The organism is Streptomyces sp. CB01881, from assembly GCF_002953255.1.
Classification (GTDB): Bacteria; Actinomycetota; Actinomycetes; order Streptomycetales; family Streptomycetaceae; genus Kitasatospora.
Genome location: NZ_CP026498.1, coordinates 7,307,639 through 7,364,677 on the forward strand (window position 1 = coordinate 7,307,639; position 57,039 = coordinate 7,364,677).

Here is a 57,039-nt window from a genome sequence, read left to right on the forward strand (position 1 = left end):
GAGCCGGCCTATGAGGTCGATGGCCTTGTCCGGCAGGAAGCGGTCCGAGATGTAGCGGTCGGCCAGGGTGGCGGCGGCGACCAGGGCGGCGTCCGTGATGGAGACCCGGTGGTGGGCCTCGTAGCGGTCGCGCAGGCCCTTGAGGATCTCGATGGTGTGCGGCAGCGACGGCTCGGCGACCTGGATCGGCTGGAAGCGGCGCTCCAGCGCGGCGTCCTTCTCCAGGTGCTTGCGGTACTCGTCGAGCGTGGTGGCACCGATGGTCTGCAGCTCGCCACGGGCCAGCATCGGCTTGAGGATGCTGGCGGCGTCGATGGCGCCCTCGGCGGCGCCCGCGCCGACCAGGGTGTGCAGCTCGTCGATGAACAGGATGATGTCGCCGCGGGTGCGGATCTCCTTGAGCACCTTCTTCAGGCGCTCCTCGAAGTCACCGCGGTAGCGCGAGCCGGCCACCAGGGCACCGAGGTCCAGCGTGTAGAGCTGCTTGTCCTTGAGCGTCTCCGGGACCTCGCCCTTGACGATCGCCTGGGCCAGGCCCTCGACCACGGCGGTCTTGCCGACGCCGGGCTCACCGATCAGCACGGGGTTGTTCTTGGTGCGGCGGGACAGCACCTGCATGACCCGCTCGATCTCCTTCTCGCGCCCGATGACCGGGTCGAGCTTGGCCTCGCGGGCGGCCTGGGTGAGGTTGCGGCCGAACTGGTCCAGGACCAGCGAGGTCGACGGGGTGCCCTCGGCGGGCCCGCCGGCCGTGGCCGACTCCTTGCCGCCACCGGTCTGGTACCCGGAGAGCAGCTGGATGACCTGCTGGCGCACCCGGTTGAGGTCGGCGCCCAGCTTCACCAGGACCTGGGCGGCGACGCCCTCGCCCTCGCGGATCAGGCCGAGCAGGATGTGCTCGGTACCGATGTAGTTGTGGCCGAGCTGCAGGGCCTCGCGGAGCGAAAGCTCCAGGACCTTCTTCGCCCGGGGCGTGAAGGGAATGTGACCGGACGGGGCCTGCTGGCCCTGGCCGATGATCTCCTCGACCTGCTGGCGAACGGCCTCAAGAGAAATCCCGAGGCTCTCCAGGGCCTTAGCGGCGACACCCTCACCCTCGTGGATCAGACCCAGGAGGATGTGCTCGGTGCCGATGTAGTTGTGGTTGAGCATCCGGGCTTCTTCCTGAGCCAGGACGACAACCCGCCGCGCGCGGTCGGTGAACCTCTCGAACATCGTTTATCGCTCCTCAGAGCGGTCGGGCAGTTCGGGGTCGGTCCCCGCCCTGTCCTTCCGCATGCTAGTCCCGCTCAGCGGCGCGGCCCACGGATTCACTCCCCGGTACGGGAGCGACTTGCTGCGCGACCAGCCGACACCAATCCCAACCTGATGCTGGAAGACGGTGTTCCCACAGGTGGGCCGGATGCACCAGATACCGCTACGCCATCGGCGAACAACGCCGGGCCCGGCGGATCCGGACAGCCCCCGTCCGGTCGCGCTAACTGCCCCGGGCGGGGTCCAGGACCCCGTCCACCTGCATTCATACCCGGTATCGGGGCGGTTCTCGCGCAGTTTCCGCGGTGGCGGTGTTCGCCTGGCGAGAAGTCGGCCGGCGGTGACGGTGGTTCAGCTGCGGCAGCTGCGGCCGGTAGGCCGTCCCGGTGGTGCCGGCGTTACCGCTTCGCTCCTACAGCGTTGCACAGCCTGTGATTGTTCCGCCGCCCGGAACACCGCCCGGAACGCGCTCCGGGCGGCGGTTCGCGGCGGATCCCGGAACACCGTCCGGCGCGGACCCCGGACACCGGTGCCGGGAACACCGGCCGGACCGGTGCCCCCACCGCTGCCCCTGCGGGTGCCCGAACGGGCGCCCGCCCCCGCGCCCCGCTGCCCCGGCATGTGCCGCGGGGCGCGGAGGAGGACCCTCCGCGCCCCGCGCGTGTGCCGGGAAAGCCTCCGGTCCGCGCCGGCACCCCGCACCCGTTCCGGCCCTCCGGTAGCGCCGGTGTCAGGATGCGTTGGCCTCCTCGTAGGCCTGCCGGACGTTGCTCGGGACCCGGCCGCGGTCGTTGACCTCCAGGCCCTGCTCCTTGGCCCACGCCCGGATCTTCGCGGTGTCCGGAGCGCTGCCGGACGGGCGCGGGGCAGCGCCGCGGCCCGGACGGCGGGCGCCGGCGAGCCGGCCGCTCTGCTTGCGGCCCTTCTCCACGTACGGCGCCAGCAGACCGCGGAGCTTGTCCGCGTTGGCGCTCTTCAGATCGATCTCGTAGGCAACGCCGTCGAGCGCGAACGTCACCGTCTCGTCCGCCGAACCGCCGTCGAGATCGTCTTCAAGAATGACCTGCACCCTCTGTGCCACGGGCTTCCCTTTCCGCTAAACGACCCATTGCCTAAGGAAAGGAAAGCGCCTTTCAGCGGAAAACACAAACCCCTGAGGGGGTCGGGAGCCGCTCACAGGTGCAGCAGCATGCGCGAGTTGCCCAGAGTGTTGGGCTTCACGCGCTCCAGGTCGAGGAACTCCGCGACACCTTCATCGTACGAGCGGAGAAGTTCTTCATAGACATCCGTAGCGATCGCCGCCGGATCTGTCGTACCATCATCGGTTTCCTGGAGCTCACCGATCTCGACGAAACCGTGTTTCGCGAAGAAGGGCACCTCGAACGTCAGGCAGAAAATCCGACGGACGCCCAGCCAGCGCGCGGTCTGCAGCAGCTTCTCCAGCAGCAGATGCCCGACGCCGTGTCCGCGGCAGGACGGATCGACGGCGAGCGTACGAACCTCCGCGAGGTCCTCCCACATGACGTGCAGTGCGCCGCAGGCCACCACCGCCCCGTTGTCGTCGCGTTCCGCGACCCAGAACTCCTGGACGGACTCGAACAGTGTGACGGTGGGCTTGTCGAGCAGAATGCCGTCGCGCGAGTAGGCGTCGATGAGCCTGCGCACTGTCCGCACGTCCGTGGTCCGCGCCCGGCGGATGGTGACCTCCATGGCGGGACGTTATCGCGCCGGCCCCGCTCCGGTCTCCCCGGTATCCGCCCCGGGCTCCGCGGAATCCGGCGGGGCGGGATCGGCCGGGAACAGGGCGGCCACCCGCAACGCGTCCCGCAGCGCCTCCCGTTGCTCGGGCGACATCAGGCCGAAGAAGTGCACCAGGGCGGCCGCGGGATTGTCACTGGTGGCCCAGGCGTCGTTCATCAGCGCCGCCGTGTACGCCTCGCGGGACGAGACCGGCTCATATCGATAGGCCCGGCCGGCGCGCTCGCGGCGCAGCCAGCCCTTTCGGTGGAGCTTGTCCAGGACGGTCATCACCGTGGTGTACGCGATTTCGCGTTCCGCCTGCAGATCCAGGAGAACCTCGCGAACCGTGACCGGTCGGTTCCACTGCCACACCCGGGTCATGATGGCGTTCTCAAGTTCGCCGAGTTGCCGGACCATAGTGCGGCCAGGATAGGGAGTGAATGGGGCAAATCTTGTGAAGTGCCACCAAACCGGCGCGCCGCCACCCCCGGGAATCGGGAATGGCGGCGCGCCGGTGTTCGTGGGCGGCTGGCGGGTCAGTCGACCAGGTCCTCCTTGGACTTCTGGGCCCCGCCCTGGCTGCGGATGATGGCCCGCACCAGGAAGCCGAAGCCGATCGCCATGACCAGCGGCGGGACGATCGCGCTGACGTAGTCCATCAGGTCACTCCTCCTCGGTCTTCTCCGCCGCGGTGGCGGCGGACGCCTTGGGCTCCGGCTTGACCAGGGGGAAGAGCACGGTCTCCCGGATGTTCTTGCCGGTGAGCAGCATGATCAGGCGGTCCACCCCGAGGCCGAGGCCGCCGGTGGGCGGCATCGCGTACTCCAGGGCCCGCAGGAAGTCCTCGTCGACCTGCATCGCCTCGACGTCGCCGCCGGCCGCCAGCAGGGACTGCGCGGTCAGGCGGGCGCGCTGCTCGACCGGGTCGACCAGCTCGGAGTAGGCGGTGCCGATCTCGGTGCCGAAGATCACCAGGTCCCACTTCTCGGCCACGCCCGCGACCGAGCGGTGCTGGCGGGTCAGCGGGGAGACCTCGGTCGGGTAGTCCTTGATGAAGGTCGGCGCGACGGCGTTCTCCTCCAGCAGGCGCTCGACCATCTCCAGCACGATCTGGCCGTGGCCCCACTCCTTCTCGAAGGGGATGCCGTGCTCGGCGGCCAGCTTGCGCAGCTCCTCGACCGAGGTCTCCGGGGTGACCTCGGTGCCCAGGTGGGCGGAGATGCCGGGGTAGACGCTGACCTCGGCCCACGGCTCGGCCAGGTCGATCTCGTGCTCGACGCCGTGCGGGTCGAGGCCGCGGATCACCGTGGTGCCCAGCGCGTCGCGGGCGGCGTTGATGATCGTCGCCCGGATCAGCTCGGCCTGGGTGTCGTAGTCGCCGTAGGCCTCGTACGACTCCAGCGAGGTGAACTCCGGGTTGTGGGTGGAGTCGGCGCCCTCGTTGCGGAAGTTGCGGTTGATCTCGAAGACCTTCTCCGCGCCGCCGACCACCAGCCGCTTGAGGTACAGCTCGGGGGCGATCCGCATGAAGAGGTCGATGTCGTACGCGTTGATGTGCGTCTTGAACGGGCGCGCGTTGGCGCCGCCGTGCACCGGCTGGAGCATCGGGGTCTCGACCTCGATGTAGCCGCGCTCCTCGTAGGTGCGGCGGATCGAGCGGACCACCTTGGAGCGCAGGTGCAGGATCTCGCGGGCCTCGGGGTTGACGATCAGGTCGACGTACCGCTGGCGGACCCGGGCCTCCGGGTCGGTCAGGCCCTTGTGCTTGTCCGGCAGCGGGCGCAGGCACTTGGCGGTGAGCGCCCAGCTGTCCACCATCACCGACAGCTCGCCGCGGCGGGAGGTGATCACCTCGCCCTCGACGCCGACCTGGTCGCCGAGGTCGATGTCGGACTTCCAGGCGGCCAGCCGCTCCTCGCCCAGCTTGTCCAGGGAGAGCATCACCTGGAGGTCGCCGGAGCCGTCGCGCAGGGTGGCGAAGCAGAGCTTGCCGCCCGTCCGGGAGAGGATCACGCGGCCGGTGATGCCGGCCCGCTCGCCGGTCGCGGTGTCCGGCGCCAGGTCCGGGTGCTTGGCACGGAGGTCCGCGATGGTGCTGGTCCGGGGGAAGCCGACCGGGTACGGGTCGACGCCGGCCGCCCGGAGCCGGTCCAGCTTCTCGCGCCGGACGCGCATCTGCTCGGGAAGGTCGTCGGTCGCGGGGAGGGGGCTCTGATCGCTCACCCCACAAGGGTAGCCAGCCGCACACCGTGCTCCGCCACGGGATATCCGCGCCGGCCCCCGCGGCACGCCGAAGGGGGGAGACCGCAGGTGTGCGGTCTCCCCCCTTGGGCGAGAAATCCCGGTCAGCGCCAGATCACGTAGAAGCTCCTGCCGGCGTACGACTTCCGGGTGCCGTCCACGCTGACCGCCGTGACGGTGAGGTTCTGAATGCCCCAGTTGTTCGGTACGACGTCGACTGCCGCCGCGCCGTTGACCGCAGGGACGGTCGGCGCCTCGGTGTCGTAGATACCGGCAAAGCTGTACCTGAAGTACGCCGGCTGGAACCCGGGCTCGATCTCGTCCGTCGTGGCGGTGAAGGTGAAGTGCAACGTCTGACCCATGTAGATGGGGCTGGTGCCCGGATCCGACATCGTCATGATGAAGCCGGGATCCTGGCTGGCCCTGAAGTAGCACGGTGTGCTGGCCGGGGAGGTGTGCACCCCGTCGGTGGCGTACGCGTACCAGCTGTACGTGTTGCCCTTGACCACGTCACCCTCGAAGATCAGCGCGGAGAGCGGTCGGCCGTCGGGCTGGGCCGCGTCGGTCGCGAACGTCTTGGTGCCCTCCGGGCCGGTCAGGACCATCTGGGTCCAGACCGGCCCGGTGGCGCCGGGAAGCTTGCCCGCGGTCGCGCCGAGCTTGGAGGCCCCGAAGTTCGGGATGAACCAGCGACCGGGGCTGGGGGAGTCACAGCCTGCGCCGTCCATCGACAGCCCGGTCGGGCCGCCCTGTGGCGCGGTGAAGTAGCCGAACAGGTCGACCACCACGTCCACCGAACCGGCGTTGTTGTAGAAGTTGATGTCCCCGGAGCGGTCGACGGGGACGATCACCGTGTTGGCCACGGTCTCGCCCGCCCTGTAGTTCAGGTTCGAGCTGCTTGGCCGGGGGCTCCCACCCGGGTACACGTCGAGGTGGCTGGCAGCTGTCGGACCGGTCGCTGTCACGTTCAGCACGACGGCACTCACCTTGCCGGCGGGTAGGGCCGGCTCGTCGCTGACGGACCAGCTCAGGATGCCGCCCTGGCCGACGGGGTGGCGGCCCGGGTCCCGGGTGTCCAGGACCCGGGACGGGCCGGTGGAGGTGAAGCCGGAGCCGCTGGGGGCGCCGGTGTAGAAGCCGAACACGTCCACGACCAGGTCGGCCGTGCCGACGTGGTTGTAGAGGTCGACGCTGCCGTCGGCCCCGAGCGGGACGGTGACGAGGTTGGGCACCGTCTGGCCCGCGGTGAAGTTGAGGTTCGAGGTGACCGGCCGGGAGGTGCCGTGCGGGTACGCCGTGAGGAAGCTGGAGCCCGTGGTGTCGGTCGCGGTGACGTTGAGCACCACGGCCGTCGCCCCGGCGGCCGGGACACGGTTGCGCCCGGCGAGCTTGAGGTTGACCGTGGCGTCCGCGCCGACCGGTTGCGCGGTGCCGCCCGGACCCGTTGTGCGGGTGTCCAGCGCCCGCGACGGGGTGACCGGCTGGAAGGTCGAGGCCGCCACCGCGGGGTCGTCGGTGTAGTACCCGAACAGGTCGGCGATCAGGTTGGCCGAGCCGACGTGGTTGTACACGTCGACGTATCCGTTGGACACCGGGACGGTCACCAGGTTGGCCACCGTCTGGCCGGGAGTGAAGTTGAGGTTGGACGTCCGGGGCCGTGGCTGTCCGTCGGGGTGGACGGTGACGAAGCTGTCCCCGGTGGTGTCCGTCGCTGTCACGTTCAGGACCACCGCCGTGGCACCGGGCGCAAGCTGTCCGACGGGGAAGCGGAGGGTGCTGTCCCGGCCGAGCGCCCCATCGGCCGGGACACCGATGGCGGCCCGGGTGTCCAGCAGCCTGGTGAGGTCCGTCTGGACGAACCGGCCGGGCTGAACGGCGGCCGGCGGAACGGGGGCGCCGGGGGAGACGGCCGGTGCGGCCGATGCCGGCACGGTGACCGCGGCGAGGGCGAGGGCGGTTCCAGCGACCGCGAGGCGCAGTAGCGTGCGCGGCGGCGCCCATGCGCGGGGTCGCGGCGGGTAGAGGGTGGACCGGTCCATCCATGCTCCAGAGATCGCGGGTGGGCAGATCGGGGAGCGAACGATGGCGGACCAGGCATGGTCCAGCCCCGCCACCGGCCTTGTGACCGGTGAACTGTACGAAAGAGTGTTCCTGCAGAGCCCGCCCCCGCCGGAGGGCACTCCGGCAGCACAAAGTCATACCAGCGGGGTGATCCTCGGGGCTGCTCTTCGCTGATTACCGTTCGGCAACGAAGCGAAGAGGGGCGGCGGGCCATCGGCCCGCCGCCCCTCTTCGGTCTCTCGGGTCAACCGGTGCCGGTGGCCAGCTCCAGTTCCTCCGTCTCGGCGGGGGGCGCGGGGCGGGCCGGGGGCTTGGGGCGGCGGCCGAAGAGCTCGGCCGGGGTGGGCATCCGGTGCGGGCGGGGCGCGGACGCGGGGGTGGCGGGCTGGTCGGCGCCGGCGTCGGTGCTGCTCATCGGGATCCGTCCTCCAAGAGGGGTGGGGAGACTGCTCGGGGGTGCGGCGGGGCTCGGTACGGCGACGAGGTGGCGGTGGCCGGTGGTGAGGGCGAGCCGCTCGCGGACGGCGGCCTCGGCCAGCGCGTGGCAGCGGCCGGCCAGTCGTGAGCGGCGGGCCCGTTCGTGCTGGCCGCAGGGCTGGCGGGTAAGTCCGCGCAGTGCGGTGAGGTCCTCGGGGCCGGGGAGGTAGCCGTCGGTGACCGCCTCCTCCAGACGTTCCAGGTAGCCGCCGGTGCTGCCGGGCAGCGCGGCCCGGTAGCGGCCGAGGTCGGCGAGCAGGAAGGCGCGCAACCGGCCGCCCTCCTGGACGGCCTCGTCGATCGCCTCGGTCAGGCGCAGGGCGTCCTGGACGTCCTCGGCCCACAACTCGGCGCCCGTGGCGGTGAACGGCAGCCCGCCGGGGGCCTGGAAGTGGGCGGGGACGACAGGGTGCAGGGCTTGGGCGAGGGCGCGGCGCAGCACGCGGACTTCGTCGGCGCTGAAAGCCATGCCGCCGCGCGATCCGTGTGGCGTAGGCATGGGTTGACACTACGTGAGGAATATCCGATTTGTCGGTAACGTCGCGCCGATGCCCCACGTTCGGCCCGCCGAATGTCCCTCCGGATGTCCCGCCAGGCGTACAGCGGGACATCCGGAGGGCCGTCCGTCCGGCGCCTGCGGCCGGTGCGGTCCGGGCGTCGCCCCGGTGCGGTGTCAGCGCCGCAGCGCCTCCGCGGGCTGGATCCGGGCCGCGCGCCAGGCCGGGTAGACGCCGGCCAGCAGGCCGGTGGCCAGGCCGATGAGCGGCGCGGCGGCCACCGTCACCGGTGCGACCACCGGGGTCCAGTCGCGGGCCAGGGCCACGCCGAGCACCGTGAGCACCCCGAGCGAGGTGCCGACCAGGCCGCCGACCAGCCCCAGCGAGGCCGACTCGGTGAGGAACTGGCCGGTGATGTGGCGGCCCTTGGCGCCCAGCGCCCGGCGCAGACCGATCTCGCCGGTCCGCTCCAGGACGGCGACCAGGGTGGTGTTGGCGATCCCGACCGCGCCGATCACCAGGCAGATCCCGGCGAGCAGCAGGAAGAGCTGGTCGAGGTCGGAGGTGACGTTGGATCGCAGGGTGCGCGGGTCCGGGGGCGGTACCGGTTTGAAGTTCTCCGGGCGGGCCGGGTCCAGCGCGAGCGCGGCCTCGCCGGCGATCTGCTGGGCCGCGCCGATCCTGGTGGAGATGATCATCTTCGCCCGCTCCCGGTCGGGCGGGCCCCAGAGCCGCTCGGCGGCCCCGCGCGGCACGGTGACCGAGAGCAGCAGGTCGGCCTTGCGCCGGACGTCGCCGATGATCCCGATGACGGTGAACGGCTTGCCGTCCAGGAAGATCGCGGGCTGGGTTTCGAGCGTGGTGATCCCCAGCCGGGCCGCCGTCGCGGCGCCGAGCACGGCGACCTGCCGGCCGGTGTCGTCGTGCCAGGAGTCGAAGGTCCGGCCCTGGACCAGCTGCGGCTCGGCCGCCGCCAGGACGCCCGCCGAGGCGGCGACCACCGGCACCTGGTCCCCGCCGTTCTGCCGGCCGACCGGCGCGGCCCGGACGGTGCCGGTGGCCTGGCGCACCGGCCAGTAGACGCCGGCCGCCTCGACCCCGTTCAGCCGCTGGATGCGGGCGTCGGCGTCGGCGGGGAAGGAGAGCCGGGTCAGCTCCGGCCGCGGGCCGCCGGTGTCCTCCACGCTCACCTCGGTCGCGCTCAGCACGCTGAACCGGGAGTCGATCTGGGACGAGGTGGTGGCGGTCAGCCCGAGGACGGCCACGAAGGCGCCGACCCCGAGGACGGTGCCGAGGCCGGTCAGTGCCGAGCGGGCGGGCCGCTGGAGCACCCCGGCCAGGGCCTCGGAGAGCAGGTCGCGCAGCGGCAGCCGGGACGGCTCGACCACATGGGTGCGGCGGCGTGGCCTCATGCCGTGGCCACCTCCCGCAGCACGCCGTCGCGGATCGCCACCGTCCGCCGGCCGCGGGCGGCCACCTGGGGGTCGTGGGTGATCAGCAGGACGGTCAGGCCCTCCGCGTGCAGCTCGTCCAGCAGGGCGAGGACGGACTCCGCGGTGGCGGTGTCCAGGTTGCCGGTCGGCTCGTCGCAGAGCAGCAGCGAGGGTTGTCCGACCAGTGCCCGGGCGATCGCGACCCGCTGCCGTTCGCCGCCCGAGAGCCGGGTCGGCAGGGCGTCCAGCCGGTGGCCGAGGCCCACCTGGACGAGGGCCGCGCGGGCCCGCTCCCGCCGTTCGGCGGCGCCCCGGCGGCCGGGGGCGGACGTGTAGAGCGTGGCGAGGGCGACGTTCTCGGCCGCCGAGCGGTGCGGCAGCAGGTGGAAGGACTGGAAGACGAATCCGATCCGGCGCCCGCGCAGCGCGGTGCGGTCGCCGTCGGGGAGCGCACCGGTGTCGATGCCGTCCAGCAGGTACCGGCCGGTGGTGGGGGTGTCCAGCAGGCCGGCGATGTTGAGGAAGGTGGACTTGCCGGAGCCGGACGGGCCGGTCACCGTGACGTACTCGCCCGGTTCGACGGCCAGGTCGCAGGGCTTGAGGGCGGTGACCGGGGGCGGCCCGGGGTAGGTCAGGCCGACCTGGCGGAACTCGATGACGGGGGCGCTCACGGGGCGCCCGCCCCGCCTGCGTCCTTCACGCCGACGATCACCTGGTCGCCGGGCCCGAGCGCGCCGTCGATCAGCGGCCGGACCTCCGCGCTGCCGCCGCCGACCGTGCCCGGGGTGACCTCGACCCGGCGGCGCTGTCCGTTCCCGTACACCGTCACCACGGTCCTGCCGTCCGCCGTCGCGGACACCGCCGACAGCGGGACGACCAGCACCGGGCCGGCCGAGGAGGCGGCCCGCACGGTGAGGCGGACGTCCTGGCCGGCCAGCTTCGGGTCGAGCGGGGCGTCCGGCTCGACCACCAACTGGTAGCCGGCCGGGCCGCCGCCCTGGCCGGTGCCGCCGCCCTGGTTGGTGCCACCGCCCTGCTGGCCGGTGCCGCCGGTGCTGCTCTGCTGGGGGTCGCCGGGGGTGTCGGCGACCGCCGTGACCTTGGCGGCGGCCTTGGTCCCGGCCAACTCGGAGAGGATCTCGACCTGCTGGCCCGGGTGGACCAGGCCCTTGTCGGAGACGGACAGGGAGCCCCTGACGACCAGCGCCCCGGCCGAGACCGTCAGCACCTTGCCGTTGACCTCGCCGCCGATCCGGCCGGTGACGGCGTCGACCCGGGCGGGGAAGCCGGAGAGGAAGAGCAGCTCCGCGGCCGGGACCATCGGGCCGGTGGCGGCCCTGACGTCGGCGGCCTTCCTCCGGAGCTTGGCGAGGTCCTCACCGGCGCGGGTCACCTGCTTCTGGGCGCTGTCGACGGCGGTGCGGGCGGCGTCCGCCGGGCTCTCGCCGGCGGAGCCCGCGCTTCCGGCGCCGGCCCCGGCGCCCGTGGAGCCCGCGCCCATGGAGCCCGTACCCGTGGAGGCCGCGCCCGTGGAGCCCGACGCGCCCCCGGCGCCGTCTCCCGCGGAGCCCCCCGGGGTGGCCGTCGCGGAGGTCTGGGCCGGGGCGGACTGCCGGGCCCGCTGGGCGGCCACCGCGTCGTCGTACCGCCGCTGGGCGGCCTTCAGCGCGTCCTTGGCGTCGGACAGTGCCCGTTCGCCGCCGGTCACCGCGTCCTGTGCGGCCGACACCTGGGCGTCGCCGTCCGCGGAGGCCGGCAGCGGGTCGTAGCCGCGTGCCGCGTAGAAGGCCTGCACGGCGGCCTTGGTCGCCGCGCCGTAGGTGCCCTCGGGGTCGTCGTCCGAGCCGAATCCCAGCTCCTTCAGGGCCTGCCGGAGCTGCTTGACGTCCTGTCCGGTGGCCCCGGGCCTGAGGTCCCGGTAGACGGGGAGGTCGCCCCTGAGTGCGAACACCGGCCGCCCGGCCACCTCCAGCACCGACTGCCCGGCCTGGGCCTGGTCGCCGGCCTTCAGCGGCAGCTTGGTCACCACCGGCTTGGCGCCACCGGCCCCGCCCGCCGCGCCGCCGGCCGGAGCCACGTCCACCGACTGGCCGGCGCTCACCAGCCCGCGGACCACCACCGAGTCGGTCAGCACCCGCTTCTCCACCGGTGCGGTCAGCACGTCCGCCGGCGGTGGTTTGCTCTCCGCCGCCGCCTGCGCGGGCGACTTGATCACCAGTGAGGCGGCCAGCCCGCCGCCGGAGAGGGCCACCGCGGCCGCCACCACGACCAGGAGCAGCCGCCTGCGCCGCCGCAGCCCGTGGCGCCCGGACCCGTCCTCCAGCGGCTGCGGCCCGTCAGCCGGTCCGTCGGCCGTCCCGGCAGTCTCGGCCGTCCCGGCCTTCCCCTCGAACTCCGTCACGCCCCACCCTCGATCCGGCCCCCCGGGCCACGTTTCACGACTGGGTCAACCAGGCTTGTATACAACACCATTGATGGAAGATCAGATGGCCTGCCGTCCGGGAAGAGGAGTCGGGCCGCGGCCCCCGCCGCACCCCCGCCGCCCCCCCGGCCGAACCCCCGTTTGTCCCCGCGGACCCGTGCCCGGCGGACCTCTGTAACATCCCCGGGCCGCCGCCGGTCATTCAGGTGTAGGGGAAAACGACGCAGGGGAGCCCGGCAGATGGCACGAGAAGGTCAGCTTCGGACGGCAGGGGGCCGGGCCCGGGACGAGGACTTCCGGGCCTTCGCGGCGGCGCGCACCCCGAACCTGTACCGCACCGCCTGCCTCCTGACCGGCGGGGACACCCACCTGGCGGAGGACCTGGTCCAGGAGGCGCTCGGGCGGATCTACCTCCAGTGGCACCGCACCTCCTGGTTCACCCCGCGCGCCCGGATCGACAACCCGGCCGGGTACGCGCACACCGTGCTGGTGCGGGCCTTCCTCTCGCACCGCAGCCGCCGCAGCAGCGGCGAACAGCCCGTCGAGGCCGTCCCGGACGGCGCCGCCCGCGAGGGAGACCCGGCACTGCGGCTGACCCTGGTCGACGCGCTCGCCAGGCTCGCGCCGCGCGACCGGGCGGTGCTCGTCCTGCGCTACTGGGAGGACCGCAGCGTCGAGGAGACCTCCGAGATCCTGCGCAGCAGTTCGGGTGCGGTCCGCACCCGGACGGTCCGGGCGCTCGGCCGGATCCGCGCGGTCCTCGGCGACAGCCTCGACGAACTCGCCGAGCGCTGAGCGCCCGAGCCGGACCGATTCACACCCAAACACTCGACACACTCGACACACTCGACCGACCTGGAACGGTGGTTCAGCATGCCCGCAGACCGGGACCTTCCCGACACCCAGTACGAGCAGGACTTCACCGAGGCGATCAGCCGCGCGGGGGAGGCGTTCCACGCCGAGACCACCCCGCTGGTCGACTCCGGCTGGGCGTACGGCCGCCGGCTGCGCCGCCGCCGGCGGGCGTCGGTGCTGGCCGGAGCCGCCGCGCTGGCATTGATCGGGGTCGGCGGCGTGGCCGCCGGCTCCCTGAGCGGCGGCGGTGTCGCCGCCGGCCCGGCCTCCGGGGCCTCGGCCGCACCGGTCTCCGGCCAGGAGTTCCTCGGCATGCTGACCGAGCTGCTGCCGGCCGGCACCATCGACATCGGCACGACCGGCGAGGCCCGGGGGACGGAGAGCGGCACGCCGCAGGCACGGTTCACCTACGACGACGGCCACGGCCAGGCCCAGATCCTGTTCTGGGTCACGCGCACCCCCGACGCCATGGTCCCGGCGCCGGGCTGCCCCGAGCCCCAGGTCCTTGCCGCGGGCGGCGACACCTGCACCGACACCACCCTCGCGGACGGCTCCCAGCTGATCGTCTACCAGGCGGGCACCCGGGCCGACGAGCCGGCGGGCAGCAAGACCTGGTCGGCGAAGCTGTACTCCAAGGCCGGCTACAGCCTGATGATCCAGGAGTGGAACCGCAAGCCGCTCGACCGGGGCACCCCGGTCACCCGTACCGCTCCGCCGCTGACCACGCAGCAGCTCTCCGCGGTGGCCACCGACTCGCGCTGGGCGGGGGTCGGCGCGGCGCTCCCGTCGCGGGTGCAGCCGCCGCGCGGGCCATCGAAGCCCACCGGCCCGGCCAAGCCGACCGGCCCGGCCATCCCGAGCGGCACCCCGGCCACGCCGACCGCCCCGGCCACGCCCCGGGGCGGCAACCCGGCCGTCCCGCCGGCCGTCCCGCCGGCCCTGCCGCCGGGCGTGCAGGCGCCGGCCCCCGTGCCCGGTGCCGGTTCGCCGGAGAGCATGGCCGTCGCCGCGGCCGAGGCCGCCAAGCGGTGACGTCGGCGGCTCAGGCCGTCGGGCGGTTGCGCTCGTACACCAGGCGCAGGCCGATCAGCGTCAGCCAGGGCTCGTGCACGTCGATCGTGGCGGCCTCGCCGAGGACCAGCGGGGCCAGCCCGCCGGTGGCGATGACCTGGACGTCGTCCGGGTCCTTGGCGAGCTCCCGGGCCATCCGGTCGACCAGGCCGTCGACCTGGCCGGCGAAGCCGTAGAGGATGCCGGACTGCATGCCCTCGACGGTGTTCTTGCCGATCACGTTGCGCGGCCGGGCCAGCTCGATCTTGCGCAGCTGGGCACCGCGCGCGCCGAGCGCCTCCACCGAGATCTCGATGCCGGGGGCGATCGCCCCGCCGACGTAGTCGCCGCGGGCGTTGATCGCGTCGAAGGTGGTGGCGGTGCCGAAGTCGACCACGATGCACGGGCCGCCGTACAGGTGGTTGGCGGCCAGCGCGTTGACGATCCGGTCGGCGCCGACCTCCTTGGGGTGGTCCATCAGGACGTGCACGCCCGTCTTCACCCCGGGCTCCACGATGACCGCGGGGACGTCGCCGTAGTAACGGCGCGTCACCTCGCGGAACTCGTGGAGCACCGAGGGGACGGACGAACAGATCGCCAGGCCGTCCACCGCGGCCTCGTTGACCGCGGTGTGCGAGCCCATCAGCCCCTGGAGGAGCACCGCCAGCTCGTCGGCCGTGCGGCGCGGATCGGTGGAGATCCGCCAGTGCTCGGCCACCTCCTCGCCGTCGAACAGGCCGAGTGTGGTCTGGGTGTTGCCGACGTCGATGGTGAGCAGCATGGGTGCCTTCTGCGTGAGGGGCGATCAGGTGATCAGGCGCGCAGGTCGAGGCCGATGTCCAGGATCGGCGAGGAGTGCGTGAGCGCGCCCACGGCGAGGTAGTCGACACCAGTCTGGGCGACCTCGTGCGCGGTGGCCAGGGTCAGGCCGCCGGAAGCCTCCAGCCGGGCCCGGCCGGCCACCAGCGCGACGGCCTCCTTGAGCTGCGGGACGGTGAAGTTGTCCAGCAGGATCAGGTCGGCCCCGGCCTCCAGCACCGGCGGGATCTGCTCCAGGGTGTCCACCTCGACCTCGACCGGCAGGTCGGGGTAGGCGGCCTTGACGGCCCGGAACGCCTCGGCGACGCCGCCGGCCGCGACCACGTGGTTGTCCTTGACCAGGGCCGCGTCGGAGAGCGCCATCCGGTGGTTGGCGCCGCCGCCGCAGCGGACCGCGTACTTCTGCAGCGCCCGCAGGCCCGGGGTGGTCTTGCGGGTGTCGCGGACCACCGCGCCGGTGCCCTCCAGGGCGTCCGTCCAGGCGCGGGTCGCGGTGGCGATGCCGGAGAGGTGGCAGAGCAGGTTGAGCGCGCTGCGCTCGGCCGTCAGCAGGTCGCGGGTGCGGCTGCGGACGGAGAGCAGCACCTGGCCGGCCTCGACCCGGTCGCCGTCCTGGACGTGCCGCTCGACCTCGAACTCCTCCTCGCAGACCAGCGAGACGACGGCCTCGGCGATCCGCAGGCCGGCGACCACGCCGGCCTCGCGGGCGGTGAAGTCGGCGGTGGCGACGGCGTCGGCCGGCACGGTGGCGACCGAGGTGACGTCCTCGCCGCCGGCCAGGTCCTCGGCCAGCGCCAGGGAGGCGATGTCCTCGACCTCGACCGGGTCCAGGCCGGCCTCCTCCAGCAGCTCGGCGAGCTGCGGGTCGAGGCCGGTCTCGTAGCCCTCGCCGTCCCCGCAGGCGCAGCCGTCGCCGCAGCCGCCCTGGGAGGCCAGGGGGAGTTCCTCGTGGGAGTGGGTCATGGTTCTACTGCTCCTCAGGGGTGCTGACAAGGTCGCCGGAGGCGGTGAGCGTGGTGATCAGGTGGCGCCGCCAGGCGGCGTCGTCGCGCTCGGGGAAGTCCTCGCGCCAGTGGCAGCCGCGGGTCTCGGCGCGCTGTGCGGCGGCCTCGACCAGGGCGGTGGCGACCAGCAGCAGGTTGGCGGCCTCCCAGGTCTCCACCCGGGGGTCGGCAGGCTTCTCCTCGGCGGCGTGCGCGCAGGCCTGCTCGGCGAGCACGGCGAGGCCGGCCGCGGCGTCCGCCATCGACGCGGCCGAGCGCAGCACGCCGGCGCCGCGCGACATCAGCCGCTGGATCTCGGCCCGCGCCTCGGGCGCCGGCAGCGGCACCGTGTGCGCGGCGCGGGCGGCCGCGACGTCCACCGACCGCTCGGGCAGCCGGCCCGCACGGTGCAGGCCGGTCAGGTCGGCGGCGATCCGCTCGGCGAAGACCAGGCCTTCGAGCAGCGAGTTGGACGCCAGCCGGTTGGCGCCGTGCACCCCGGTGCAGGCCACCTCGCCGCAGGCGTAGAGGCCCGGGACGTTGGTGCGGCCGCTCAGGTCGGTACGGATGCCGCCGGAGGCGTAGTGCGCGGCCGGGGCGACCGGGATCGGCTCGGTGACCGGGTCGATGCCGTGCGAGCGGCAGGAGGCGAGGATGGTCGGGAACCGCTGCTCCCACATCGCGGCACCGAAGTGCCGACCGTCGAGGTACATGTGCTCGGCGCCCTGGAGCTGCATCTGCCGGGTGATCGCCTTGGCGACGATGTCGCGCGGGGCGAGCTCGGCCAGCTCGTGCTGCCCGAGCATGAAGCGGGTGCCGGCGGCGTCGACCAGGTGGGCGCCCTCGCCGCGGACCGCCTCGGAGACCAGCGGCTGCTGGCCCTGGGCCTCCGGGCCGAGCCAGAGCACGGTCGGGTGGAACTGCACGAACTCCAGGTCGGTGACCTCGGCGCCGGCCCGCAGCGCCAGTGCCACGCCGTCGCCGGTGGAGACCGCCGGGTTGGTGGTGGCCGAGAAGACCTGGCCCATGCCGCCGGTGGCGAGCACCACCGCGCGGGCCCGGATGGCGCCGACGCCGTCGCGCTGGCCCTCGCCCATCACGTGCAGGGTCAGGCCGGCCGCGTGGCCGTCGGCGTCGGTCAGCAGGTCGAGGACGAGGGCGTGCTCGATCAGTTCGAGGCCGGGGTCGCTGCGGACGGCCGTGACCAGTGCGCGCGATATCTCGGCGCCGGTGGCGTCCCCGCCCGCGTGCGCGATCCGGCGCCGGTGGTGGCCACCCTCGCGGGTGAGCAGGATCTCGCCGGCCTCGTCGCGGTCGAACGCGGCGCCGGTGGCGATCAGCCGGCGGACGGCGTCGGGGCCCTCGGTGACGAGGGTGCGCACGGCGTCCTCGTCGCAGAGCCCGGCGCCCGCCACCAGGGTGTCGTCGAGGTGCTGCTCGGGGGTGTCGCCCTCGCCCAGGGCGGCGGCGATGCCGCCCTGGGCCCAGCGGGTGGAGCCGTCGTCGAGCATCGCCTTGGTGACCACCACGGCCCGCAGGCCGGCCTTGCGGACGTTGAGGGCGACGGTGAGGCCGGCCACGCCGGAGCCGACCACGACGACGTCGGTGGTGGTCGTCCAGCCGGGGGCGGGGGCGGCGAGGCGGTGCGTGACGGACATGGCGTTCAGTGGCTCCTTCAGCGCGCGGCGGTAGGGGCCGCGTCGTTGCCGTCACCGTACGCCTTGTCACCGCGGAGCAGCCCGGTGCCCTCCCCGGCCTCGGCGGGGTCGCCGCCCGTGCCGGTGATCCGGTTGGCGGCGTCCACGAAGACGACCTTCGGCTCGTAGCCCTTGGCCTCGGCGGTGTCCATCTGCCCGTAGGCGATGAGTATGACGAGGTCGCCCGGGTGGACGAGGCGGGCGGCGGCGCCGTTGATGCCGATCACGCCGGAGCCGCGCGGGCCGGCGATGGTGTACGTCTCCAGCCGGGCGCCGTTGTTGATGTCGACGATGTGGACCAGCTCGCCGGGGAGCAGGTCGGCGGCGTCGAGCAGGTCCTCGTCCACCGTGACGGAGCCGACGTAGTGCAGGTCGGCCTGGGTCACGGTGGCCCGGTGGATCTTGGACTTGAGCATGGTGCGGAGCATGGGGTCACGCCTCCTGTGAGTGCATGCCTAGTGGTGCTTCGGATACCGGATGCAGCGGACGGTTCTGTGCCTGCCGCCCGTCCCGCCTGGCGGACGGTTCTGTGCCTGCCGCCCGTCCCGCCTGGCGGACGATTCTGTGCTTGTTGCTCATCCGCCTAGCGGCAGATGACGTGGACGTTGTCGATCAGGCGGGTCGAGCCCACCTTCGCGGCGACGGCCAGCACCGCCTCGCCCTGGAAGTCGTCCGCGGCCTCGGTGAAGTCGTGCGGGTCGATCAGGGCGAGGTAGTCGAGGGTGACGCCTTCGGCGCCGCCTTCCTCGGTCGAGGAGGCGATGACGGCCGCGGCGGCCTCGCGCACGGCCTTCGGGCCCTGCGCGGCCGCGTCGCGGCCGGCGAAGAGCGCCTTGGAGAGGGCGAGCGCGCGCACGCGGTCCTCGTCGGAGAGGTAGCGGTTGCGGGAGGAGAGCGCCAGGCCGTCCTCCTCGCGGATCGTCGGCACGCCCACGATCTCGACGTCGAAGTCGAGGTCGGCCACCATCCGCTGGATGATCGCCAGCTGCTGGGCGTCCTTCTCGCCGAAGAAGGCGAAGTCCGGGTCGGTGATGTGCAGCAGCTTGGCGACCACGGTCAGCACGCCGTCGAAGTGGCCGGGGCGGGTGGCGCCCTCGTAGCGCTCGCCCATCGGGCCGGCCGCCAGGCGCACCTGGGGCTCGCCGTTCGGGTAGACCTCGTCGACCGACGGCGCGAAGACCACGTCGGCGCCGTTCTCCTCGGCGAGGCGCACGTCCTCGTCCAGGGTGCGCGGGTAGCGCTCCAGGTCCTCGCCGGCGCCGAACTGCAGCGGGTTGACGAAGACGGTGACGGCGACCCGGCCGTCCCGGCCGACCTGCTTGCGGGCGGCGCGGATCAGCGCGGCGTGGCCCTCGTGCAGCGCGCCCATGGTCATCACGACCGCGTTGTCCACCGGCTGCTCGTCCGGCCAGAAGGCCGCCTCGAAGTCGGCGACGGTGTGCGTGACGACGGCCCGGTGGACCTTGGGTGCCCGCTGGGCCTTGCCCGGCTGCTTGCCGCGTGCCATTGGTCAGCTCTCCTCGTTCAGTACGTCCAGCAGCGCCGCCGCCGACGCTTCGTCGATCGTCCCGTGTGCGAGTGCCCGCTGGGCGGTGGCGCGGGCCATCGCCCGGTAGGCGGCCGGGATGTCCGGGGACACCGTACTGAGCTGCGCCAGGTGGCGCCGAACGGTGCCGGTGTCGCCCCGGGCGACCGGGCCGGTCAGGGCCGCGTCGCCGGAGCGCAGGCTGTTGTCCAGGGCGGCGCCGAGCAGCGGGCCGAGCAGCCGGCCGGGCTCGGCGACCCCGGCGGTGCGCAGCAGCTCCAGCGCCTGCGCGACCAGGGTGACCAGGTGGTTGGCGCCGTGCGCGAGGGCCGTGTGGTAGAGCGGGCGGACGCCCTCCGGCACCCACTCGGGCTCGCCGCCCATCTCCACCACCAGTGCCTCGGCGACCGGGCGCAGCTCCTCGGGGGCGGTCACCCCGAACGGGCAGCCGGCGAGGCGGGCGAGGTCGACGGAGGTGCCGGTGAAGGTCATCGCGGGGTGCAGCGCCAGCGGCAGCGCCCCGGCCCGGGTGGCGGGCTCCAGGACGGCGACGCCGTGCGCGCCCGAGGTGTGCACGACCAGTTGGCCGGGCCGGATCGAACCGGTCGAGGCGAGGCCGGCCACCAGGTCGGCCAGCGCGTCGTCGGGGACGGTGAGCAGCACCAGGTCGGCGGCGGCGAGCACCTGCGGCGGGGTGACGATCCGCACGCCCGGCAGCAGCGCGTCGGCGCGGCGGCGGGAGGCGGCGGAGACCCCGGAGGCGGCGACCACCCGGTGGCCGGCGAGCTGGAGGGCGGCGCCGAGCGCGGGGCCGACCCGGCCGGTGCCGACCACGCCGACGGCGAGCCGCGCGGGGCGGTTGCCGGGGTCGGCGGGGTCGCCGAAACCGTCGGCGAGCGGGGCGAAGTCGGCCGGGGTGAAGTCGGCACTGTCGGACGTACTCACGGCTCGGCCCTGGTCCTCACTCTCCGTTCCGGTCCTCTTCGGGTACCGGACGCACCGGCCCATTCTACGGGGGCGGCCCCGGGCGGATTCAATCAGTGGCGCCGGCCCGGACCAGGCCCGCCTCGTAGGCCAGGACGACGGCCTGGACCCGGTCGCGCAGGCCGAGCTTGGCCAGGATCCGGCCGACGTGGGTCTTCACGGTGGCCTCGGAGAGGACCAGCCGGGCGGCGATCTCGCCGTTCGACAGGCCCTGGGCGACCAGCAGGAAGACCTCGCGCTCGCGCTCGGTGAGCGGGCCGAGGGTGTCCGGGCCGGGCGCGCTGGCCGGGGTGGGCAGCACCTCGGCGAAGCGGTCGATCATGCGGCGGGTGGTGGTCGGTGCGACCACCGCGTCACCGCCGTGCACCGCGCGGATCGCGGCCACCAGCTCGGTCGGCGGCACGTCCTTGAGCAGGAAGCCGCTGGCCCCGGCCTTGAGCGCGGCGAAGGCGTACTCGTCGAGGTCGAAGGTGGTGAGGATGAGGACGTGCGGGGCGTCCGGCAGCGGGCTGCCGTCCTCGGCGAGGCAGATCCGCCGGGTGGCCTGCACGCCGTCCAGGCGGGGCATCCGGACGTCCATCAGGATCACGTCCACCTGTGTCTGCTTCAGCTTCTCCAGGGCCTGCGCGCCGTCGCCGGCCTCGGCGGCGATCTCGATGTCGCCCTGCGACTGCAGGATCATCCGGAAGCCGGTGCGCAGCAGCTCCTGGTCGTCGACGAGCATCACGCGGATGGTCAAGGTGGCTCCTAGGTTGGTGGCGGCGACGAGGCGGGGTGGCCGGGTCAGTGTGCCGTCTTGAGCGGCAGGACGGCGCGGATCCGGAAGCCGCCGCCGGGGCGCGGCCCGACGTCGAGGCTTCCGCTGACCATGCCGACGCGCTCGCGCATGCCGATCAGGCCGTGGCCCTGGCCGTCGATGCCGCCGGTGGCCAGCTGCTCGTCGGTGGAGCCGCGGCCGTCGTCCTCGACCAGGACGGCCAGCTCGCGCTCGCCGAAGTCGACCGCGACCCGGGCGTGGACGTCCGGGCCGCCGTGCTTGCGGACGTTGGTCAGCGCCTCCTGGACGATCCGGTAGACGGTCAGCTCGACGCCGCGCGGCAGCTCGCGCGGGTTGCCCGAGGTGGCGAAGTCCACCTGGAGGCCGGCCGTGCGGACCTGGTCCAGCAGCTCGGGCAGCTCCTCGACGCCGGGCTGCGGCACGTACTCCTCGGCGGTGTCGGCGGTGCGCAGCACGCCCAGCAGGCGGCGCATCTCGACCAGCGCCTGGCGCCCGGTGGAGGCGATCGTGCCGAGCGCCTCCTTGGCCTGCTGCGGCGAGTTGTCCAGGACGTAGGCGGCGCCGTCGGCCTGGACGATCATGACGGAGACGTTGTGCGCGACCACGTCGTGCAGCTCGCGCGCGATCCGCGCCCGCTCGGCGGCGACCGCCACCTTGGCCTGGGCGTCCCGTTCGCGCTCCAGCCGGGCGGCGCGGTCCTCCAGCTCGACCAGGTAGGCGCGGCGCACCCGGGTGAGCCGGCCCCACGCCCAGCAGAGGATGAACGGGGTCGACATCAGGGCGGAGACCAGCAGGAACTCGGCCGTGCTGCGGTGCTGTCCGTGCCAGACGCCGTCGTCGTCGGTGTAGCCGGACGGGAAGCGCCCGAGGACCAGCGGCCCCGCCAGCAGCCCGCCGGCCAGGCTGAGCCGTGACGTCCAGACCGCGCCGAAGGCGGCGCCGGTGTAGGCGAAGACCAGGTAGCCGATGCTGGAGGCGCCCACCGGGACGCCGAGCGCGACCTGGAGCAGCCCGACCGCGCCGGCGACGCCGACGGTGAGGTTCGGGAACCGGCGGCGGAACACCATCAGCAGCGGGATGACGACCGCGATGGCGTAGTAGACGCCGAGCTTCCAGCCCGTGGCGTTGGTGCTGTCGGGCAGGAGGCCGAGGAAGAGCACCAGCGACGCCCAGGCGGAGTCGACCACCATGGGGTGACGGCGGAGCCAGGCGTTGAGTCGATGCACGTCTCAAGCGTAGGCAGTCGCGCAGTGTGCCCAGGTCCGCCGGGAGGGCGATCCGTCCTACTCCCTAGGTCGGAGAAGCCCCGCCTCCGGTTGGGAGGGTGCGTCCGGATCCCGGTAGCGTCCCGGCGCATGACGTGGATGCGGTGGCGGGCCGCCATGGAACAGGCCCTGTACGACCCGGACGGCGGCTTCTACCGCAGGCCGGAGGGCCCGGCGGGGCACTTCCGCACCTCCGTGCACGCCTCCCCGCTGTTCGCCCGTGCGGTGGCCCGGCTCCTGCTGGAGGTCGACACGGCCCTCGGCCGTCCGGAGGAGCTGGCCTTCGTGGACGTCGGGGCGGGCCGCGGCGAGCTGCTGGCCGGCGTGCTGGCCGAGCTGCCGGACACGGTGCTCGCGCGGCTGCGGCCGTACGGCGTGGAGATCGCCGACCGGCCGGACGGCCTGCCGTCCACAGTCCTGTGGACGGACGAGGTGCCGCGCGGGGTCAGCGGGCTGCTGTTCGCCAACGAGTGGCTGGACAACGTGCCGCTGGACGTCGGCGAGGTGGACGGGGACGGGGTGCTGCGCTACGTCGAGGTGGACACCGGGACCGGCGCCGAGCGGGCGGGCGGGCCGGTGGACGCGGCGGACGCCGACTGGGCCGCCCGCTGGTGGCCGGCCCGTGAACCGGTGGCCTTCGTGGAGTTCGGCGGGCCCCGGGACGCGGCCTGGGCGCACGCCGTCGCCGGGCTGGAGCGCGGCCTGGCCGTCGCCGTCGACTACGGCCACACCGCCGGACACCGCCCGCCGCTGGCGACCCTGACCGGCTTCCGGGCCGGCCGCGAGGTGCCGCCGGTGCCCGACGGCTCCTGCGACGTCACCGCGCACGTGGCGCTGGACGCGGTGGCCGTTCCCGGTCTCCACAGCCTGTGGACGACGCAGCGCGACGCCCTGCGGGCGCTCGGCGTCAGCGGCGCCCGCCCGTCGCTCGCCCTGGCCTCCACCGACCCGGTGGCCTACCTGCGGGCGCTCGGCGGCGCCGGCGAGGGCGCCGAGCTGACCGACCGTGCGGGCCTGGGCGCGTTCGGCTGGCTCGCGCAGGCCGTCCGCATGCCACTGCCCGAGATCCTGAAGGGGCCGGAGAGCCTGGAGATGCTGCCGGGATGGCAGACTCTGGGGTCATGAGGGAGACCACGGTCGGCATCGGGGCGGGAGCCGAGAACTTCACGGGCGAGGCGGGCACCACCGACATGGTGCTCAACATCGGCCCGCAGCACCCCGCGACCCACGGCGTACTGCGCCTGAAGCTGGTGCTGGACGGCGAGCGGATCGTGTCCGCCGAGCCGGTGATCGGCTACATGCACCGCGGCGCGGAGAAGCTCTTCGAGGCGCGCGACTACCGGCAGATCATCATGCTGGCCAACCGGCACGACTGGCTCTCCGCCTTCTCCAACGAGCTGGGCGTGGTGCTGGGCGTCGAGCGGATGCTCGGCATGGAGGTGCCCGAGCGCGCGGTCTGGATCCGCACCCTGCTCGCCGAGCTGAACCGGGTGCTCAACCACCTGATGTTCCTCGGCTCCTACCCGCTGGAGCTGGGCGGGATCACCCCGATCTTCCACGCGTTCTCCGGCCGCGAGGACCTCCAGCACGTGCTGGAGGAGGCCTCCGGCGGCCGGATGCACTACATGTTCAACCGGGTCGGGGGCCTCAAGGAGGACCTCCCGGCCGGCTGGCTCGGCCGGGTCCGCGCCGCGGTCGCCGTCGTCCGCTCCCAGCTGCCGGTCTTCGAGGACCTCGTCCTCGGCAACGAGATCTTCCGCGCCCGCACCGCCGGCGTCGGCGTGCTCAGCAGGGCGCACGCCGAGGCGTACGGCGTCAGCGGGCCGATCGCGCGCGCCAGCGGGCTCGACTTCGACCTGCGCCGCGACGAGCCCTACCTCGCGTACGGCTCGGACGAGCTGCGCTCGGTGCTGACCGTGGTCACCCGCGAGGAGGGCGACTGCCTGGCCCGCTTCGAGTGCCTGCTGGAGCAGACCGTCAACGCGCTGGACCTCGCCGACGCCTGCCTCGACAAGCTGGCCACGCTGGCGCCCGGCCCGGTCAACCTGCGGCTGCCCAAGGTGCTCAAGGCCCCCGAGGGCAGCACCTACGCCTGGACGGAGAACCCGCTCGGCGTCAACGGCTACTACCTGGTGTCCCGCGGCGACAAGACGCCGTGGCGGCTCAAGCTCCGCTCGGCGTCCTTCAACAACATCCAGGCGCTGACCGAGCTGCTGCCCGGCACCCTGGTCGCCGACATGGTGGCGATCCTGGGCTCGATGTTCTTCGTCGTCGGGGACATCGACAAGTAGAGCCCGGCCGCCCGGGCCCCGCCCGCGCCGCCTACTGCTTCTTCTTCGGCCTGGCCGGATCGGCCGGGTGCGGGGCCACCTTGCGGTCGCCCCTGGTGGCGATCCGCTGCTCGCAGAGGCCGGTCAGCACCTCGTACGCGGCCCGGCCCATCAGCTCGGTGAGCTCGGGGCGGTAGCTGACGTACACCGGGTCGGCGCCGGTGTGCGCCTCCGGGCTGCCGGTGCACCACCAGTGCAGGTCGTGGCCGCCCGGGCCCCAGCCCCGGCGGTCGTACTCGCCGATGGTGACCTGGAGGTAGCGGGTGTCGTCCGGGCGGTCGACCCAGTCGTAGGTGCGGCGCACCGGGAGCTGCCAGCAGACGTCCGGCTTGGTCTCCAGCGGCTCCCGGCCCTCCTTGAGGGCGAGCGCGTGCAGGGCGCAGCCGGCGCCGCCCGCGAAGCCCGGGCTGTTGACGAAGATGCAGGCGCCGTTGACCCGGCGGGTCTGCCGGTCGCCGTCCTCGTCGAGCATGGTGATGCCGTCGTCGGCCTTGATCCGCCCCTTGGCGTCGGTGCCGTGCGCGAAGTTCTCCCAGATCTCGGGCGTCAGCCGGGCGGCGTGGCCGGCCACGCGCTGCTCGTCGTCCTCGTCCGAGTAGTGCGCGCCGAGCGTGCAGCAGCCGTCCGACTCGCCGCGGCCCTCGCGGATGCCGTGGCACCCCTGGCCGAAGATGCACGACCAGCGGGAGGTGAGCCAGGTGAGGTCGCAGCGGAAGACCTGCTCCTCGTCGTCGGGGTCGGTGAACTCGACCCAGGCGCGCGGGAAGTCGAGCGGGACCTCGGTACGCAGGGTGGGCATCGCGAGGTCGACCGCGGTCGACCCGGTCTTGGACTTCTTCTTGGACGTGTCTGCTGCTGCCACCCGGCAAGGGTAGAGCCTCGGCGGCGGTGCGAACCGTTCGTGACGTGGGCGTTCACGGCGATTTCACTGCGTGACGGCCCGGGCGCCGGGCGCCGGCGGGCGTGAAGGCGGGGTGAAGAGGTCCCCGGCGGCCTGCGGGCCCGCCCGGCGGCAGCCCTAGGATGGCGGCCGGTCCGCTACGGGGAGGTACGGGGATGGCCAGCGGCAGCAGCACCGGTGGGGGCGGAGGCGGCAGGTTCGTCATCAAGCCGTGGGAACTGCACGGCGAGGGGCGGGAGTTCGAGAAGATCTCGCAGGACTTCGGGAAGGCCGCCACCGCCCTGGAGCAGTCGCTCGCCGCGCTCGGCAGCCCGTGGGGGCTGGACAAGCCGGGCAGCGGGTTCGCCGCCGTCTACAAGGACGCGCACGGGGGCCTGCTCGGCGGGCTGCGCGGGCTGGCCGGCCGGCTCGGCCAGGTCGGCTCGGGGCTGCACTCCATGGCCGAGCGGACCGCGGACGCGGACACCTCGGCCGCGACGGGCTTCGGCGGTGCGGCGGTGCCGGGCGGTGCGGTGGCGCCGGGCGGGAGGCCGGGCGCAACCCCGGCGGGCGGAAAGACCGTCCCCAAGGACATGCCGGCCTGACACCGGGCCCGCCGTGCCGTGCCGCCGCCCTCGGCGGACGGCACGCGACGGCCCGCACACCACGGCCGCACGGCGCGGGCTCCGCGGTTCCCGAGGCCCGCAGTACCGAAGTCCGCACGTCGACGTCCGCACCGTGCGGCCGGCGCGTCGAATTCCGCACGTCGAAGGGGGAGGCACGTGTCCCGGAAGCTGCCCGAGGAGCTGGCACCGGTCCTGGCCAGGACCGGTCACCAGTGGCCGCAGGCCGACGAGGACGGGCTGCGCAAGGCGGCCGGGCTCTGGCGCGAGTTCGGCGTCGAGGCCGAGCGCCTCGGCAAGCGCGGCGGCGACTCCGCCCGGAGGGTCGCCGGGGACAACTCCGGCCGTGCGGTGGAGGCCTTCGAGGCGTACTGGCAGGCGTTCAGCGGGAGCGGCAAGGGGCACCTGGACGACGCCCACTCCGCCACCGGCCTGGTCGCCGGCGCCTTCGACCAGGCCGCCCGGGCCGTCGACAGCTGCAAGGGCGACATCGTCGCCACCCTCACCGAGCTGGCCGCCGAGCTGAAGAAGGCCGAGGAGCAGGCGGCCAGGGCCAAGCAGGCCGCCGCCGAGGTCGCCGCCGCCACCACGACCACCAAGGACGCGACCGCCAAGGACGGCGGCGCCGCTCCGGGCGGCGTCTTCGGCGGGCTCCAGCAGGGCGTCAACGCCCTTGCGGGCAAGGTGCAGAACGCCGCCACCGAGAAGCTCGCCGAGGTGGCGGCGGCGGTCGCCGTCGAGGCCGCGAAGCTGAAGATCGGCGGGCTGCTGGACGAGCTCGGCCGGGCCATGAAGGAGGGGCTGAGCGGCACGCTCAAGGAGCCCGCCGTGGTCGCCCTGCTGCGCCTCGGCCCGGCCGGGGGCCCCGGTGGCGTCCGCCCGGCCTCGTACACCACCGGCCCCGGCGGTGCCTTCGACCCGGTGGCGGCCGGCCTGCCGGCGGCGCTCGGCGAGCCCGGTGTCCTCGGCGCGGGCGGTGCCGGGCTGGCGGTGCTGACCGGCAGCGACGGCAAGCCCGTGATCGGCGAGGACGGCAAGCCGGTGGTCGGCGTGCCGGGCCTGTCGGTGAAGGTGGACGGCGCGGGCAAGCCGGTGCTGGACGAGCACGGCAACCCGGTCATCGTCCGGGCCGACGGCACTCCGGTCGCCGACCCCGGCGGGCTGCTCGTCGTCCAGGGCGCGGACGGCAGGCCGGTGGTCGGGGTGGAGGACCTCACCGTGAAGCTCGACGAGCACGGGCGGCCGGTGCTCGGCAAGGACGGCCGGCCGGTGCTGACCGACAAGGACGGCAAGGAGGTCGTCGTACCGCTCTCCGACCTCGCGGCGGCCGGCCACGGGAACGGTCACGGGCCGGACGGCAGGCCGGGCGGCCCGCTCGCGGACGGGCCGGGCGCCGTGCTGCCGGGCACCCCGGGCGCCCCCGCGGCACCCGGGGCGGTGGTGCCGGGGGCCGGGCCGGACGACGTGGTGGTCATGGCCGGCGTGGACGGCGGCGGGCACGGCCGGGTCGCCGCCGCGGCGGGCTCCGACGGCCCGGGCGGCTCCGGCGGTCCCGGCGCGGACGCGTCCGGCACCGACGGCGGCCGGGCCCAGGTGCGGACCGGCCCGGTGACCGGTGGCGGCGACCGGACACCGCCGCCCGCCCAGGCGCACCACGGCGGCGGGAGCGGCGGCGGCCCGTCCGACGGGGACTACACCCTGGCGCCGGCCGTCCCGGCCCCGGCCTCGTACGCCGGCGGCGGCGGTGCGCCGGTCACCGTGCGGACCGACTCGGTGCTCGCCCCGCCCGCGCCCCCGGCACCCGCCTCGTACCCGCAGTACACGCCGGGGCCGGACGCGCCGTCGGGCGGGGGCTCCGCACACGGCGGCCCGTACGGCGGCAGCTCCTACACCGGCCCGTTCAACGTGCCGGTCGGGGCCGGGCCGGCCGGCGGGGGACCGGTCGGCCCGGCCCCGTTCACCGGCGGGGGCCCGTTCGCCGGCGGTCCGGCCGCCCCGGGCGGCTACGGAGTCGGCTCCCCGGCGGCCGGGCACGGCCCGGCGCCGTTCGGCGGCGGCGTCGGCGCGGGTGCGCCCGCGGGCGGCGTCCACCCGGGCACGTCGGGCACGTCGGTCACGCCGGGAGTGGCCGGCCCGGCCGGCCTGGTCGGCGTCCCGGTCGGCGCGGGCACCCCGGTGCCCGGCGCGTCCGGCGCGTCCGGCACCGCGGCGCCCGGACAGCACGCCGGCGCCGAGGGCCGCCCCGGCGCAGGCCCGCGCGCCGCCACCGGCGCCCCGCACCCCGTCACCGCCCCCGGCCCGCTGATCGTCCCGCCGCCCCCGGCCGCCCCGCCGGTCGTCGGCCCCGGCACCGCACGCCCCGAGTTCCACACCGACGACCACCGGCGCCGCCCCGACGGCTCCCCGGCCGAGGGCGGGACCGGGCTCGCCTGGGCCGCCGTCCCGGTCGCCACCGCCCACGCGATGGCCCTCCAGCTGGCCCTGCGCGCGCGGCGCGGCGCCGGCCCGGAGGAGCACGTGGTCCGGCTGCGGACCATCGCCGACAGCCGCCCGTACGGCCTGCCCGGCGGCCTCGCCCCGGTCGACCCCGAGCACCAGCGCGAGACCGAGCGCCGAGCGCCCCGCGACGCCGAGGGCCTGCCACTGCGCCACCCCGACCCGGCGGCCGGCGGCTGGGCCGAGGTCGTCAACGACGGCGGCCACCGCGGGCCCGGCCGGGCCAACAACAGCCTGGAGATCGCCCTCTCCGCCGTCGACACCTTCACCGGCCGCCCGACCTGCGCCGCCCCGCGCATCCCCACCGAGGGCGACGCGGGCGAGCGCGGCGGCCGCGACCGTGCCGAACGCGAACTCGGCGCGCCCTTCCGCGACCTCGGCGACGGCGGAACGGCCGTCGGCCGGCTGGCCGACGAACTGCGCCGGGCCGGCCACGGCTCCCAGGCCGTCCTGCTCACGCTGGACGGCTTCGGCCGCCCGCACGCCTGGAACGCCGTCAACCACAAGGACACCGTGACCTACCTCGACCACCAGGTCGGTCGCCAGGGCCCCGACCCCCTGCACGACTGTGCCCACGGCCTGTGGGCGATCGCCCTTGACCCCGACGGCCGCCCCCTCGACCTCGCCGCCCGCCGCCCCGACCTCACCACGGCCGCGGCCTCGTGACGTTCCGTCCGCCCGCCCCCCGGTGCCGCCCGCAGCCGGAACCGGGGCGGCTGCGCCGGGAGCGGCGCGTGCGATCCTGGCGGGCCGCCGGCGGCGTGCAGGGGGCCGGACCGGTGCCCCGGCGCCCGTCGGCCGGTTCGTTCGCGCGTCCGCGCGCCGATGTAAGGAGCTCCACCACGTGACCACCCGTGCGCAGGCGATCGAGGCCGCCCATCGCTGGATCAACGGCGAACTGCCGAGGGCTTCCGCCGACGGTTCCACCGGGAGCCGGCGGGTGCACTCGCACGAGTTCGAGCTGGGCTGGGTGGTCTGGGCGGAACCCTCGCCGGCGCGGATCGACCCGCTGACGGGGGAGCGGCGGGCACCCGAGGAGGTGGGGGCGGCGTGCGCGGTGGTGGACCGGGAGACCGGGCGGTTCACCGTCTGGCCGTCGGTGCCGGTGGACGAGGTGGTCGCGCTCTACCGGGACTTCCTCGGCGCGGGCTCCCACGACCCGGCCCGGCCGCCGGCCACCGGCCGCGGCACCCGGGCCGAGCTGACCTACCGGGACGGCCTCGGCGAGGTGCGCTCGCTGGCGCTGCGCTCGGCGCCCGGCCTGCCGCACCCGGCGCTGCGCGGCTGGTGGTGGCTGCGCGAACAGGGCGTGCGGGCGGAGGACGTGCTGTCCGTCCACACCGACCTGCGGCTGAGCGCGCTGCCGGGCGGCTACTGGGCGTACGCGCTGGCGGCCGAACTGCCGGACGTCCGGGTCGGGTTCGACCTGCCGTACGGGCCGTACTTCGAGCACCGGGCGGCGGCCGTCCGCGCCCTGCCGGCCGAGGCGTCCGGGGAGGGCGGGCCGGGGCGCAACCGGGTGCCGTTCCCGCGCGCCGTGCGGCCGCTGCCGGCCGAGCCGGACCAGGTGCTGGCGGCCGGGCTGGTGGAGCGGTTCGGCGCCGGCGGTGTCCGGCGCTTCGACCCGGCGGACGTCGCCCGGGCGGACCTGCCGGAGGACTCCGCCCGGGTCCTGCTGGCGGCCGGGGTGCCGGTGGCGGTCGAGGGCTTCTTCGCGCTGCACCACCCCGGGCCGGACGCGATCGCGGACGGCACCCGGCAGGGCACGGTGCTGCCGTCGCTGCCCGGTTACCTGGCGGAGGAGGGCCGCGGCACCAGGGTGGCCGAGCGGGAGCGGCTCGCGCTGGCCCCGCAACTGCTGCTCGGCACCGACGGCTGGGCGCTGGTCACGGTGGACACCGCCTGCGGTGCCGTCCGGGCGGTCGACCCCGACTACGCCACCGCCCGGCACTGCAACGACGGTCCGGCGTCGTTCGTCCGCTGCCTGGCGCTGTTCGCGGAGCGGCTGCCCGGGCTGCGCGGGCTCGACCCGTCGGCCGCCGGGGCCGCCGTCGACGCCCTTCAGCGCGGGCTCGCGGCGATCGACCCGACGGTCTTCGACGATCCGGAGAACTGGTGGGCCGTCATCGTCGAACAGCTCTGGGACGGCCTCCTGTGACGGCGCGGGCGCACACCTGCGTCCGGGTGACCTGTGGTGCGTCGCGGCCGGGGCGTGACGGGGGACGGGCGCACGCTGAGGGGAACCGACAGCACTGTCGGATTGTCAGATCATTTTGACGATTCTTTCGCCGACCCCCGACGATCCCCGAGTGTCCGCACCCACCGGGCGCCCGAGACAGAGCTGGAGCCCCGCCGCCGTGACCACCCCGCCCCGCGCCGCCCGCACGGCCGTGCTCGCCGCCCTCGCGGTGCTGGCCGCCGGCTGCGCCGCCTCCCCGGGGCTGCGCGCCCGGCCGGCCGCCGCCCAGCCGGTCTGCGCCGGGCCGGTGGTGATCGGCCACCGGGGCGCGCCGCTCGACGCCCCCGAGAACACCATGGCCTCCTTCGAGAAGGCCCTCCAGCAGGGCGCCGACTGGCTGGAGACCGACGTCCAGACCACCCGGGACGGCGTCCCGGTGCTGATGCACGACGCCAGCGTGGACCGCACCACCAACGGCAAGGGCGCGATCGCCGACCTGACCGCCGCCCAGATCGCCGGGCTGCGGGTGACCGTCGGCCCCGGCCCGGCCGAGCCGGTGCCGACCCTGGAGGAGCTGCTGAAGCGGCTCAGCGGCACCACCGTCACGCTGCTGATGGAGATCAAGTGGCAGCGGGCCGAGGACGTCGCCCGGATTGCGAGGATCGCGGCCGGCAGCAGCGCCCGGGTCTTCCTGTACTCGTTCTCCGCCGAGCACCTGCGCCAGGCCCACGCCGCCGCCCCCGCACTGCCGGTGGTGCTCATCCAGGGCACCAACATCTCCGAGGACCCGGGCGACCTGCCGCTGCGCGGCATCGCCCTGGACGCCACGCTGGCCACCGCCTCCCGGATCGCCGCCGAGCGCAAGGCCGGCCGCGAGGTCTACGTCTGGACGCTGGACGACGACGAGTCCTGGCAGCTGATGACCGAGCGGGACGCCGACGGCCTGATCACCGACACCCCCGGCCGGGCCCGCCGCTGGGCCGACGCCAACTGCCGCACCGAGCGGCCGGTGGCCCCGCGCGGCGCCCGCGTGCACTGAGCGCAGCCCGCGTGCACTGATGAGCGGCGCCCGCGTGAACTGAGCGCAGCCCCGCGCGGTCCGGGACGCGACCCGGCCGACCGGGACCGGACGGTCCGGACCAGCACGGATACCGTCGTGCCAGGTCTGCCCGGAGGCCGGATCGCGTAGCGTGGAGGGTTATGCGACTCGGTGTGCTCGACGTAGGTTCCAACACGGTCCACTTCCTGGTGGTGGACGCCCATCCCGGGGCCGCCCCGCTGCCCGCGTACTCCCACAAGGCCGAGCTGCGGCTGGCCGAACTCCTCGACGAGCAGGGTGCGATAAGCGCACCCGGGGTGGACAGGCTGATCGGCATGGTCGCCTCCTCGCTGCGGGTCGCCGAGGACAAGGGCGTCGTCGACATCCTGCCGTTCGCCACCTCCGCCGTCCGGGAGGCAGCCAACGGCGAGGACGTGATCCGCCGGGTCGCCGAGGAGACCGGCGTCGAGCTCCGGGTGCTCTCCGGGCAGGACGAGGCCCGGCTCACCTTCCTGGCCGTCCGCCGCTGGTTCGGCTGGTCCTCCGGCCGGCTGCTCAACCTCGACATCGGCGGCGGCTCGCTGGAGATCGCCTGCGGGCTGGACGAGCAGCCCGACGTCGCCTGTTCGCTGCCGCTCGGCGCCGGCCGGCTCACCGGCCGCTGGCTGCCCGGCGACGTCGCCGACCCGGAGGAGCTGCGCGGGCTCAGACGCCACATCCGCGCCGAGATGGCCGCCGCGGTCGGCGAGATCGCCCGGCTGGGCGCCCCGGACCACGCCGTCGCCACCTCCAAGACCTTCAAGCAGCTCGCCCGGATGACCGGCGCGGCCCCCGCCGACGCCGGCCCGTACACGGACCGGCGGCTCACCCGCAGCGGCCTCTCCGCCTGGCTGCCCCGGCTCTCCACGATGACCGTCGCCGAACGGGCGCAGATCCCCGGTGTCTCCGAGGGCCGTGCCAAGCAGCTGCTGGCCGGGGCGCTGGTCGCCGACGCCGCGATGGACCTCTTCGGCCTGGAGGAGCTGGACGTCTGCCCGTGGGCGCTGCGCGAGGGCATCATCCTGCGCCGTCTGGACACCATGGACAGCCCCGCCGACCGCCGCCGCCCCGCCCTCACCACCTGAGGGCCGCTCCCCGTTCCGGGCGCGGTCCGCTTACGCTGTCTCCCGTGGCGCAACCAGCGGGCGAGGACGGGACGCAGGAGAGCCGCGCACCCGGGGACGGGCAGCCGCGGCCGGACGCACCGCGCCGCACGCGCCCGGACGGCGGGCCGGAGGCCGGGGAGGGCCCGGACGGTGGCGCCACGGGCCGCTCCCGGAAGCTCGGCAAGGCGGTGAAGGGCGTCCGGGCGGCCAAGGCGGCCAAGGCGGCGACCGCCGCCAAGACCGCGGCGGCGAAGAAGGCCACCGGCGGGGCCGCCCGGAAGGCCGTGAAGAAGGCGGTGCGCAAGGCCGTGCCGCAGGGCGCGGCGGACGGCCCGGCCCGGCAGGCGAAGCCGGGGGCCCCGGAGCAGCCCGCCCCTAAGCAGCCCGCTCCCAACCAGCCCGCCCCCGACCAGCCCGCCCCCCGGAAGCCGGTGGCCAAGGCCCCCACCGCCCAGGCGCGGCGCGAGACGCGGACCGCACGGGCCGCCGGGGCGGCCAAGGCCGCCGTGCAGTCGGTGAAGTCCGTCAAGTCCGCCCGGCAGGCCGCCGGCCGGACGGCCCCGCTGCTGCGCACCACCGACCGGCTGGTGCTGCCCCCGCACCCGGCCCTGCACATCCCCGACACCAAGGTCGTCCTCTCCACCGCCTCCGTCTACCCGGCCAACACCGCCGTCGGCTTCGAGCTGGCCGCCAAGCTCGGCTACGACGGAGTCGAGGTGATGGTCTGGAACGACCCGGTCAGCCAGGACATCGAGGCGCTGCGCCGGCTCTCCGACATCCACCGGATGCCGATCCTGGCCGTCCACGCGCCCTGCCTGCTGATCACCCAGCGGGTCTGGACCACCGACCCGTGGACCAAGCTGGTCCGGGCCCGGGCGGCGGCCGAGAAGCTCGGCGCGAGCGCCGTCGTCGTCCACCCGCCGTTCCGCTGGCAGCGGCAGTACGCGCGCGAGTTCGTCGAGGGCGTCAACCGGATGGCGGGCGAGACCGACGTCCGCTTCGCCGTCGAGAACATGTACCCGTGGCGCTACCGCGACCGCGAGATGCTCGCGTACGCCCCCGGCTGGGACGTCACCGAGGAGGAGTACCGGCACTTCACCATCGACCTCTCGCACGCCGCCACCTCCCGGATCGACGCCCTCGACATGGTCGAGCGGATGGGTGACCGGCTGGCCCACATCCACCTCGCCGACGGCAGCGGCTCCGGCAAGGACGAGCATCTGATCCCCGGCCGCGGCAAGCAGCCCTGCGCCGAGCTGCTGGAGCACCTGGCCAGGACCGGCTTCGACGGCCACGTGGTGCTGGAGGTCAACACCCGGCGCTCCGCGTCCCCCGCCGAACGCGAGGCCGACCTCGCCGAGGCGCTCGCCTTCACCCGCCTGCACCTGGCCACCCCCGCCCGCGTACGCTGAGGACGAACTGCCGCACCAAGGGGGAGACATGACGGAAGCGAAGGACTACCGGGAGCTCGCCAAGTCCTTCGGCGGCGTGGCCGCCGAGTACGACCGGGCCCGGCCCTCGTACCCGGACGAGCTGTTCGACGAGCTGGAGCGCCTGGCCGGCCGCAGCCTCAAGGGCGCCCGGGTGCTGGACGTCGGCGCGGGCACCGGCATCTCCACCCGGCTGCTGGCCGGCCGCGGCGCCGACGTCGTCGCCGTGGAGCCCAACGACGGCATGGGCGCCCAGTTCCTGGCCTCCTCGCCCGGCCTGCCGCTGGTCCGGGGGACCGGCGACGAGCTGCCCTTCCACGACCACTCGGCCGACCTCGTCACCTACGCCCAGGCCTTCCACTGGACCCGTGCCGAGCGGTCGGTCCCCGAGGCGATCCGCGTGCTGCGCCCCGGCGGCGCCCTCGCCACCTGGTGGAACGTGAAGGACTCCGAGGTCAGGTGGGTCCGGGCGATGGGCGAGCGGCTGGGCGCGGCGCTGCCCGGCGTCTACCACGGCTACGGCAAGGTCAACGAGATCGTGGGCCACCTCGCCCCGTACGGCCTGGAGGTCGGCACCGCCGTGCTGCGCTGGGACCGCCGGGTCACCGTCGACCACGTGATCACCGACCTCACCTCGCGCTCCTACCTGGCCTCCCTCACCCCCGAGCGGCGGGAGCCGCTGCTGGCCGTCGAGCGCGAGGCCCTGCTGGCCGAGTTCCCGGACGGCTGGGTGGTCGAGCCGTACGTCCTCGACCTGACGGTGGCCCGCACCCCGCGCTGACCGCATCGCGGACGCGGCGTCCACCGCCCGGACGGCGGGCGTAGGCTCGGAAGACACAGCGGTCGCCGCACCCTCCCTACCGGCGGCGCCGCCAGCAGCCTCCGAAGGAGTCGAGCACAGTGCCCGAGCTGAAGTCCCGTACGGTCACCCACGGTCGCAACATGGCAGGCGCCCGGGCGCTTCTCCGGGCCGCAGGCGTAGCCCGCGAGGACTTCGGCAAGCCGATCATCGCGGTCGCCAACTCCTTCACCGAGTTCGTTCCGGGCCACACCCACCTCCAGCCGGTCGGCCGGATCGTCTCCGAGGCGATCAAGCAGGCGGGCGGCATCCCCCGCGAGTTCAACACCATCGCGGTGGACGACGGCATCGCGATGGGCCACAGCGGCATGCTCTACTCGCTGCCCTCGCGCGACCTGATCGCCGACTCCGTGGAGTACATGGTCAACGCGCACTGCGCCGACGCCCTGATCTGCATCTCCAACTGCGACAAGATCACCCCGGGCATGCTGATGGCCGCGCTGCGGCTCAACATCCCGACCGTCTTCGTCTCCGGCGGCCCGATGGAGGCCGGCAAGGCGACCCTGGTCGACGGCACCGTGCGCAAGCTCGACCTGGTCGACGCGATCTCCCAGGCGGTGAACGAGAACGTCTCCGACGAGGACATCGCGATCATCGAGGAGAACGCCTGTCCGACCTGCGGGTCCTGCTCGGGCATGTTCACCGCCAACTCGATGAACTGCCTCACCGAGGCGATCGGCCTCTCCCTGCCCGGCAACGGCTCGGTGCTCGCCACCCACACCGCCCGCAAGGAGCTCTACGAGCGGGCCGGCCGGACCGTCGTCGAGATCACCGAGCGCCACTACCACCAGGACGACTACTCCGTCCTGCCGCGCTCGATCGCCACCCGCGCCGCCTTCGAGAACGCCGTGGCCCTCGACATCGCCATGGGCGGCTCGACCAACACCATCCTGCACCTGCTCGCCGCCGCCCAGGAGGCCGAGCTGGACTTCGACATGCGGGCCATCGACGCGATCTCCCGCAAGGTCCCCTGCCTCTCCAAGGTCGCGCCCAACGGCTCGTACTACATGGAGGACGTGCACCGGGCCGGCGGCATCCCCGCCATCCTCGGCGAGCTGTACCGCGGCGGCCAGCTCAACGAGGACGTGCACACCGTCCACTCCGACTCGCTCGCCGAGTGGCTGAAGACCTGGGACGTCCGCGGCGGCTCGCCGTCCGCCGAGGCCGTCGAGCTCTGGCACGCCGCCCCCGGCTGCGTCCGCTCCGCCGAGGCGTTCTCGCAGTCCGAGCGCTGGGAGTCGCTGGACACCGACGCGGCCAAGGGCTGCATCCGCAGCGTCGAGCACGCCTACTCGGTCGAGGGCGGCCTCGCCGTGCTGTACGGCAACCTCGCCGAGGACGGCTGCATCGTGAAGACCGCCGGCGTGGACGAGTCGATCTGGACCTTCAGCGGCCCGGCCGTCGTGGTCGAGTCCCAGGAGGACGCCGTCGACGCGATCCTCACCAAGCGGATCAAGGAGGGCGACGTCGTCGTCATCCGCTACGAGGGCCCCAAGGGCGGCCCGGGCATGCAGGAGATGCTCTACCCGACGTCGTTCCTGAAGGGCCGCGGCCTCGGCAAGGCCTGCGCCCTGGTCACCGACGGCCGCTTCTCCGGCGGCACGTCCGGCCTCTCGATCGGCCACGCCTCCCCGGAGGCCGCGTCCGGCGGCACCATCGCCCTGGTCGAGGACGGCGACATCATCGCCATCGACATCCCCGGCCGGAAGATCTCCCTGGAGGTCTCCTTCGAGGAGCTGCACGAGCGTCGGCTGAAGCTGGAGGCCGAGGGCGGCTACAAGCCGAAGAACCGCGACCGCCAGGTCAGCCAGGCCCTGCGCGCCTACGCCGCGATGGCCACCTCCGCCGACAAGGGCGCCGTCCGCGACGTCTCCAAGCTGGGCTGACACGCACCACGCACCACGCACCACGAGGAGCCGTTCCGCCTGGCGGGACGGCTCCTCCGCGTCGGCATCGCGCCGGGTGATAATCGGCCGTGTGACCGAGCACCCCACCCCCGCCCCCAAGCCCGCCGGCGCCCCCGAGCCGGAGCCGATCCGCTGGTTCGGCACCAGCTGGGCCGGGCGCGGCAGCGACTACTGGCTGCGCCGGGCCGTCGTGCCGATCGGCGCCCTGCTGGCCACCGCGGCCGCGGCCCTCGTCCTGCGGCTGGCCGTCGACGGCGTCCGGCTCTCCGACAACGCGGGCTTCGTCAACGGGCTGCTGCTGGCCGCCGTCGCGATCTGCTCCTGCCTCTCCGGCCTGCGCAGCTGGAAGCTGTTCACCGAGGGCAAGGACCAGCTGACCGGCTGGATGGCCGAGGAGAAGTCGCTCGGTGCGGTCTGGATCATCGGCGGGGTCGGTGCGCTGTTCGCCTACTTCCTCCGCAGCCTGGTCGAGGCGCCCGGCGAGGCCGACAAGCGCGCCCGCCACGAGCGGGCCACCGTCGCCCACCAGCGCCGCCAGGCCGGCCGCAGCGGCCGGCCCGACGGCAGGGCGCCGGGCCGGGGCAGGCGCAGGCGCTGAGCGTCAGTTGCGGCTGATCCTGCCGCAGTCCTGGTTGTCCGCGAGGTCCTTGGTGCGGTCGTACGGGTCGGTGGCGGGGCCGGTCGGCTCCGCCGTCGACCCGGGCGGGCGCGTCGCGAACTGGTCGAACTGCGGGTGGTAGTAGCCGTCGTTGATGTCGCAGGCCGAGTTGCCGGCGTCCGACTGGGTCTTGGAGAAGACCAGCTTCTTCGGATTGACCCGGTAGCGCGCCGGGTCGTAGAAGCGGAAGGTGTCCACGCGCCGCACGATCGTGCGGGTGGTCCAGGTGTCACCGGCGACGTCGGCGGCCGGCACCGTCCAGCCCGCGGGCTTGGGGCCGCCGCCGTCACCGGCCGGCGGCTGCGGGGCCGAGGGCCGGGGCGTGGCCGGCTTCGGGGAGGCCGCCCGCTTGCCCGCCTCCGGGCCCGGCCGCAGCGCGTACACGTACGTGAAGTCGGTGTGCACCAGCACGCCCTTGTCGCCGTCGCCCTCGACGGTGATCAGGCCCTGCATCTTGACGGTGTCGGAGACCGGGATCGCGTCGCGCGGATCGAAGCGGCTGAACCAGGCCGTCGGGTCGCTCTCCGAGGACGGCTTGGTCAGGGCGGCCCTGGCGTTGTCCTGCTCCTCGCGGTCCAGCATCGCCAGCGCGGCGTCGGGCGTCCCGCCGGCGACCACCTTCGGGTCCAGGTTGGCGGCCGCCAGGTAGTCCTTCACCAGCTTGACCTGGGCGGCCACCTGCTCGGCGTCGAACACCCCGATCGGGCCGGGGGCCTGGGCCGGAGCGAAGGCGTCCACGGAGGACGGCCAGCCCTCGGCGGGGGAGCCGGCCCACGGGTGGTCGACGGTCGGCTGCTGCGGGTCGAGCGTCGGCGGGGCGGCGGTCGGCCGGGCGGTCTCCGGGGCCACCGTCGGCACCGCCGACGCGGCGGCCGGGTGGTCGGAGGCGTAGCCGAAGTGCGTCGAGTACCAGAACTTCAGGCTGTCCAGGTTCAACGCCGCCAGCAGCACCGTGATGGTGAGCAGCACGTACAACGGCGTGCGCCACTCCAGCCGGCGGCGCGGAACCGGGTTGCCCCAGGGGTCGGCGGCGGCCGGCTTCGGCTTGCGGCCGAAACGCTTCGCCCGTCCCGGGCCGTCGTTCACCGAGCGGCGGCCGCCCGGGTCGACCGGCGGGGTGTGCTTCCACTGTGCGGCGAGCATCCGGGTGCGGGCCGCCTGCTCCTTCACGGTGGCGCCCTTGACGAACTCGTCGTCCAGGACGAGTTCGTCGAACGGGTCCTTCCCGCCCGCTCCGGACGGGTCCGCCCCGTCCGGGTTCCGGCCCTCGGACGGGCGCGGTTCTGGATCTTCGGCTATCGGCATCGAGCCAGTATGCCGACGGGGTGTGACGAGTCCCTGATCGGGGGCACATCATGTGGTGAACTCGTGTTCGGTGTGCGGTGATCACCCCTTTTTGTCCTGGTCCGGACGGTCCGTCACTCCTTGCCGCGGGCCTGCTTCACCGAGCCGACCACGCCCGCCACCGCCAGCAGCACGCCGGCCGGCAGCAGCGAGAGGAAGAACGCGCCGAACAGGCCCGCGTCGCCGAGGACCATCTGCGCCAGTGTGTTCAGCACCAGCAGGCCCCCGGCCGCCGGCAGCGCCGACTGCCACGGGTGCTCGGCCACCCACTTGCGCAGCCGCCGGTCGCCGGTGTCGCGCCGCAGCCGGCCACCGACCGTGCCGACCAGGAAGAAGAAGAACAGGGCCCAGCCGGCCGGACCGGCCAGCATGCTCAGCGACCAGTGCCCGGTGATCGCATCGATCCCCAGGGCCGTCGCCCCCACCAGTGCACCGACACCCGCGGCCGTCCGCCACGGCCCCACCGTCGCGGCGGCGACGGCGGCTTGCCGGTTCTCACGTCGGGACATCTCTCCGTGTGCCATACGTCCACGGTGCGCCCGGGAACAGCGGCGGGCCATAGGGGAGAACCCCGAGTTTCTCCCTAGGGTCCGCCTTCCCCCGGTGTTCCGGGCTTCCGCTCCGTGGACGGTCCGGCCCCGGGCGGGCGCGCGGTGCGAGGATGGCGGCAGGAACGGATGCAAGGAGCGGGCATGGGCAGCGCAGCGGCGCACGGGCAGAAGATCGCCTTCCTCGGCACGGGCAAGATCGGGGAGGCCCTGCTCTCCGGACTGCTGCGGGCCGGGAAGGACCCGGCCGACGTCGTGGTGACCGCCCGCCGTCCGGAGCGGGCCGCCGAGCTGGCCGCGAAGTACGGCGTCGGCGTGGTCGGCAACAGCGAGGCCGCCAAGCTCGCGGACACCCTGATCCTCGCGGTGAAGCCGCAGGACATGGGCACCCTGCTGGACGAGCTGGCGCCGCACGTCAGCCCGGACCGGCTGGTGATCTCGGCGGCGGCCGGCATCCCCACCGCGTGGTTCGAGGACCGGCTCGCGGCCGGCACCCCGGTGGTCCGGGTGATGCCCAACACGCCCGTCCTGGTGGACGAGGGGATGAGCGTGATCTCCGGCGGCTCGCACGCCACCGAGGCACACCTGGAGCGGGCCGAGGAGATCTTCCGCTCGGTCGGCAAGGCGCTGCGGCTGCCGGAGTCGCAGCAGGACGCGGCCACCGCGCTCTCCGGCTCCGGCCCGGCGTACTTCTATTTCCTGGTCGAGGCGATGACGGACGCGGGCATCCTGCTCGGCCTGCCCCGGCACGTGGCGCACGACCTGATCGTGCAGTCCGCGATCGGCGCCTCGGTGATGCTGCGGGACTCCGGCGAGCACCCGGTGAAGCTGCGCGAGGCGGTCACCTCGCCCGCCGGCACCACCATCGCGGCCATCCGCGAGCTGGAGAACCACGGGGTCCGGGCCGCGCTGCTCGGCGCCCTGGAGGCGGCCCGGGACCGCTCCCGGGAGCTGGCCTCCGGCGGGAAGTGAGCACCCCGTAGGCTCGAACGCATGGCCTACGACCTGGTGATCTTCGACAACGACGGTGTCCTGGTGGACAGCGAGCCGCTCTCCAACCGGCTGCTCGCCGGGTACCTGACCGAGCTCGGGTACCCGACCACGACCGAGGACTCGTACCGGGACTTCATGGGCACCGCCGCGCACCGGGTCCACGACGTGATCGCCGAGCGGTACGACGGCGCGAAGCTGCCCGACGGCTTCGACGAGCTGTACCACGGCCGGGTGTTCGCCGCGTTCGGCGCCGAGCTGACGGCCGTCCGGGGCGCGGAGGCGCTGCTGAAGGAGCTTCAGCAGCGCGCCGTCCCCTACTGCCTGGCCTCCTCGGCGCACCACGACTGGATCCGCACCGCCCTGGACGTCACCGGCCTGCGCGAGTACCACGCGGAGGAGCGGATCTTCAGCGCCCAGGACGTCGGCGTCGGCAAGCCCGCGCCCGACCTCTTCCTGCACGCCGCCCGCACCCTGGGCGTCGACCCGGCCCGCTGCCTGGTGCTGGAGGACAGCCCCAACGGCGTGCTGGCCGCCCGCGCGGCCGGGATGGACGTGTACGGCTACACCGCCCTCACCGACCCGGCGAAGCTGACCGCCGCCGGCGCCACCGGGCTGATCGCCGACCTGGCGGAGGTGCCCGCCCTGCTGGGCTGAGGCCGGCCCGGTCGCGCGCACCCCCTCCCCAAAAGCCGTGCCACCCCCTACGCTCTCGCCAACATCGTCGTACCGGCCAGTAGCGAGGTCCGTGTGAGCACCGCGATACCCCCTCGGCTGCGGCAGGCCAGAGCCGCGCTGGCCGCGAGCTTCCTGCTCCAGGGCATCACGTTCGCCCTGCTGGTCACCTGCATCCCCGAGCTGCAGGACCGGTACGGGCTCAGCGACGCGCTGCTGCCGGTCTTCCTGGCCGCCGTGCCGGTCCTGGCCGGGGTGGGCTCGATCGTCTCCGAGCAGCTGGTGAAGCGCACCGGCGCGCGGGCCGTGCTGCGGGTGGTCCAGCCCGCCGTCTGCCTCAGCCTGGCCGGCGCCGGGCTGGGCGGAACGCTCTGGCAACTCGCCCTCGCGCTGGGCGTGTTCGGACTGCTGGTCGGCGCGCTGGACGCCAGTATGAACATGCTCGGGGTGGGCCTCCAGCACCGCTACGGCCGCTCGGTCATGCTCGGCTTCCATGCCGCGTTCAGCCTCGGCGGCATCGTCGGCGCGGCCGTCGCCGGCCTGGGCTCGCACTACGACCTCGGCCTGCCCGTCCTGTTCGGGACGGCCGCGGCCGTGATCGCCCCGCTCGCGGTGCTGGCGGGCGCCCGCTTCGCCGGGCCCGCCGAACTCGGCGACGCCGTTCGGGAGGCCGCCGAGGCCGCCGCCCGGTCCGTCCCGTGGCGGCCGCTGCTGCCGCTCTGCCTGGCGATGGTCTTCGCCTACATCGCCGACTCCTCGGTCTCCAACTACAGCGTCAAGTACCTCGCCGACGGCCTGGGCAGCCCCGAGGACGTCGCCAAGCTCTCCTACCTCGGCTACATGGTGGCGATGCTGCTCGGCCGCGCGGTCGGCGACCGCGCGGTGCAGCGCTGGGGCGCCGTCCCGGTGGTCCGCGGCGGTGCCGCGCTGGCCGCACTGGGCTTCGCCGTGGCTGCCGCCGCGCCCGGCGCCGGGGCCGGGATCGCCGGGTTCACCGTGCTCGGCTTCGGGATCTGCGCGATCATCCCGCAGGTCTTCGCGGCCGGCGGGCGGCTCTTCCCGGCCGACTCGGACGCCGCCGTGGCCCGGCTCAACCTCTTCAACTACGTCGGCTTCCTGATCGGTTCGCCGCTGGTCGGGGCGATCGCCGACGCCGGTTCGTACCGCTGGGCGCTGCTCGCCCCGATGCTGCTGGTGCTGGCCGTGCTGCCGCTCGCCGGCCGGTTCTCCCCGGTGCCCGCACCCGCCCCGGCGGAGGGGAGGGGCTCGGCGGAGCTCGTCCAGTGACTCCTGCATCAGCGCCCTGGCCCGGGTGAACCAGTCCGCCAGGACGGCGACCTCGTCCGGCGTGCAGTCGGCGAAGAGCGCGCCGATCCGCTCGTAGAACGGGCCGTAGACCTGGAGGATGCGCTCCTGCGCGCCCTCCTCCATCACCACCCGGACCCGGCGGCGGTCGGCCGGGTCGGCCTCCCGGCGGGCGTAGCCGGCCTTCTCCAGCCGGTTGAGTACTCCCGTCGCGGCCTCCGCGCCGGGCGGGGCGCGCGGCCCGGCCGGCGCCTGAGACTCGCCCGGCCCGAGGGGAGCCCGCGCGCCGCCACCCACTACGGTGGAGGCCATGCCCGAAGCCGAGCGTGACACCCCCTGCGGCCTGCACCTCTTCTGGGACGAGGCGGTCACCGCCTACGACTTCGGTCCCGGCCACCCGATGGACCCGGCCCGGCTGGAGCTCACCATGCGCCTGGTGGAGTCCCTCGGGCTGAACAGCGGGCCGGGGGTGACCGTCCGCTCGGCCCCGCCGGCCGGCGACTCCACGCTCCGCCTGGTGCACACCCGCGAGTACGTCGAGGCGGTCAGACACGCCGCCGCCCACCCCGACGAGCAGGACCAGCGGCACGGCCTCGGCACCGACGACAACTGGGCCTTCCCCGCCGTGCACTCCGCCTCCGCGCTGATCGCCGGCCAGTCGGTGGCCGCCGCCGAGGCGGTCTGGCACGGCGAGACCCCGCACGCCGTCAACTTCGCCGGCGGGCTGCACCACGCCATGCCGGGTAGGGCGTCCGGCTTCTGCATCTACAACGACCCCGCGCTCGCCATCGCCCGGCTGCTCGAACTCGGCGCCGAGCGGGTCGCGTACGTCGACGTGGACGTCCACCACGGCGATGGCGTCCAGCAGGCGTTCTGGGACGACCCCCGGGTGCTCACCGTCTCGCTGCACGAGCACCCCGCCACGCTCTTCCCGCAGACCGGCTGGGCCACCGAGACCGGCGGCCCGGGCGCCCCCGGCTCCGCCGCCAACCTGCCGCTGCCCGCCGGCACCGGCGACTCCGGCTGGCTGCGCGCCTTCCACGCCCTGGTGCCCGAGCTGCTGGCCGCCTTCCGCCCGCAGGTCCTGGTCACCCAGCACGGCGCGGACACCCACCTGGAGGACCCGCTCGCCCACCTCGCGGTGACCGTCGACGCCCAGCGGCTGATCGCCGAAGAACTGCACGACCTCGCCCACCGGTACGCCGACGGCCGCTGGGTCGCCCTCGGCGGGGGCGGCTACGCCGTGGTGGACGTCGTCCCGCGGGCCTGGACCCACCTCGTCGCCACCGCCGCGGGCCGGCCCGTCGACCCCGCCACCGAGACCCCGGAGGCCTGGCGCGCGGAGGTCTACCGGCGTACCCGCCGCCCGGCCCCGCTGCGGATGACCGACGGAGCCCGGCCGGCCTGGCGGGACTTCGACGCGGGATACGATCCGGCGGACCGGCTCGACCAGGCGATCCTGGCCGCCCGCCGCGCCGTCCTGCCGCACCACGGCCTGCTGCCCTGACCGCAGGCCCCGGCCGCCGCGTGCGCACGGCCGGTACGGCAGACCGCCGATCGACTACGTACTGCAACAGGACTATCTCTCACCGTACGAGGACTGCCCTTCCCCCTCTTCCCACTGGTACCACCCATAACTACTCTGGGGATACACGTGTGCCGGTGGAGTCACCGGAGGGGAAGCCGGTGCCTTGCACACGGGTAAGGGTCGGGTGATGGTCATGAGTTCCGGCGAACGCCCCCTGCAGGAAGTCGTCTTCCTGACCGTGGCCGAGGTGGCCGCGGTCATGCGGGTGTCCAAGATGACGGTGTACCGGTTGGTGCACAGCGGAGAGCTGCCGGCCATCCGGGTCGGGCGGTCCTTCCGGGTGCCCCAGCAGGCGGTGCACGAGTACCTCAAGGAGTCCTACGTGCGGCTCGAAAGCGCGTAGGACAGGCGGCGGGTCGGGGCTCACAGCCGGTGGGCCCCGCACTCGTTTGCCGCAGATTTCCCCCGAGTTTCCCGGTCACGGGGAGCACGATTACTGCCCTGGCCGTACGGACGGTAGGCTAGGCCCTCCGTCAGTCGTATGGACTCCGTCTCTCACGGACGGGAGTCTCAGTGAGCGAGGGTTGTTCCGTGGGCTCTGTCATCAAGAAGCGTCGCAAGCGTATGGCCAAGAAGAAGCACCGCAAGCTTCTCAAGCGCACCCGCGTGCAGCGTCGCAACAAGAAGTAAGCGCCCTCGGCCGCGCCCAGCGCGCCAGGCGCCTCCACCGCCCGTCCAGGCCTCGCAGCCCGGGCGGGCGGTGTCGTTTCACGGCACGCCATGGCGGCGCGGTACGGTGCACGCAGGCCGCGGAGGCCGAGGAACGAGGTGCAGCACCGTGGGCAAGGTCGTGCTCGTCACCGGCGTGGCCCGCCAGCTCGGGGCCCGCTTCGCCGCCGAGCTCCGCAGCCGGCCGGACGTCGACCTGGTGGTCGGCGTGGACGTGCAGCCGCCCCGGGAGGCCGTCGAGGAGCAGGACGGGACGGCCGCGCCGTACCGGTTCCACCAGCTCGACCTGCGCCGCCCGGCAGTGGCCCGGGTGATCGCCGAGCACGGCGTCGACACCGTCGTCCACCTCGCCGTGAGCGCGACCGGCCTGGGCTCGACCAACCGCTCGTCGGTCAAGGAGTCCAACGTCATCGGCACCATGCAGCTGCTCGGCGCCTGCCAGAAGGCGCCCGGGGTGCGGCGGCTCGTGGTGAAGTCGACCACCGGCGTCTACGGCTCGGCGCCGCGCGACCCGGCGGTGTTCACCGAGCGGACCCAGCCCAAGAACCTCCCCGGCGGCGGCTTCGCCAAGGACGCGGTGGAGGTCGAGGGCTACGTCCGCGGCTTCGCCCGGCGCCGTCCGGACGTCGCGGTGACGGTGCTGCGGTTCGCCAACATCGTCGGCCCCGGCGCCGACACCCCCCTCAGCGAGTACTTCGCGCTGCCGGTACTGCCCACCGTCCTCGGGTACGACCCGCGGTTGCAGTTCGCCCACGAGGCCGACGTGCTCGCGGTGCTCTCCCGGGCGGCCGACGAGCCGGAACCGGGCACCGTCAACACCGGCACCTTCAACGTGGCGGGGGAGGGCGTCCTGCTGCTCTCCCAGTGCGCCCGCCGGCTCGGCCGGCCGATGCTGCCGCTGCTGCTGCCCGCGATCAGCTGGATGGCCGGGCTGGCCCGGCAGACCAGGATGGTCGACTTCTCGCCCGAGCAGCTGCGGCTGCTGACCCACGGCCGGGTGGTGGACACCACCCGCCTGCGCGAGACCTTCGGGTACCGCCCCCGGTACACCACCCCGGAGGCGTTCGCCGACTTCGCCGCCGCGCAGTCCGCCGGCCTGCTGCCGCCCGAGCGCCTCGCCGCCGTCACCGACGGACTGGCCGCGCTGCTCGGGCGCGAGCACGGCCCGGCCGCCCGCCCGAACCGACCCAGGAGCTGAACCCGCGATGAGTGCCGCAGCCGAGAACGCACCGGGCGAGGCCAAGGTCATCCCGATCGAGTCCGCGCCCAGCTGGAGCGAGCCCGACCGGCCCGCCGGCCTGGCCGACCAGATCGCCGACGCCGTCGGCGGGGCGCTGGCCGGGCGGCTCGGCCCGGCCGCCACCCGGCTGTTCGGCAAGGGCTGGGAGGGCCGGGCCGCCGAAGGCCTCGCCTTCCTGCGCCGCCGGATCACCGGGGACTACGAGGTGGACGAGTTCGGCTTCGACCGCGAGCTCACCGAGGAGGTGCTGCTCTCGCTGCTGCGCCCGCTTGCCGAGAAGTACTTCCGGATCGAGGTGCGCGGGATCGAGAACATCCCGGCCGAGGGCGGCGCGCTGATCGTCGCCAACCACTCCGGGACGATCCCGCTGGACGCCCTGATGACCCAGGTGGCCATCCACGACCACCACCCGGGCGGGCGGTTCCTGCGGATGCTCGCGGCCGACCTGGTCTTCGTCCTGCCCGGGGTCAACGAGCTGGCCCGCAAGGCCGGCCACACGCTGGCCTGCAACGAGGACGCCCAGGCGCTGCTGGAGCGCGGCGAGCTGGTCGGGGTCTGGCCGGAGGGCTTCAAGGGCATCGGGAAGCCCTTCTCCGACCGGTACAAGCTGCAGCGGTTCGGGCGCGGCGGGTTCGTCGCCTCGGCGCTGCGGGCGCAGGTGCCGATCATCCCCTGCTCGATCGTCGGGGCGGAGGAGACCTACCCGATGATCGGCAACTTCCGGACGCTGGCGCGGCTGCTGGGCCTGCCGTACGTGCCGATCACGCCGACCTTCCCGTGGCTCGGGCCGCTGGGCGCGGTGCCGCTGCCGACCAAGTGGACCATCCAGTTCGGCGAGCCGATCGCCACCGACCGGCACCCGGCGGAGGCGGCGGACGATCCGATGCTGGTCTTCGACCTGGCCGACGAGGTGCGGGAGACCATCCAGCACACCCTCTACGAGCTGTTGGTGCAGCGGCGTTCGGTGTTCTTCTGAGCCGGTCCCGCTGAGCCGGTCCCGCTGAGCGGCGGGCCCGGGCCGGTGCGCCCGGGCCGGCCCTACGCCGGTCGTTCGCCGGTCCTTCCGGGCCGTGCTCCGGTCGTTCCGGGCCGTGCTCCGCTTCTTCCGGCCGTGCTCCGGGGCGGGCGCGGGTGTGGGGCCCGGCGGCGCTGCCACCGGGCCCCACACCCCTGCTCGACCGCGTCAGCCGCCGAGGATCCGCAGGCCGGGCAGCAGCCCGGGGATCAGCGGCGGCACGTCGACCCCCTGCTGCGGTGCGCCGCCGACGGGGGCACTGGGCGAGCCGGACGGCAGCGGGGCCGCCTGGTCGGGCGCCGGGTCGGGGCTCGGCGAGGGCTTGGTGCCGGTGAGCCCGCTGGTGAGGTCGTCGACCAGCCCGCCGACCGCGCCCGGTGCGTTGCTCGGTGCGTTGCTCGGGGCACCTGCGCCGCTGCCGCCACCGCCGTTGCCGGGCGAGCTCGCCCCGGCCGAGGGGGCCCGCCCGGTGGTGCCGGCCTTGCCGCTGCCGTTGGCACCCCCCGCGCCGCCGCTCTGGGCCGGCCCGGAGCCCGGCGCGGTGTTGCCGCCGCCGGCCGTGGCGTCGGCCGGGGAGCCGCGGTCCGGCGCGGAGCCCGTGGCGCCGCCCGTCCCGCTGCCGGCCTTGCCGCCGCCCTTGGCGGGCGGCTGGGCCAGACGCAGGGGCGCGACGTCCTCGCTTATGTCGTCGAAGAGCTGGTCGACCAGGTGCGCCTGCGGGATCAGCTGGACCGGCAGCCTGCTCTGCAGCTCGCTCCAGCGGTCGTCCTCGTCCTGGGCGAAGCCGGCCAGGGTGCGCATCGGGTCGAGCGAGCCGTTGCTGCGGTAGACGGAGCGCAGCAGGTCGCGGCCCTTGATGGCGTCGGCGTGCATGTCGTCGAGCGCCTTACGGACCTGCTCCACGGTGCCCGGGCTGAGCGCGCCGCCGTCCGTCCGTCCGACCAGGCTCTTGGCCTCGTCGAGCCGGGTGGCGGCGTTGTCGAGCAGCAGTCCGCCGCGCTCGCTGTCGGAGTTCGCGAAGTCCAGCCGGAGCCCTTCGAGGCTGCGTTTCATGCCGTACAGCGTGTCCCCGGGCAGGGCGTTGGAGCTGGCGGCGGCCGCACCGGCGAAGCTGCCGACGGCGAGCCCGGCGACCAGTCCGCCGATCGCGAACCGGCGGCTCCAGCGGCCGCGCGGTGCCAGCCGGGCCGCCCGGTGCCTGCGCTGGCGGGGCACCGTCGCGCCCTGACCGCCGGCGAAGGCCTGCTCGAACGCGGCCATCAGCTGGGCGCGTTGCACGGCCCGGACCTGCGGGTCCAGCTCCGGTCCCGGCAGTGCGCCGAGTGCGCCGGCCACCCCGACCAGCTCGGCCATGGCGGCCGAACCTGCTCCGGTGGAAGCGGTGTTGGCCGATCCGGCAGCGGCGGCGCCGTGTTGCTCTGCCTGGTGGGCCTCCAGCGCCTCGGCGAAGGCCTTCGCCCGCCGGTGCTCCAGCACGTTTGCCGTCACGGGCCACACCTCCCTTCGTCGTTGTCGACACCCCGGCCTGCCGGACGGTTGCCTCGGCGGGCCAAAGCCACTCCATCGGGTGAGAGGTCGCAATTCGACTTGACCGTACGCCTGGTGGAGGCTTGCACGCTGGCCAACGAGCGGTGCGGGCGGTCGGTTACGCACGGCTGATCATCGGACCGACCGTTCACCCGGACGTGTCGGGCCGGCACCGATGGTGACGGCCCTCCGGTTATCTCCCCGGGGCGGTCCCCGGCACCGTCCCCGGTGCCGTCCTTCCCGCTGTCCCCGGTGCTGCTGCTGGTACGGCCCCCCGTTCCGGCTCCGCTCACCGCGCGTCGGGCGGCAGCAGGCGGGCCAGCGTCCGCACCGCGCGGTACTGGAGGGTCTTGATGGCGCCCTCGTTCTTGCCCATGATCCGGGCCGTCTCGGCCACTGAGAGCCCCTGCAGGAAGCGGAGCGTGACGCACTCCTGCTGCTGCGGGTTGAGCCGGTGGACGGCGTCCAGCAGAGCGGCGTTGGAGAGCGACTCCAGCACCGACTCCTCCGGGCTGCGCTCGCACTCGTTGGAGTCGAGCATCTCGCCGGTGGTGACCTCCAGCCGGAACCGGCTGGACTTGAAGTGGTCGGCCACCAGGTTGCGGGCGATGGTCACCAGCCAGGCGCCGAAGTCCCGGCCCTGCCAGGTGAAGGTGCCGATCCGGCGTAGCGCCCGCAGGAAGGTCTCGCTGGTGAGGTCCTCGGCGGTGGCCCGGCTGCCGACCCGGTAGTAGATGTAGCGGTAGACGGTGTCCGCGTAGTGGTCGTAGAGGCGGCCGAAGGCCTCGCTCTCACCGGCCTGGGCCTTCTCGACCAGCTCCATGATCGGGTTGTGCTCGGTCTCGTAGCCGGGGCTCGGGGCCGTCCTGGCCCGGCTACGGCCGCTGGTGCCGGCGGCCCCGGCGCGGCCGCGCGAGCCGGTTCCGGTGGAGGAGCCGGCGGCGGTGGTGCGCAGTGCCAGGCCGGCGGGTTGGGGCGGGCCGTAGCCGAGCGCGCTGCCGGCGGGAACCAGTTGGGGCGGGACGGCGAGCTGGCTGCGGAGCAGGCTGCGCAACAGCTCCAGGCCGGTGGAGATCTGCCGGGCGGAGCCCGGGCGGCTGCGGAGGCTGGTGCGGGAGCGCAGGGGCGCGGGCGACGGGCGGGAGGGTGCAGGCGCGTCGTTCCGGACGGGTGGGTACACGGGACTCCCAGAGGCAGAACTGTGGACGGATCACCTCCGCCTGCGCGGAGAGCACGCCCGCGCCGCCCGGTCGGGAGGGGCGCGTGGGTGACGTGCATCCAGGAGAGAATAACGCTTTGTGCAATGACAGCTACACCGTGTGGTCGAAGTGGTCGTTTGGGATCCTCCGGGCATGCGTATTCGGCTGACACTGACCGAAGATGTCATCGATCATCCGGCTCAACGTGATCGAACAGGCGCGCAGGGTGACCAATTCGGCGGCGTGGCGGGCGGTTTCCCAGTCCTCGGCCTCGGTAACCCCTGACTTTCCCGGTCTGACGAACGATCAGAACCGGTCATGAGCTGACAGGACCGCTCAACGGGTCCGTACGGCCCCCTGCCACGCCGGAGTTCGCCCGTACGAGGGGCCTGGTCAGCGTGCGGATTGACTGGTGGTCACCCGCGCAGGGGTGACCCGTCCCGGTGACGTCCGGCCGTCGTCCCGGCGCTCTCCAACGCTCTCCGGTGGTGTCCGGCGGGGCGCAGTGGGGTGTGGCGGGGGCCGCCGGGTCCAGGGGGAGCTCAGGCGTGCCGGCGCCGGTGCAGGGCGACCCCGGCCGCCGCGGCGCCCGCGACGACGCCGAGCGCGGCCGCCGCCGGGAGACCCAGCCGGGCCGCCTTGCGCCCGGTCCGGAAGTCCCGCACCCGCCAGCCCTGAGCCCGCGCGTGCCGGCGCAGCGCGCCGTCCGGGTTCACCACGTACGGGTGGCCGACCAGGGAGAGCATCGGGATGTCGTTGGCCGAGTCGCTGTACGCGGCGCAGCGGTCCAGGTCGAGCCGCTCGCGACGGGCCAGCGCCCGGACGGCAGCCGCCTTCGCGGGCCCGTGCAGCAGCTCGCCGACCAGCCGGCCGGTGTAGAGGCCGCCCCTGGCCTCGGCGACGGTGCCGAGCGCGCCGGTCATGCCGAGCCGGCGCGCGATGACCCTGGCCACCTCCAGCGGGGCGGCGGTGACCAGCCAGACCCGCTGCCCGGCGTCCAGGTGCATCTGGACCAGGGCGCGCGTGCCGGGCCAGATCTTGTCGGCGACGACCTCCTCGAAGACCTCCTCGCAGATGGCTTCGAGGTCGGCGGTCCGCTTTCCGGCGACCAGGCCGAGCGCGGTGTGCTGGGCGTCGGCCATGTGGTCCGGGTCCTCGGTGCCGTGCAGCCGGAACCAGGCCTGCTGCCAGGCGAACCGGGCGATGTCGCGGCGGGTCAGGAAGCCGCGGCGGTAGAGCCCGACGCCGAGGTAGAAGATCGCGGCGCCGCGCAGGATGGTGTTGTCGCAGTCGAAGAAGGCGGCGGCGCGCGGGTCGTCCCGCTCGGGGGTGTGGTTCCCGGCGGGCGCCTTGGGGGCCTTCGCCGGCCGGTCGGCGGCCGGGGTCTGCTCCTGGGGTGCGGCCACGGTGGTGGCGGTGGCCGGCTCGGCCCGCAGGGCGGCCTCCGCGGCCTCGGCCGCGGCCTCGCCGGCGAGGGCGGTCCGCACGGTGGTGGAACGCCTTGCCTGGGTGAGCCTTCGGAGCACGGCCATGGACCGAGCATATCCAGCCAGGTCGGCAGGGGCCGTGACGGCGACGTGCCCGGGTGGTGAACACCGGAGGTGTCCCCTTCTTCCCGGAGGCGGGCGGGCGGGTCGCGGCCGGGCGCACAATGGCCGGGTGAGCCCACTGCTGCGACGCGACAAGAGCCCGAGCCCGAAGCCGTCCGACCGGACCGTCACCCTGGTCGGCAAGCCGGGCTGCCACCTGTGCGACGACGCCCGGGAGGTGATCGTCCGGGTGACCGGCGAGCTGGGCACGGCCTTCGAGGAGAGGGACATCACACAGGACGAGGAGCTGTACCGGAAGTACTGGGAGCAGATCCCGGTCACCCTGATCGACGGCCGTCAGCACGACTTCTGGCGCGTCGACGAGCGCCGGCTGCGCGCGGCCCTGGGCGGCTGACGGCTGACGGCGCCCCGCCGGGCCGTGGCCCCCGCCGGTCGGCGGGGGCGGTTCGCCGAATCGTTGTGAAGAAAACCGGGATCGGCCCGGGGAGCCCCCCGCGGGTCGGCTTACGATCGAACTCGTTTGCGCCCATGGGGGGCTGAGCACGCGAGGAGTGCTGCCATGCTTCCCGGTCCGACCCATGGGACCCCTGTCGCCCCCGCCGGGGCCGGGGGGTTCGCGGTGGTGGACGTGGAGGCGACCGGCCGCAGCCCGTGGCGGCACCGGGTGGTCGAGGTCGCCGTCGTGCTGCTGGACGCGGCACTGCACCCCGAGGCCGAGTTCTGCACCCTGCTGGACCCGCTGGGCCCGGTGGGCCCGACCCATGTGCACCGGATAGCCCAGGCCGACGTCGAGGGCGCCCCCCGGTTCCGCGAGATCGCGCCGCGGCTGCTGGAGCTGCTGGCCGGCCGGGTGCTGGTCGGCCATCACGTGACCTGCGACCACGCGTTCCTGGATCGTGAGTTCGCCCGGATCGGCGTGCCGCTGCCGCCGGTCCCGCTGCTCTGCACGATGCGGCTGGCCCGCGCGCACCTGCCGCAGGCCCGCGGCTTCGGCCTGGTGGCCTGCGCGGAGGCGGCGGGCCTGGGCGGGTTCCCGGCGCACACCGCGCTGGGGGACGCCCGGGCCACCGCCGAGCTGCTGCGGCACTGCCTGGGGGCGCCTTCCTGCCCGCCGGACGACTGGGCCCTGCCGCTGCGCGAGGCGGCCCGGGTGCCGTGGCCGCGGCTGGGCGGCGCGCGTTCGCGCCCGTCCGGGGAGCCCTTCCGGCTGTTCCGCCGGGACCTTCCGGCCGGGTCGCCGGGGGAGGCCCCGCACCCCGCCGGGACACCCGGCGCACAGCCCCCGGCGGCGGCCCGGAAAGGGACCGGTGCTATGGGGTCTCCGGCGTGATGCGCATCACTGTGCGGGGACAAATCGGACACCATCTTTGTGCACACGTTCACAAACGCATAGCCTGGCTGCCAAAGCCCAGCTTCACCCACAGGAGCACCGTGGCAATCGGCCGATCACCACAGAGCAGTTCGCAGACGCCCGACCAGGGCGCCGCGCGCCGACCCTCGCGTGCCCGGGGCATCCCGGAGGCGACCGTCGCCCGCCTTCCCCTCTACCTGCGGGCCCTCACCGCGCTCTCCGAGCGCTCGGTGCCGACCGTCTCCTCCGAGGAGCTGGCGGCCGCCGCGGGCGTGAACTCCGCGAAGCTGCGCAAGGACTTCTCCTACCTCGGCTCGTACGGCACCCGCGGTGTCGGCTACGACGTCGAGTACCTCGTCTACCAGATCTCCCGTGAGCTGGGCCTGACCCAGGACTGGCCGGTCGTCATCGTCGGCATCGGAAACCTCGGCCACGCGCTCGCCAACTACGGCGGCTTCGCCTCCCGCGGTTTCCGGGTGGCCGCCCTGCTGGACGCCGACCCGGCCGTGGTCGGCAGCAGCGCGGCCGGCCTTCCGGTGCGCCACATGGACGAACTGGAGTCCATCGTGGAGAGCCAGCACGTCTCGATCGGCGTCATCACCACCCCGCCCGGCGCCGCCCAGCAGGTCTGCGACCGCCTGGTCGAGGCCGGCGTCACCAGCATCCTCAACTTCGCCCCGACCGTGCTGACCGTCCCGGACGGCGTGGACGTGCGCAAGGTGGACCTCTCCATCGAGCTGCAGATCCTGGCCTTCCACGAGCAGCGCAAGGCGGGCGAGGAGCCGGACCGCACCGAGTCGGTGCTGGACCGCGCCCCCGGCCCGGTCCGCGCGGCCGCCGCCAAGCTGCGCCGCGCCGCCGGCGGCTCCGGCAAGGCCCGCACGGCCGCCGAGCCGTCGGCCAAGGACGCCGAGGCGGCACCGAAGGGCAAGCCCGGCAAGGGCGGCGAGGGCGAACTCTCCGCGGTGATGCCGGCATGAGCACCGAGATCCGTGGCACCAGGGGGCGGGCATGAGTCTTCTCGTCGTAGGACTGAGCCACCGCACCGCCCCGGTCGGCGTGCTGGAGCGCGCCGCCCTGACCGGTGACGTCCCGACCCGGCTGCTGCACGACGCCGCGGCCACCGCGACCGTCGCCGAGGCCGCGCTGCTGAACACCTGCAACCGGATCGAGCTGTACGCGGACGTGGACAAGTTCCACGCCGGCGTCGCCGAGCTGTCGCTGCTGCTGGCCCACCACAGCGGGGTGGACCTGGAGGAGCTGACCTCCCACCTCTACGTCCACTACGAGGACCGCGCCGTCCACCACCTCTTCTCGGTGGCCTGCGGCCTGGACTCGATGGTGGTCGGCGAGGGCCAGATCCTCGGCCAGCTGCGCGACGCGCTGGCCAAGGCACAGGACGAGCACACCGCCGGGCGCGGCCTGAACGAGCTGTTCCAGCAGGCCCTGCGGGTCGGCAAGCGGGCGCACAGCGAGACCGGCATCGACAAGGCCGGCCAGTCGCTGGTGACCTTCGGCCTGGAGCAGGTCGCGGCCGGCGCGGGCGAGATCGCGGGCAAGCGGGCCCTGGTGGTCGGCGCGGGCTCGATGAGCTCGCTGGCCGCCGCCACCCTGGTCCGTTCCGGGGTCACCGACCTGCTGATCGCCAACCGGACGCCCGAGCGGGCCGAGCGGCTGGTCGAGATCCTCGGCGCCGGCGTGGCGCGGACGGTCGAGCTGGCCAAGGTGCCCGAGGCGCTGGCCGACGTCGACCTGGTGATCTCCTGCACCGGCGCGGCCGGCGTGGTGATCAGGGCCGAGGACGTCGCCGCCGCGGTGGCCTCCCGGGCCGGCGGCACCCCGCTCGCCTTCCTGGACCTCGCCATGCCGCGCGACGTCGACCACGCCGTGCACGAGCTGCCCGGCGCGCTCCTGGTCGACCTGGAGAGCCTCTCGCACGCCCACGCCGCCAGCCCCGGCGCCGGTGACGTGGACGCCGTCTCCGGCATCGTCGCCGACGAGGTGGCCGCCTTCGGCGCCGCCCAGCGGGCCGCCCGGATCGCCCCGACCGTGGTGGCGCTGCGGGCGATGGCCTCCGAGGTGGTCGCCGCCGAGCTGGGCCGCCTGGACTCCCGGCTGCCCGGTCTGGACGAGCGCTCCCGCGCCGAGATCACCCAGACCGTCCGCCGGGTGGTCGACAAGCTGCTGCACGCGCCGACCGTGCGGGTGAAGCAGCTTGCCGCCGAGCCCGGCGGCGCGTCCTACGCGGACGCGCTGCGCGAGCTGTTCGACCTCGACCCGGCGGCCGTGCACGCGGTCTCGGGCACTCCGATCGGCGCCCAGCAGCCTTCGGGCGGGGGCGCCAGATGAACCGTCAGCCATCCCACGAGTACCACCGGGACGATCACCTCATGAATGGTCAACCGCTCACCGACCAGGCCCCGGCCGCCACCGCACCCCTGCGGCTCGGCACCCGGCGCAGCGCGCTCGCCATGGCCCAGTCGGGCATGGTCGCCCGCGAGGTGACCCGGCTCACCGGGCGCCCCGTCGAGCTGGTGGAGATCACCACCTACGGCGACACCTCCCGGGAGGCGCTGGCACAGATCGGCGGCACCGGCGTGTTCGTCTCCGCCCTGCGGGACGCCCTGCTGGAGGGCCGGATCGACTTCGCCGTGCACTCGCTGAAGGACCTGCCCACCGCCGAGCCCGCGGGCCTGGTGCTGGCCGCGGTGCCCGAGCGCGAGGACGTCCGCGACGCCCTGGTGGCGCGCGAGGGCCTGGCCCTCGACGAGCTGGTCGAGAAGCTGGCCGGCTCCGGGCACACCGCCCGGATCGGCACCGGCTCGCCGCGCCGCATGGCGCAGCTGAACGCCTGGGCCCGCGCCTTCGGCGCCCAGCTGGAGACGGTCGCGATCCGCGGCAACGTGGACACCCGGATCGGCTTCGTCACCTCCGGCGAGCTGGACGCGGTGGTGCTGGCCACCGCCGGCCTGAACCGGCTCGGCCGCGCCGCCGAGATCACCGGGCACCTCGACCCGGAGCTGATGATCCCGGCCCCCGGCCAGGGCGCGCTCGCGATCGAGTGCACCACGGCGAACGCCGCACTGGCCGCCGAGCTCTCGGCGCTCGACCACCTCCCGACCCGGGTCGCGGTGGCCGCCGAGCGTGCCCTGCTGGCCACCCTGGAGGCCGGCTGCTCCGCACCGGTCGCCGCGCTGGCCACCTGGGGCCACCCGTACGAACTGCGGCTGGAGGGCGTGGTCGGCACCGTCGACGGCGCCACCCTGCTGAAGATGTCCGCCAACGGTCCGATCGTCCTCGACGAGACCGCCGAGCAGCAGGCGGCGGCCCTCGGCCACGCCCTCGCCGCCCGGCTGCTCGACGCGGGCGCGGCCGCCCTGATGGGGGAGCGAGCCCGATGAGCCCCACCGCCGCCACCGAGACGCCGTTCCCGGCCGACAGCCCGTTCGCGGGCGGGCCGGCCGCAGCCGGACGGTGCACCTTCCTGGGCGCGGGCCCCGGGGACCCGGGCCTGCTGACCCTGCGCGCGGTCGAGGTGCTGGCCTCGGCCGACATCCTGGTCGCCGACCCGCTGACCGCCGCCGCCGTGCGCAGCCACTGTCCCGACGGCGTGCAGGTGCACACCCCCGCCGCCGAGGGCACCGACTTCGACCTGGCCCAGCTGGTCACCGAGGCGGTCCGCTCCGGCAAGCACGTGGTCCGCACCGTCGACGGCGACCCGGGCCTGGACGGCTGCGCCGCCGAGGAGATGCTCAGCTGCGCGGGCGGCGGGATCCCGTTCGAGGTGATCCCGGGCGTCGCGCAGTCGGTCGGCGTGCCGGCCTACGCGGGCGTGCCGCTGCGCGGTACGGCCGGCACCGACGTCCGGTTCGTGGACGGCGCCGCGCTGCTCGCCGGCAGCCCGGTGGACCTGGGCGCGCCGGAGACCACCCTGGTGGTCCGCACCACCCTGGGCCAGCTGCCGGCCACCGCCAACGCGCTGGTCTCCAACGGCCGCAAGCCGGAGTCGGCGCTCAGCGCGACGCTCTCCGGCACCACCACCCGCCAGCGCACCTTCACCGCCACCCTGGCCACCATCGCGGCCGACCTGAAGGCGGCCCGGGTGCTGCCCTCCCCGGTCTCCGCACCGGTGGACCCGGCGACCTCGGTGATAGCCGTGGTGGGCGAGCAGGTCGCCCACCGCGCCTCGCACTCCTGGTTCGAGACCAAGCCGCTGTTCGGCTGGAACGTGCTGGTGCCGCGCACCAAGGAGCAGGCCACCGGCCTCTCCGAGCAGCTCCGCTCGTACGGCGCGGTGCCGCAGGAGGTGCCGACCATCGCCGTCGAGCCGCCGCGCACCCCGCAGCAGATGGAGCGGGCGATCAAGGGCCTGGTCACCGGCCCTTGATCGCCCGCTCCATCTGCTGCGGGG

Annotated in this window: 52 protein-coding genes and 1 pseudogene; 28 read left to right on the forward strand and 25 right to left on the reverse strand. The window is 74.3% G+C overall.

Features of this window, described 5'->3' with window-relative positions:
- The 11 genes from C2142_RS40165 to C2142_RS21870 all read right to left on the reverse strand — a co-directional run.
- The coding region (locus tag C2142_RS40165) for a Clp protease N-terminal domain-containing protein (protein WP_241002715.1) at positions 1-1,215 on the reverse strand (1,215 nt) is incomplete at its 3' end.
- A gap of 769 nt (positions 1,216-1,984) precedes the next feature.
- Complete coding sequence (locus C2142_RS21830) at positions 1,985-2,335, reverse strand: Lsr2 family protein (RefSeq protein ID WP_148644217.1); 351 nt, start codon at positions 2,333-2,335, stop codon at positions 1,985-1,987.
- Between the two features lie 92 nt (positions 2,336-2,427).
- Positions 2,428-2,964: an amino-acid N-acetyltransferase gene (locus C2142_RS21835; RefSeq protein WP_148644218.1), complete on the reverse strand. Its 537-nt coding sequence runs from the start codon at positions 2,962-2,964 to the stop codon at positions 2,428-2,430.
- Positions 2,965-2,973: 9 nt separating this feature from the next.
- Positions 2,974-3,411 carry a BlaI/MecI/CopY family transcriptional regulator gene (locus C2142_RS21840; RefSeq protein ID WP_148644219.1) on the reverse strand — a complete coding sequence of 146 codons (438 nt, stop codon included), beginning with the start codon at positions 3,409-3,411 and terminating at the stop codon, positions 2,974-2,976.
- 119 nt (positions 3,412-3,530) lie between these two features.
- On the reverse strand, positions 3,531-3,653 hold the full coding sequence (locus C2142_RS41670) for a hypothetical protein (RefSeq protein ID WP_277347267.1): 123 nt from the start codon (positions 3,651-3,653) through the stop codon (positions 3,531-3,533).
- 4 nt (positions 3,654-3,657) lie between these two features.
- Complete coding sequence (gene lysX / locus C2142_RS21845) at positions 3,658-5,217, reverse strand: bifunctional lysylphosphatidylglycerol synthetase/lysine--tRNA ligase LysX (RefSeq protein ID WP_148644220.1); 1,560 nt, start codon at positions 5,215-5,217, stop codon at positions 3,658-3,660.
- 122 nt (positions 5,218-5,339) lie between these two features.
- Complete coding sequence (locus C2142_RS21850; protein ID WP_148644221.1) at positions 5,340-7,274, reverse strand: hypothetical protein; 1,935 nt, start codon at positions 7,272-7,274, stop codon at positions 5,340-5,342.
- A 266-nt stretch (positions 7,275-7,540) separates the two neighbouring features.
- Positions 7,541-8,242: a hypothetical protein gene (locus C2142_RS21855; RefSeq protein ID WP_148644222.1), complete on the reverse strand. Its 702-nt coding sequence runs from the start codon at positions 8,240-8,242 to the stop codon at positions 7,541-7,543.
- Between the two features lie 204 nt (positions 8,243-8,446).
- Positions 8,447-9,682 carry an ABC transporter permease gene (locus C2142_RS21860; RefSeq protein WP_148644223.1) on the reverse strand — a complete coding sequence of 412 codons (1,236 nt, stop codon included), beginning with the start codon at positions 9,680-9,682 and terminating at the stop codon, positions 8,447-8,449.
- Positions 9,679-10,374, reverse strand: a complete 696-nt coding sequence (locus tag C2142_RS21865) for an ABC transporter ATP-binding protein (RefSeq protein ID WP_148644224.1) — start codon at positions 10,372-10,374, stop codon at positions 9,679-9,681. The genes C2142_RS21860 and C2142_RS21865 overlap by 4 nt, the downstream gene beginning before the upstream one ends.
- A complete protein-coding gene (locus C2142_RS21870) occupies positions 10,371-12,104 on the reverse strand; it encodes a peptidoglycan-binding protein (protein ID WP_241002716.1) in 1,734 nt (577 codons plus the stop codon). Before C2142_RS21870 ends, C2142_RS21865 begins: the two co-directional genes overlap by 4 nt.
- 261 nt (positions 12,105-12,365) lie before the next feature.
- On the opposite strand from C2142_RS21870, the gene C2142_RS21875 reads away from it, so the two are divergent.
- Both C2142_RS21875 and C2142_RS21880 read left to right on the forward strand, forming a co-directional pair.
- The gene (locus C2142_RS21875; RefSeq protein WP_148644225.1) at positions 12,366-12,920 is read left to right on the forward strand and encodes a SigE family RNA polymerase sigma factor; all 555 of its coding nucleotides are present in this window, start codon (positions 12,366-12,368) and stop codon (positions 12,918-12,920) included.
- A gap of 78 nt (positions 12,921-12,998) precedes the next feature.
- Complete coding sequence (locus C2142_RS21880; RefSeq protein ID WP_148644226.1) at positions 12,999-14,012, forward strand: hypothetical protein; 1,014 nt, start codon at positions 12,999-13,001, stop codon at positions 14,010-14,012.
- 10 nt (positions 14,013-14,022) lie between these two features.
- On the opposite strand, the gene C2142_RS21885 is transcribed toward C2142_RS21880, so the two are convergent.
- From C2142_RS21885 to C2142_RS21920, 8 genes are all read right to left on the reverse strand, one after another.
- Positions 14,023-14,811, reverse strand: a complete 789-nt coding sequence (locus C2142_RS21885; RefSeq protein ID WP_148644227.1) for a type III pantothenate kinase — start codon at positions 14,809-14,811, stop codon at positions 14,023-14,025.
- Between the two features lie 32 nt (positions 14,812-14,843).
- Complete coding sequence (gene nadC / locus C2142_RS21890) at positions 14,844-15,812, reverse strand: carboxylating nicotinate-nucleotide diphosphorylase (protein ID WP_148644228.1); 969 nt, start codon at positions 15,810-15,812, stop codon at positions 14,844-14,846.
- A 4-nt stretch (positions 15,813-15,816) separates the two neighbouring features.
- Positions 15,817-17,490 (reverse strand): L-aspartate oxidase, encoded by a 1,674-nt coding sequence (locus tag C2142_RS21895; RefSeq protein WP_148644229.1) that lies wholly within the window; start codon positions 17,488-17,490, stop codon positions 15,817-15,819.
- Positions 17,491-17,507: 17 nt separating this feature from the next.
- Positions 17,508-17,957, reverse strand: a complete 450-nt coding sequence (gene panD / locus C2142_RS21900; RefSeq protein WP_148644230.1) for an aspartate 1-decarboxylase — start codon at positions 17,955-17,957, stop codon at positions 17,508-17,510.
- A gap of 155 nt (positions 17,958-18,112) precedes the next feature.
- The gene (panC, locus tag C2142_RS21905; RefSeq protein WP_148644231.1) at positions 18,113-19,036 is read right to left on the reverse strand and encodes a pantoate--beta-alanine ligase; all 924 of its coding nucleotides are present in this window, start codon (positions 19,034-19,036) and stop codon (positions 18,113-18,115) included.
- 3 nt (positions 19,037-19,039) lie between these two features.
- Positions 19,040-19,888 (reverse strand): DUF2520 domain-containing protein, encoded by an 849-nt coding sequence (locus C2142_RS21910; RefSeq protein WP_241003246.1) that lies wholly within the window; start codon positions 19,886-19,888, stop codon positions 19,040-19,042.
- 199 nt (positions 19,889-20,087) lie between these two features.
- Entirely contained in the window at positions 20,088-20,777 is a 690-nt protein-coding gene (locus C2142_RS21915) for a response regulator transcription factor (protein WP_148644233.1), read from the reverse strand.
- A 44-nt stretch (positions 20,778-20,821) separates the two neighbouring features.
- The gene (locus tag C2142_RS21920; protein ID WP_148644234.1) at positions 20,822-22,042 is read right to left on the reverse strand and encodes a sensor histidine kinase; all 1,221 of its coding nucleotides are present in this window, start codon (positions 22,040-22,042) and stop codon (positions 20,822-20,824) included.
- Positions 22,043-22,171: 129 nt separating this feature from the next.
- On the opposite strand from C2142_RS21920, the gene C2142_RS21925 reads away from it, so the two are divergent.
- Entirely contained in the window at positions 22,172-23,206 is a 1,035-nt protein-coding gene (locus C2142_RS21925) for an SAM-dependent methyltransferase (RefSeq protein ID WP_148644235.1), read from the forward strand.
- Positions 23,203-24,372, forward strand: a complete 1,170-nt coding sequence (locus C2142_RS21930; protein WP_148644236.1) for an NADH-quinone oxidoreductase subunit D — start codon at positions 23,203-23,205, stop codon at positions 24,370-24,372. The genes C2142_RS21925 and C2142_RS21930 overlap by 4 nt, the downstream gene beginning before the upstream one ends.
- 31 nt (positions 24,373-24,403) lie before the next feature.
- Here C2142_RS21930 and C2142_RS21935 read toward each other — a convergent pair whose 3' ends face one another.
- On the reverse strand, positions 24,404-25,210 hold the full coding sequence (locus C2142_RS21935; RefSeq protein ID WP_148644937.1) for a hypothetical protein: 807 nt from the start codon (positions 25,208-25,210) through the stop codon (positions 24,404-24,406).
- Positions 25,211-25,467: 257 nt separating this feature from the next.
- On the opposite strand from C2142_RS21935, the gene C2142_RS21940 reads away from it, so the two are divergent.
- The 9 genes from C2142_RS21940 to C2142_RS21980 all read left to right on the forward strand — a co-directional run bounded on the left by C2142_RS21940 (position 25,468) and on the right by C2142_RS21980 (position 37,567).
- Positions 25,468-25,896: a hypothetical protein gene (locus C2142_RS21940; protein WP_148644237.1), complete on the forward strand. Its 429-nt coding sequence runs from the start codon at positions 25,468-25,470 to the stop codon at positions 25,894-25,896.
- A gap of 177 nt (positions 25,897-26,073) precedes the next feature.
- On the forward strand, positions 26,074-29,076 hold the full coding sequence (locus C2142_RS21945) for a toxin glutamine deamidase domain-containing protein (protein WP_148644238.1): 3,003 nt from the start codon (positions 26,074-26,076) through the stop codon (positions 29,074-29,076).
- A gap of 178 nt (positions 29,077-29,254) precedes the next feature.
- Complete coding sequence (locus C2142_RS21950; protein WP_148644239.1) at positions 29,255-30,568, forward strand: SUKH-4 family immunity protein; 1,314 nt, start codon at positions 29,255-29,257, stop codon at positions 30,566-30,568.
- Between the two features lie 199 nt (positions 30,569-30,767).
- Positions 30,768-31,628, forward strand: a complete 861-nt coding sequence (locus C2142_RS21955; protein ID WP_148644240.1) for a glycerophosphodiester phosphodiesterase — start codon at positions 30,768-30,770, stop codon at positions 31,626-31,628.
- 161 nt (positions 31,629-31,789) lie between these two features.
- Positions 31,790-32,752, forward strand: a complete 963-nt coding sequence (locus C2142_RS21960) for a Ppx/GppA phosphatase family protein (protein ID WP_148644241.1) — start codon at positions 31,790-31,792, stop codon at positions 32,750-32,752.
- Between the two features lie 629 nt (positions 32,753-33,381).
- Positions 33,382-34,185, forward strand: coding sequence for a sugar phosphate isomerase/epimerase (locus C2142_RS21965; protein WP_174315721.1), 804 nt, complete (start codon positions 33,382-33,384; stop codon positions 34,183-34,185).
- Positions 34,186-34,213: 28 nt separating this feature from the next.
- Positions 34,214-34,984, forward strand: a complete 771-nt coding sequence (locus tag C2142_RS21970; protein ID WP_148644242.1) for a class I SAM-dependent methyltransferase — start codon at positions 34,214-34,216, stop codon at positions 34,982-34,984.
- Positions 34,985-35,103: 119 nt separating this feature from the next.
- Positions 35,104-36,948, forward strand: coding sequence for a dihydroxy-acid dehydratase (gene ilvD, locus C2142_RS21975; RefSeq protein ID WP_148644243.1), 1,845 nt, complete (start codon positions 35,104-35,106; stop codon positions 36,946-36,948).
- Between the two features lie 91 nt (positions 36,949-37,039).
- The gene (locus tag C2142_RS21980; protein WP_148644244.1) at positions 37,040-37,567 is read left to right on the forward strand and encodes an EamA/RhaT family transporter; all 528 of its coding nucleotides are present in this window, start codon (positions 37,040-37,042) and stop codon (positions 37,565-37,567) included.
- 3 nt (positions 37,568-37,570) lie between these two features.
- Here the strand turns inward: C2142_RS21980 and C2142_RS21985 are convergent, their stop codons facing one another.
- Together C2142_RS21985 and C2142_RS21990 are read right to left on the reverse strand one after the other, a co-directional pair.
- Positions 37,571-38,932: a hypothetical protein gene (locus tag C2142_RS21985; protein ID WP_148644245.1), complete on the reverse strand. Its 1,362-nt coding sequence runs from the start codon at positions 38,930-38,932 to the stop codon at positions 37,571-37,573.
- A gap of 113 nt (positions 38,933-39,045) precedes the next feature.
- Positions 39,046-39,480: a hypothetical protein gene (locus C2142_RS21990; protein ID WP_148644246.1), complete on the reverse strand. Its 435-nt coding sequence runs from the start codon at positions 39,478-39,480 to the stop codon at positions 39,046-39,048.
- Positions 39,481-39,663: 183 nt separating this feature from the next.
- On the opposite strand from C2142_RS21990, the gene proC reads away from it, so the two are divergent.
- The 8 genes from proC (at position 39,664) to C2142_RS22030 (ending at position 46,962) form a co-directional block, all read left to right on the forward strand.
- On the forward strand, positions 39,664-40,491 hold the full coding sequence (gene proC / locus C2142_RS21995) for a pyrroline-5-carboxylate reductase (RefSeq protein WP_148644247.1): 828 nt from the start codon (positions 39,664-39,666) through the stop codon (positions 40,489-40,491).
- 21 nt (positions 40,492-40,512) lie between these two features.
- Positions 40,513-41,166 (forward strand): HAD family hydrolase, encoded by a 654-nt coding sequence (locus tag C2142_RS22000; protein ID WP_148644248.1) that lies wholly within the window; start codon positions 40,513-40,515, stop codon positions 41,164-41,166.
- A gap of 93 nt (positions 41,167-41,259) precedes the next feature.
- On the forward strand, positions 41,260-42,471 hold the full coding sequence (locus C2142_RS22005) for an MFS transporter (protein WP_241002717.1): 1,212 nt from the start codon (positions 41,260-41,262) through the stop codon (positions 42,469-42,471).
- A gap of 328 nt (positions 42,472-42,799) precedes the next feature.
- Positions 42,800-43,996 carry an acetoin utilization protein AcuC gene (locus C2142_RS22010; protein WP_148644249.1) on the forward strand — a complete coding sequence of 399 codons (1,197 nt, stop codon included), beginning with the start codon at positions 42,800-42,802 and terminating at the stop codon, positions 43,994-43,996.
- Between the two features lie 214 nt (positions 43,997-44,210).
- The gene (locus C2142_RS22015) at positions 44,211-44,420 is read left to right on the forward strand and encodes a helix-turn-helix domain-containing protein (protein ID WP_148644250.1); all 210 of its coding nucleotides are present in this window, start codon (positions 44,211-44,213) and stop codon (positions 44,418-44,420) included.
- Between the two features lie 188 nt (positions 44,421-44,608).
- Positions 44,609-44,707 carry an AURKAIP1/COX24 domain-containing protein gene (locus C2142_RS22020; RefSeq protein ID WP_003948845.1) on the forward strand — a complete coding sequence of 33 codons (99 nt, stop codon included), beginning with the start codon at positions 44,609-44,611 and terminating at the stop codon, positions 44,705-44,707.
- Positions 44,708-44,855: 148 nt separating this feature from the next.
- Positions 44,856-45,944 (forward strand): NAD-dependent epimerase/dehydratase family protein, encoded by a 1,089-nt coding sequence (locus C2142_RS22025; protein ID WP_148644251.1) that lies wholly within the window; start codon positions 44,856-44,858, stop codon positions 45,942-45,944.
- 7 nt (positions 45,945-45,951) lie between these two features.
- On the forward strand, positions 45,952-46,962 hold the full coding sequence (locus tag C2142_RS22030) for a lysophospholipid acyltransferase family protein (protein WP_148644252.1): 1,011 nt from the start codon (positions 45,952-45,954) through the stop codon (positions 46,960-46,962).
- 207 nt (positions 46,963-47,169) lie between these two features.
- On the opposite strand, the gene C2142_RS22035 is transcribed toward C2142_RS22030, so the two are convergent.
- Both C2142_RS22035 and C2142_RS22040 read right to left on the reverse strand, forming a co-directional pair.
- Positions 47,170-48,489, reverse strand: a complete 1,320-nt coding sequence (locus tag C2142_RS22035; RefSeq protein WP_148644253.1) for a DUF5667 domain-containing protein — start codon at positions 48,487-48,489, stop codon at positions 47,170-47,172.
- Between the two features lie 328 nt (positions 48,490-48,817).
- Positions 48,818-49,603, reverse strand: a complete 786-nt coding sequence (locus tag C2142_RS22040) for an ECF subfamily RNA polymerase sigma factor, BldN family (RefSeq protein WP_148644940.1) — start codon at positions 49,601-49,603, stop codon at positions 48,818-48,820.
- 305 nt (positions 49,604-49,908) lie between these two features.
- Between C2142_RS22040 and C2142_RS22045 the strand changes: the two genes are divergently transcribed.
- On the forward strand, positions 49,909-50,049 hold the full coding sequence (locus tag C2142_RS22045) for a hypothetical protein (RefSeq protein WP_153882806.1): 141 nt from the start codon (positions 49,909-49,911) through the stop codon (positions 50,047-50,049).
- A 220-nt stretch (positions 50,050-50,269) separates the two neighbouring features.
- Here the strand turns inward: C2142_RS22045 and C2142_RS22050 are convergent, their stop codons facing one another.
- Entirely contained in the window at positions 50,270-51,259 is a 990-nt protein-coding gene (locus tag C2142_RS22050; protein ID WP_148644254.1) for an HAD-IB family hydrolase, read from the reverse strand.
- Positions 51,260-51,386: 127 nt separating this feature from the next.
- Between C2142_RS22050 and C2142_RS22055 the strand changes: the two genes are divergently transcribed.
- From C2142_RS22055 to C2142_RS40175, 6 genes and pseudogenes are all read left to right on the forward strand, one after another.
- The gene (locus tag C2142_RS22055; RefSeq protein WP_148644255.1) at positions 51,387-51,671 is read left to right on the forward strand and encodes a glutaredoxin family protein; all 285 of its coding nucleotides are present in this window, start codon (positions 51,387-51,389) and stop codon (positions 51,669-51,671) included.
- Positions 51,672-51,836: 165 nt separating this feature from the next.
- Complete coding sequence (locus C2142_RS22060) at positions 51,837-52,607, forward strand: 3'-5' exonuclease (protein WP_148644256.1); 771 nt, start codon at positions 51,837-51,839, stop codon at positions 52,605-52,607.
- A 101-nt stretch (positions 52,608-52,708) separates the two neighbouring features.
- On the forward strand, positions 52,709-53,608 hold the full coding sequence (locus tag C2142_RS22065; protein WP_174315677.1) for a redox-sensing transcriptional repressor Rex: 900 nt from the start codon (positions 52,709-52,711) through the stop codon (positions 53,606-53,608).
- Between the two features lie 31 nt (positions 53,609-53,639).
- Positions 53,640-54,977: a glutamyl-tRNA reductase gene (locus C2142_RS22070; RefSeq protein ID WP_148644257.1), complete on the forward strand. Its 1,338-nt coding sequence runs from the start codon at positions 53,640-53,642 to the stop codon at positions 54,975-54,977.
- A gap of 41 nt (positions 54,978-55,018) precedes the next feature.
- Complete coding sequence (gene hemC, locus C2142_RS22075; protein WP_148644258.1) at positions 55,019-56,029, forward strand: hydroxymethylbilane synthase; 1,011 nt, start codon at positions 55,019-55,021, stop codon at positions 56,027-56,029.
- Positions 56,026-57,009, forward strand: a pseudogene (locus C2142_RS40175) (SAM-dependent methyltransferase); the annotation flags it as partial. The gene hemC and the pseudogene C2142_RS40175, both read left to right, overlap by 4 nt.
- Positions 57,010-57,039 lie beyond the last annotated feature (30 nt).

Coding starts and splice junctions, on each gene's coding strand:
- C2142_RS22060 (WP_148644256.1), top strand. CDS start 51,837: ATGCTTCCCGGTCCGACCCATGGGACCCCTGTCGCCCCCGCCGGGGCC.
- C2142_RS21895 (WP_148644229.1), bottom strand. CDS start 17,490: ATGTCCGTCACGCACCGCCTCGCCGCCCCCGCCCCCGGCTGGACGACC.
- C2142_RS21850 (WP_148644221.1), bottom strand. CDS start 7,274: ATGGACCGGTCCACCCTCTACCCGCCGCGACCCCGCGCATGGGCGCCG.
- nadC (WP_148644228.1), bottom strand. CDS start 15,812: ATGACCCACTCCCACGAGGAACTCCCCCTGGCCTCCCAGGGCGGCTGC.
- C2142_RS21935 (WP_148644937.1), bottom strand. CDS start 25,210: ATGCCCACCCTGCGTACCGAGGTCCCGCTCGACTTCCCGCGCGCCTGG.
- C2142_RS21880 (WP_148644226.1), top strand. CDS start 12,999: ATGCCCGCAGACCGGGACCTTCCCGACACCCAGTACGAGCAGGACTTC.
- C2142_RS21875 (WP_148644225.1), top strand. CDS start 12,366: ATGGCACGAGAAGGTCAGCTTCGGACGGCAGGGGGCCGGGCCCGGGAC.
- C2142_RS22000 (WP_148644248.1), top strand. CDS start 40,513: ATGGCCTACGACCTGGTGATCTTCGACAACGACGGTGTCCTGGTGGAC.
- C2142_RS21835 (WP_148644218.1), bottom strand. CDS start 2,964: ATGGAGGTCACCATCCGCCGGGCGCGGACCACGGACGTGCGGACAGTG.
- C2142_RS21860 (WP_148644223.1), bottom strand. CDS start 9,682: ATGAGGCCACGCCGCCGCACCCATGTGGTCGAGCCGTCCCGGCTGCCG.
- C2142_RS21940 (WP_148644237.1), top strand. CDS start 25,468: ATGGCCAGCGGCAGCAGCACCGGTGGGGGCGGAGGCGGCAGGTTCGTC.
- panD (WP_148644230.1), bottom strand. CDS start 17,957: ATGCTCCGCACCATGCTCAAGTCCAAGATCCACCGGGCCACCGTGACC.
- C2142_RS21990 (WP_148644246.1), bottom strand. CDS start 39,480: ATGTCCCGACGTGAGAACCGGCAAGCCGCCGTCGCCGCCGCGACGGTG.
- C2142_RS22010 (WP_148644249.1), top strand. CDS start 42,800: ATGCCCGAAGCCGAGCGTGACACCCCCTGCGGCCTGCACCTCTTCTGG.
- C2142_RS21985 (WP_148644245.1), bottom strand. CDS start 38,932: ATGCCGATAGCCGAAGATCCAGAACCGCGCCCGTCCGAGGGCCGGAAC.
- C2142_RS21885 (WP_148644227.1), bottom strand. CDS start 14,811: ATGCTGCTCACCATCGACGTCGGCAACACCCAGACCACACTCGGCCTG.
- proC (WP_148644247.1), top strand. CDS start 39,664: ATGGGCAGCGCAGCGGCGCACGGGCAGAAGATCGCCTTCCTCGGCACG.
- C2142_RS21840 (WP_148644219.1), bottom strand. CDS start 3,411: ATGGTCCGGCAACTCGGCGAACTTGAGAACGCCATCATGACCCGGGTG.
- C2142_RS22050 (WP_148644254.1), bottom strand. CDS start 51,259: ATGGCCGTGCTCCGAAGGCTCACCCAGGCAAGGCGTTCCACCACCGTG.
- C2142_RS21855 (WP_148644222.1), bottom strand. CDS start 8,242: ATGGCTTTCAGCGCCGACGAAGTCCGCGTGCTGCGCCGCGCCCTCGCC.
- C2142_RS22030 (WP_148644252.1), top strand. CDS start 45,952: ATGAGTGCCGCAGCCGAGAACGCACCGGGCGAGGCCAAGGTCATCCCG.
- C2142_RS21970 (WP_148644242.1), top strand. CDS start 34,214: ATGACGGAAGCGAAGGACTACCGGGAGCTCGCCAAGTCCTTCGGCGGC.
- C2142_RS22015 (WP_148644250.1), top strand. CDS start 44,211: ATGAGTTCCGGCGAACGCCCCCTGCAGGAAGTCGTCTTCCTGACCGTG.
- panC (WP_148644231.1), bottom strand. CDS start 19,036: ATGGCACGCGGCAAGCAGCCGGGCAAGGCCCAGCGGGCACCCAAGGTC.
- C2142_RS22070 (WP_148644257.1), top strand. CDS start 53,640: ATGAGTCTTCTCGTCGTAGGACTGAGCCACCGCACCGCCCCGGTCGGC.
- hemC (WP_148644258.1), top strand. CDS start 55,019: ATGAATGGTCAACCGCTCACCGACCAGGCCCCGGCCGCCACCGCACCC.
- C2142_RS21930 (WP_148644236.1), top strand. CDS start 23,203: ATGAGGGAGACCACGGTCGGCATCGGGGCGGGAGCCGAGAACTTCACG.
- C2142_RS21925 (WP_148644235.1), top strand. CDS start 22,172: ATGACGTGGATGCGGTGGCGGGCCGCCATGGAACAGGCCCTGTACGAC.
- C2142_RS21960 (WP_148644241.1), top strand. CDS start 31,790: ATGCGACTCGGTGTGCTCGACGTAGGTTCCAACACGGTCCACTTCCTG.
- C2142_RS41670 (WP_277347267.1), bottom strand. CDS start 3,653: ATGGACTACGTCAGCGCGATCGTCCCGCCGCTGGTCATGGCGATCGGC.
- C2142_RS22045 (WP_153882806.1), top strand. CDS start 49,909: ATGTCATCGATCATCCGGCTCAACGTGATCGAACAGGCGCGCAGGGTG.